Annotated in this window: 54 protein-coding genes, 2 pseudogenes and 1 riboswitch (2 of these 57 only partly in view); of the genes and pseudogenes, 21 read left to right on the top strand and 35 right to left on the bottom strand. The window is 63.2% G+C overall.

The annotated features are described in order from the left end of the window. Positions 1–68, bottom strand: partial view of a type 1 glutamine amidotransferase domain-containing protein gene (locus WM94_RS27230; RefSeq protein WP_061552573.1) — the 5' end (the start) only. Its footprint begins 619 nt before the window's first position; the window shows 68 of its 687 coding nt (coding positions 1–68); it begins with the start codon at positions 66–68; its stop codon lies beyond the left edge, outside the window. Between the two features lie 211 nt (positions 69–279). Here WM94_RS27230 and WM94_RS27225 point away from each other — a divergent pair, with 211 nt between their 5' ends. Then, positions 280–2310, top strand: a complete 2031-nt coding sequence (locus WM94_RS27225; RefSeq protein WP_082810661.1) for a PAS domain-containing sensor histidine kinase — start codon at positions 280–282, stop codon at positions 2308–2310. Between the two features lie 6 nt (positions 2311–2316). Here WM94_RS27225 and WM94_RS27220 read toward each other — a convergent pair whose 3' ends face one another. The 7 genes from WM94_RS27220 to gspG form a co-directional block, all read right to left on the bottom strand. After that, positions 2317–3933 (bottom strand): response regulator, encoded by a 1617-nt coding sequence (locus WM94_RS27220; protein WP_061552571.1) that lies wholly within the window; start codon positions 3931–3933, stop codon positions 2317–2319. Between the two features lie 81 nt (positions 3934–4014). Continuing rightward, positions 4015–5070 (bottom strand): tetratricopeptide repeat protein, encoded by a 1056-nt coding sequence (locus WM94_RS27215; protein WP_039614706.1) that lies wholly within the window; start codon positions 5068–5070, stop codon positions 4015–4017. A gap of 464 nt (positions 5071–5534) precedes the next feature. Next, positions 5535–6950, bottom strand: coding sequence for an efflux transporter outer membrane subunit (locus tag WM94_RS27210; RefSeq protein WP_061304537.1), 1416 nt, complete (start codon positions 6948–6950; stop codon positions 5535–5537). After that, positions 6947–10126 (bottom strand): efflux RND transporter permease subunit, encoded by a 3180-nt coding sequence (locus WM94_RS27205; RefSeq protein ID WP_061552570.1) that lies wholly within the window; start codon positions 10124–10126, stop codon positions 6947–6949. The genes WM94_RS27210 and WM94_RS27205 overlap by 4 nt, the downstream gene beginning before the upstream one ends. 12 nt (positions 10127–10138) lie before the next feature. Continuing rightward, positions 10139–11380, bottom strand: a complete 1242-nt coding sequence (gene mexE, locus WM94_RS27200; RefSeq protein ID WP_015270540.1) for a multidrug efflux RND transporter periplasmic adaptor subunit MexE — start codon at positions 11378–11380, stop codon at positions 10139–10141. 169 nt (positions 11381–11549) lie between these two features. Then, entirely contained in the window at positions 11550–12740 is a 1191-nt protein-coding gene (locus tag WM94_RS27195) for a type II secretion system F family protein (protein WP_061552569.1), read from the bottom strand. Positions 12741–12751: 11 nt separating this feature from the next. Beyond that, a complete protein-coding gene (gspG, locus tag WM94_RS27190; RefSeq protein ID WP_003258264.1) occupies positions 12752–13177 on the bottom strand; it encodes a type II secretion system major pseudopilin GspG in 426 nt (141 codons plus the stop codon). A 186-nt stretch (positions 13178–13363) separates the two neighbouring features. On the opposite strand from gspG, the gene WM94_RS27185 reads away from it, so the two are divergent. The 4 genes and pseudogenes from WM94_RS27185 (at position 13364) to WM94_RS27170 (ending at position 18772) form a co-directional block, all read left to right on the top strand. Continuing rightward, on the top strand, positions 13364–13948 hold the full coding sequence (locus WM94_RS27185) for a lytic transglycosylase domain-containing protein (RefSeq protein ID WP_061552568.1): 585 nt from the start codon (positions 13364–13366) through the stop codon (positions 13946–13948). Between the two features lie 181 nt (positions 13949–14129). Beyond that, positions 14130–15590 (top strand): HAMP domain-containing sensor histidine kinase, encoded by a 1461-nt coding sequence (locus WM94_RS27180; protein ID WP_038409702.1) that lies wholly within the window; start codon positions 14130–14132, stop codon positions 15588–15590. A 297-nt stretch (positions 15591–15887) separates the two neighbouring features. Continuing rightward, positions 15888–17376 (top strand): annotated as a pseudogene (locus WM94_RS27175) (sensor histidine kinase). After that, entirely contained in the window at positions 17345–18772 is a 1428-nt protein-coding gene (locus WM94_RS27170; RefSeq protein ID WP_015270534.1) for a sigma-54 dependent transcriptional regulator, read from the top strand. The pseudogene WM94_RS27175 and the gene WM94_RS27170 overlap by 32 nt, the downstream one beginning before the upstream one ends. A 154-nt stretch (positions 18773–18926) precedes the next feature. Here the strand turns inward: WM94_RS27170 and WM94_RS27165 are convergent, their stop codons facing one another. The 3 genes from WM94_RS27165 to WM94_RS27155 all read right to left on the bottom strand — a co-directional run bounded on the left by WM94_RS27165 (position 18927) and on the right by WM94_RS27155 (position 21308). Then, on the bottom strand, positions 18927–19220 hold the full coding sequence (locus WM94_RS27165) for a hypothetical protein (protein ID WP_061552567.1): 294 nt from the start codon (positions 19218–19220) through the stop codon (positions 18927–18929). An 84-nt stretch (positions 19221–19304) separates the two neighbouring features. Next, positions 19305–20657: a GntP family permease gene (locus tag WM94_RS27160; protein ID WP_015270532.1), complete on the bottom strand. Its 1353-nt coding sequence runs from the start codon at positions 20655–20657 to the stop codon at positions 19305–19307. A gap of 111 nt (positions 20658–20768) precedes the next feature. After that, a complete protein-coding gene (locus tag WM94_RS27155) occupies positions 20769–21308 on the bottom strand; it encodes a gluconokinase (RefSeq protein ID WP_015270531.1) in 540 nt (179 codons plus the stop codon). Positions 21309–21514: 206 nt separating this feature from the next. On the opposite strand from WM94_RS27155, the gene WM94_RS27150 reads away from it, so the two are divergent. The 8 genes from WM94_RS27150 (at position 21515) to WM94_RS27115 (ending at position 27417) form a co-directional block, all read left to right on the top strand. Beyond that, on the top strand, positions 21515–22534 hold the full coding sequence (locus tag WM94_RS27150) for a LacI family DNA-binding transcriptional regulator (RefSeq protein WP_024087200.1): 1020 nt from the start codon (positions 21515–21517) through the stop codon (positions 22532–22534). Positions 22535–22981: 447 nt separating this feature from the next. After that, positions 22982–23308, top strand: coding sequence for a hypothetical protein (locus WM94_RS27145; RefSeq protein ID WP_061552566.1), 327 nt, complete (start codon positions 22982–22984; stop codon positions 23306–23308). A gap of 47 nt (positions 23309–23355) precedes the next feature. Then, positions 23356–25104: a primase-helicase family protein gene (locus WM94_RS27140; protein WP_061552565.1), complete on the top strand. Its 1749-nt coding sequence runs from the start codon at positions 23356–23358 to the stop codon at positions 25102–25104. Then, positions 25097–25600, top strand: coding sequence for a hypothetical protein (locus WM94_RS27135; protein WP_061552564.1), 504 nt, complete (start codon positions 25097–25099; stop codon positions 25598–25600). Before WM94_RS27140 ends, WM94_RS27135 begins: the two co-directional genes overlap by 8 nt. A gap of 11 nt (positions 25601–25611) precedes the next feature. Then, positions 25612–25857, top strand: coding sequence for a hypothetical protein (locus tag WM94_RS27130; protein WP_061552563.1), 246 nt, complete (start codon positions 25612–25614; stop codon positions 25855–25857). Between the two features lie 89 nt (positions 25858–25946). Beyond that, positions 25947–26138, top strand: coding sequence for a YodC family protein (locus tag WM94_RS27125; protein WP_061552562.1), 192 nt, complete (start codon positions 25947–25949; stop codon positions 26136–26138). A 2-nt stretch (positions 26139–26140) separates the two neighbouring features. Then, positions 26141–26407, top strand: a complete 267-nt coding sequence (locus WM94_RS27120; protein ID WP_061552561.1) for a hypothetical protein — start codon at positions 26141–26143, stop codon at positions 26405–26407. 116 nt (positions 26408–26523) lie between these two features. Further along, positions 26524–27417 carry a hypothetical protein gene (locus tag WM94_RS27115; RefSeq protein WP_061552560.1) on the top strand — a complete coding sequence of 298 codons (894 nt, stop codon included), beginning with the start codon at positions 26524–26526 and terminating at the stop codon, positions 27415–27417. A 143-nt stretch (positions 27418–27560) separates the two neighbouring features. On the opposite strand, the gene WM94_RS27110 is transcribed toward WM94_RS27115, so the two are convergent. From WM94_RS27110 to WM94_RS27070, 9 genes are read right to left on the bottom strand one after another with little or no spacing between them, the layout of a single operon-like run. Further along, positions 27561–27866 carry a hypothetical protein gene (locus WM94_RS27110; RefSeq protein WP_061552559.1) on the bottom strand — a complete coding sequence of 102 codons (306 nt, stop codon included), beginning with the start codon at positions 27864–27866 and terminating at the stop codon, positions 27561–27563. Positions 27867–27877: 11 nt separating this feature from the next. Continuing rightward, positions 27878–28891, bottom strand: coding sequence for a hypothetical protein (locus WM94_RS27105; protein ID WP_061552558.1), 1014 nt, complete (start codon positions 28889–28891; stop codon positions 27878–27880). After that, positions 28878–29447, bottom strand: a complete 570-nt coding sequence (locus WM94_RS27100) for a hypothetical protein (protein ID WP_061552557.1) — start codon at positions 29445–29447, stop codon at positions 28878–28880. The genes WM94_RS27105 and WM94_RS27100 overlap by 14 nt, the downstream gene beginning before the upstream one ends. Further along, complete coding sequence (locus WM94_RS27095; protein ID WP_061552556.1) at positions 29440–29688, bottom strand: hypothetical protein; 249 nt, start codon at positions 29686–29688, stop codon at positions 29440–29442. Before WM94_RS27095 ends, WM94_RS27100 begins: the two co-directional genes overlap by 8 nt. Next, positions 29685–33131, bottom strand: coding sequence for a hypothetical protein (locus WM94_RS27090; RefSeq protein WP_061552555.1), 3447 nt, complete (start codon positions 33129–33131; stop codon positions 29685–29687). The genes WM94_RS27095 and WM94_RS27090 overlap by 4 nt, the downstream gene beginning before the upstream one ends. Positions 33132–33145: 14 nt before the next feature. Beyond that, the gene (locus WM94_RS27085; RefSeq protein ID WP_061552554.1) at positions 33146–34066 is read right to left on the bottom strand and encodes a hypothetical protein; all 921 of its coding nucleotides are present in this window, start codon (positions 34064–34066) and stop codon (positions 33146–33148) included. 34 nt (positions 34067–34100) lie between these two features. Beyond that, entirely contained in the window at positions 34101–34295 is a 195-nt protein-coding gene (locus WM94_RS27080; protein WP_061552553.1) for a hypothetical protein, read from the bottom strand. Then, positions 34292–34564 carry a hypothetical protein gene (locus WM94_RS27075; protein WP_061552552.1) on the bottom strand — a complete coding sequence of 91 codons (273 nt, stop codon included), beginning with the start codon at positions 34562–34564 and terminating at the stop codon, positions 34292–34294. Before WM94_RS27075 ends, WM94_RS27080 begins: the two co-directional genes overlap by 4 nt. Next, positions 34561–34956 carry a hypothetical protein gene (locus WM94_RS27070; RefSeq protein WP_061552551.1) on the bottom strand — a complete coding sequence of 132 codons (396 nt, stop codon included), beginning with the start codon at positions 34954–34956 and terminating at the stop codon, positions 34561–34563. The genes WM94_RS27075 and WM94_RS27070 overlap by 4 nt, the downstream gene beginning before the upstream one ends. Positions 34957–35657: 701 nt before the next feature. On the opposite strand from WM94_RS27070, the gene WM94_RS27065 reads away from it, so the two are divergent. Next, positions 35658–36221, top strand: a complete 564-nt coding sequence (locus WM94_RS27065) for a recombinase family protein (protein ID WP_061552550.1) — start codon at positions 35658–35660, stop codon at positions 36219–36221. Positions 36222–36615: 394 nt separating this feature from the next. On the opposite strand, the gene WM94_RS27060 is transcribed toward WM94_RS27065, so the two are convergent. Then, on the bottom strand, positions 36616–38070 hold the full coding sequence (locus WM94_RS27060) for a site-specific integrase (RefSeq protein WP_061552549.1): 1455 nt from the start codon (positions 38068–38070) through the stop codon (positions 36616–36618). 99 nt (positions 38071–38169) lie between these two features. Here WM94_RS27060 and WM94_RS31265 point away from each other — a divergent pair. Continuing rightward, positions 38170–39009: pseudogene (locus WM94_RS31265) on the top strand (PAS domain-containing protein); the annotation flags it as partial. Positions 39010–39108: 99 nt separating this feature from the next. Further along, entirely contained in the window at positions 39109–39546 is a 438-nt protein-coding gene (locus WM94_RS31260) for a methyl-accepting chemotaxis protein (RefSeq protein WP_256207069.1), read from the top strand. On the opposite strand, the gene WM94_RS27050 is transcribed toward WM94_RS31260, so the two are convergent. From WM94_RS27050 to WM94_RS27015, 8 genes are all read right to left on the bottom strand, one after another. Beyond that, on the bottom strand, positions 39521–42793 hold the full coding sequence (locus tag WM94_RS27050; protein WP_061552547.1) for a transporter substrate-binding domain-containing protein: 3273 nt from the start codon (positions 42791–42793) through the stop codon (positions 39521–39523). The genes WM94_RS31260 and WM94_RS27050 overlap by 26 nt on opposite strands. Positions 42794–42806: 13 nt before the next feature. Further along, on the bottom strand, positions 42807–43421 hold the full coding sequence (locus tag WM94_RS27045) for a response regulator transcription factor (protein WP_015270527.1): 615 nt from the start codon (positions 43419–43421) through the stop codon (positions 42807–42809). 220 nt (positions 43422–43641) lie between these two features. Further along, a complete protein-coding gene (locus tag WM94_RS27040) occupies positions 43642–43884 on the bottom strand; it encodes a DUF1272 domain-containing protein (protein ID WP_013972792.1) in 243 nt (80 codons plus the stop codon). Between the two features lie 66 nt (positions 43885–43950). Further along, a complete protein-coding gene (gene cobM, locus WM94_RS27035) occupies positions 43951–44703 on the bottom strand; it encodes a precorrin-4 C(11)-methyltransferase (protein WP_061552546.1) in 753 nt (250 codons plus the stop codon). 32 nt (positions 44704–44735) lie between these two features. After that, positions 44736–45122, bottom strand: coding sequence for a cobalamin biosynthesis protein (locus WM94_RS27030; protein ID WP_061552545.1), 387 nt, complete (start codon positions 45120–45122; stop codon positions 44736–44738). Then, positions 45122–45808: a CbtA family protein gene (locus WM94_RS27025; RefSeq protein WP_061552544.1), complete on the bottom strand. Its 687-nt coding sequence runs from the start codon at positions 45806–45808 to the stop codon at positions 45122–45124. The genes WM94_RS27030 and WM94_RS27025 overlap by 1 nt, the downstream gene beginning before the upstream one ends. Positions 45809–45817: 9 nt before the next feature. Further along, entirely contained in the window at positions 45818–46006 is a 189-nt protein-coding gene (locus WM94_RS27020) for a CbtB domain-containing protein (protein WP_003258255.1), read from the bottom strand. Between the two features lie 92 nt (positions 46007–46098). Continuing rightward, a riboswitch (cobalamin riboswitch) is annotated at positions 46099–46322 on the bottom strand. 410 nt (positions 46323–46732) lie between these two features. Then, a complete protein-coding gene (locus tag WM94_RS27015; protein WP_003260330.1) occupies positions 46733–47212 on the bottom strand; it encodes a GNAT family N-acetyltransferase in 480 nt (159 codons plus the stop codon). A gap of 133 nt (positions 47213–47345) precedes the next feature. Here WM94_RS27015 and WM94_RS27010 point away from each other — a divergent pair, with 133 nt between their 5' ends. The 5 genes from WM94_RS27010 (at position 47346) to WM94_RS26990 (ending at position 51409) form a co-directional block, all read left to right on the top strand. Then, a complete protein-coding gene (locus tag WM94_RS27010) occupies positions 47346–47966 on the top strand; it encodes a LysE family translocator (RefSeq protein ID WP_015270522.1) in 621 nt (206 codons plus the stop codon). Between the two features lie 21 nt (positions 47967–47987). Beyond that, positions 47988–48872, top strand: a complete 885-nt coding sequence (locus tag WM94_RS27005) for an alpha/beta fold hydrolase (RefSeq protein WP_061552543.1) — start codon at positions 47988–47990, stop codon at positions 48870–48872. Between the two features lie 120 nt (positions 48873–48992). Continuing rightward, the gene (locus tag WM94_RS27000; protein WP_061552542.1) at positions 48993–49880 is read left to right on the top strand and encodes a pirin family protein; all 888 of its coding nucleotides are present in this window, start codon (positions 48993–48995) and stop codon (positions 49878–49880) included. A 154-nt stretch (positions 49881–50034) separates the two neighbouring features. Next, the gene (locus tag WM94_RS26995; RefSeq protein ID WP_061552541.1) at positions 50035–50964 is read left to right on the top strand and encodes a DNA-3-methyladenine glycosylase; all 930 of its coding nucleotides are present in this window, start codon (positions 50035–50037) and stop codon (positions 50962–50964) included. Between the two features lie 184 nt (positions 50965–51148). Then, positions 51149–51409: a DUF1652 domain-containing protein gene (locus WM94_RS26990; protein ID WP_024087193.1), complete on the top strand. Its 261-nt coding sequence runs from the start codon at positions 51149–51151 to the stop codon at positions 51407–51409. Between the two features lie 19 nt (positions 51410–51428). Here the strand turns inward: WM94_RS26990 and WM94_RS26985 are convergent, their stop codons facing one another. From WM94_RS26985 to WM94_RS26960, 6 genes are all read right to left on the bottom strand, one after another. Next, positions 51429–52043 carry a Yip1 family protein gene (locus WM94_RS26985; protein ID WP_015270517.1) on the bottom strand — a complete coding sequence of 205 codons (615 nt, stop codon included), beginning with the start codon at positions 52041–52043 and terminating at the stop codon, positions 51429–51431. A gap of 96 nt (positions 52044–52139) precedes the next feature. Next, the gene (locus WM94_RS26980) at positions 52140–52427 is read right to left on the bottom strand and encodes a hypothetical protein (RefSeq protein ID WP_013972780.1); all 288 of its coding nucleotides are present in this window, start codon (positions 52425–52427) and stop codon (positions 52140–52142) included. Positions 52428–52594: 167 nt separating this feature from the next. Next, on the bottom strand, positions 52595–53242 hold the full coding sequence (alkB, locus tag WM94_RS26975; protein ID WP_061552622.1) for a DNA oxidative demethylase AlkB: 648 nt from the start codon (positions 53240–53242) through the stop codon (positions 52595–52597). A 225-nt stretch (positions 53243–53467) separates the two neighbouring features. Then, entirely contained in the window at positions 53468–54913 is a 1446-nt protein-coding gene (locus WM94_RS26970) for a curlin (protein WP_061552540.1), read from the bottom strand. Positions 54914–54929: 16 nt separating this feature from the next. Further along, positions 54930–55403, bottom strand: a complete 474-nt coding sequence (locus WM94_RS26965) for a curlin (protein ID WP_061552539.1) — start codon at positions 55401–55403, stop codon at positions 54930–54932. Between the two features lie 15 nt (positions 55404–55418). Next, a protein-coding gene (locus WM94_RS26960) for an Ig-like domain-containing protein (protein ID WP_061552538.1) crosses the window boundary here: on the bottom strand, positions 55419–55573 show its end. 2077 nt of this gene lie beyond the right edge of the window; the window shows 155 of its 2232 coding nt (coding positions 2078–2232); its start codon lies off the right edge, out of view; the stop codon is at positions 55419–55421.

The raw sequence follows: 55573 nt of genomic DNA, 5'->3' as shown, positions 1-55573 counted from the left end.
CCGGTCGCCCGCTTGAGGGTCGGATACTTGGCTGTATTGGTCAGCACCACCAGCATTTTCTTGCTCATGACCATGCTCCCGTCGGCAACCTGAATGGGCCGTTGCTCCCCCGGCCCGAGGGAAAACCTAATGAGCATAGCTCTCAGGTGCCAGTACGCCATATTGCGTGGCGTGTGTTGTGCTAACGTGAACCACATTCACGCAGCGCCCGTACTTTTTCTGAATCATGCTGGAGTCACGACAGTGGTCACAAATGGTACGCCGCGCGAGCCTGCGTCGATGGTCATCCTGAAGCCGTCTGTGCTGGCACCGGTCGACCTCATGGGCGAACGGATTGCACGGTTCGACTGGGGGCGTACACCGCTCGGGCCGCTGCCGCGCTGGCCGGCTTCGTTGCGCATTGCCGTCGACATGATGCAATTGTCACCGTTCCCGTGTGCCGTGGTCTGGGGACCAGACCTCAGCGTGGTCCACAATGAAGGCTATCGGGCATTGCGGCGGGTTGCCCCGGATGCATTGGGCATGGCCTTCGATGCGCTGTGGAGCGATGAGTGGCCGGCGATGGGACCGTGGGTGTTCAAGGCGCTCGAGGGGCGCTCGAGCTTTGTCGAAGACCCACCACTGCGTATTGGCTGCGGCCAAGGCGGGGAGCCGTTGCGGTGTGCGTTCGGCTACACACCGTTGCACGATGAACTGGGCAACGTGGCAGGGTTTCTGCACGCGGTGATCGAAACCACGGCCAGCGTCGAGGCGCTTCGCCACTGGCGGGAGCAGGCGCAAGAATTCCAGCGGCAGGTCGAGCGACACCTGGTGGAGCGCGAGCAGTTCTGGGGGCTGTCGCGTGATGCGATGATGATGGTCACTCCCGAGCTGAAGGTGTGTGCCGCCAACCCCGCCTGGTATCGCATCCTGGGCTGGTCCGAAGAGCAGGTACTGGGCACTCCGGTGCTGGATCTGGTACATCCGGCAGATCGCGCTGAGGTTGAGGTGGCCGTTTCCGGGTGCCTGCAGTACCAGGATACCGAGCAGATAGAGACGCGCCTGCGCCACCGCGATGGCCATTACCACTGTTTTCGCTGGAGTGCACGGTTCGATGGCAGCCTGCTGACTGCCGTTGGCCGGGATATCACCGGGGAACGTGAGGAGGCTGCTCGTCAATCCGAAGCGCTGATGCGCAACAACGAGCGCTTGGAGGTGGTTGGCCAGTTGGCCGGGGGCATGGGCCATGAACTGAACAACTTGTTGTCCGGCATCGGTGGCAGCCTCGAACTGCTTCAGCGGCGCGTGCAGGAAGGACGGCTGGAGCGGGTGGAGGCGTATGTCGAGGTCGCGCGAGATTCGGTGCAGCGTGCCATGGAGCTGACCCATCGCCTGCTGGCGTTTTCCCGTCATCAACCTTTGGCGCCCAGGCCACTGGACTTCAACCGGCAGTTGCGCTTGAGCGAACCACTGCTGCGGAGCACGCTGGGTGCCGAGATGCGCTTGCACTGGCAGCTGGATGTCACGCCGTGGGCGGTGAACCTTGATGTTTCCCAGCTGGAAAATGCCTTGATCAATCTTTGCACCAACGCCCGCGAAGCGTGCCTTGATCGTGGAAACGTCACGCTTCGCAGCATCAACCAGCGGCTGACAGCGTGTTTCCCGGATGAGAGCGGCCTGCCACCAGGCGACTACGTTGCGTTGCATGTGGAGGATGATGGCCATGGCATGCCGGCCGTGGACATTGCCAGGGCCTTTGAACCGTTCTTCACCACCAAGCCGGTCGGGCGGGGCTCAGGCCTTGGTTTGTCGATGGTGTATGGGTTTGTCGGCCAGTCGGGGGGCTACGCCTGGATCGAGTCGGCGCCGAACCAGGGCACCAAGGTCTGCATGCTTTTTCCAAGGTGGCATGACCCGGTACCCGAGGCGCCTGCGGTTGTGCAACGGACGCAGCGCATGGCCGGGAGGCAGCGCCTGTTGCTGGTCGATGACGAGCTCGGTTTGCGTGCTGTGATGTGCGAGTACCTGACCGAACGTGGGTTCGAAGTCGTTGATGTGGGCGACGCCAATAGCGCACTGGAGCGCTTCCGCCATGACGGCCCGTTCGACCTGGTGATCACCGACATTGGCTTGCCGGGTGGTTTCAGTGGCCGCCAGGTGGCCAAGGCCATGCGCATGCAGCTGCCGCTGCAGAAGATCCTGTTCATCACCGGCTATGCGGGTCAGCCGATCGAAGCGCAGTTGCTCGAGCAGCCGGGCACGGCATTGATGAACAAGCCGTTCCCGCTGGCGGACTTGGTGGATGAGGCGCTACGCATGCTCGAGGAGTGAAGCGGTTCAGGGCTTGCCCAGTATCTGGGTCACCTGGGCCTGCAGCTGCTTTAGCTCGAAGGGCTTGCTGATCAGGTGCATCCCCACCTCCAGGAAGCCCTCGCGGGCCATGGCGGTTTCTGCATAGCCGGTGATGAACAGTACTGGCAAGCGTGGGCGCAGGTTGCGGGCAATCTCGGCCAACTGGCGGCCATTCATGCCGGGCAAGCCGACATCGCTGATCAGCAGATCCACCGGTTGTGTCGAACGCAGTACCTTAAGGCCCTCATTGGCGTCGGCAGCACTGTGGCAGGCGAAGCCATCCTCGCGCAGGGCCTGGCAGAGCAATTGGCGTACATGGGGGTCGTCCTCGACTACCAGCACGTGATGGCCCTGGTAACCTCGCACGGGTTGTACGGGTTTGACAGGTGCCTGGCCCTGGTCGACGTGGCGCGGCAGATAAAGGTCCACCCGGGTCCCTTGGCCGATCTGGCTGTGCAGGGTGACATGTCCGTGGGATTGCTTGCTGAAGCCGTAAACCATCGACAGGCCAAGGCCGATGCCCTGGCCGATCGCCTTGGTGCTGAAGAACGGCTCGAAGGCATGCTCCAGCGTGCTTTGCGCCATGCCCTGGCCGTCATCGATGACTCGCAGGCGGACATAGTCGCCGGCGCACAGGGCACCGCCAGCGAATTGCCCGGCGCCGATGTGCTGGTTACTTGCCTCGATGCGCAGCTGGCCGCCATTGGGCATGGCTTCGCAGGCATTGAGCAACAGGTTATCGAGGGCCTCCTGTAACTGTTGGTCATCGGCTTCGACCGACCACAGGTTCTTGGCGATTTGCACCTGCAGGGTCACGGTCGGTGTCACGCAGGCCTTCAGGCGTTTTGCCTGGAGCAGGTCGTGCAGGTCGACCTGCTGGGTCTGCAGCGATTGCCGAGAAGAGAAGGCCAGCAGGCGGTGGGTCAGGCGCCCAGCGCGTGACACCGCCTCGCGGCCCATGCGCAGCACGGTGTCCAGGCCATCGCTGCGACCCTGGCGCAAGCGCCGGTCAATCAGCTCGAAGCTGCCACCAATGCTGGTGAGCAGGTTGTTGAAGTCGTGGGCGACCCCCCCGGCCAGTTGGCCGATGGCCTCCATCTTGCGCGTCTGGTGGCGGGCGAACTCGCTGCGTTGCTGCTCTTCGCCGGGAGTTGCGGCGTTGGCGTCAAGGCGTTGCTGCAGGTCTTGCAACTGGTCGCGTGCCAGATACTGCCGACGCCGGTTGCGCAGGGCGGACTGGGTCATGCGCAGCAGCTGGGCGTTTTCGTATGGTGCGACCAGCAGGACCAGGTTGCCCACCGGGAGGTTGGTCGAGCCCTTGGCCGCTTGGCTCCCTTGACCGAGCAGTACGATGGGCAAGTCCGACCAGCACGGTTGCTGGTCGATGAAGTCTTGCAGCAATGCACTTGGGCCCTGTTTGAACGCTTGCTCGGCAATGATCGCCAGGCCTGCGCCTTCGGCCAGGCAGGCTTGCAGGTTGGCCAGGTCGACCGCGCACAGGCTGTCGATGCCCGCAGAAGCGAGCAGGCGAGCAGTATCCGCGGCTATTGGCGGGGGCGCCAGGATCAATGCACGTTCGTCCAGCGCCAACGAACTGGCCACAACACATTCTCCTGAAGGGTGGTCCGATATCCACTGGACCCTGGGCACAGCCCTGGGGTTCAACAAATTTTCGGACGTTGCCTACAGGCCCTGTTGCAACACTGGGTCGTCCGGGTTCTGCCGCTCCAGCTCGGCCAGCAGCACCTGCACGTTCTGCAACTGGCCGGTTTCCTTCCAGTACTTAATCAGCAACACCCGTGCCCGGCGATTGGCCGGCTGGCGGTTGAGCACGATTTCCAGTTGCTTTTGCGCGGCGTCGAGTTGTTCCAGTTCATGCAGGGTGACTGCCAGTGTATAGCGGTAGTCGGCGTTGTCCGGGTCCAGTTCGACGGCGCGGGACAAGGCCAGCAGTGCGTATTCGCGCTGTTCGTGACGGTTAAGCCAGAGCCCCAGCTCGTACTGCAGAAAGGCCGAATCGGGGCTTAGCGCCAGGGCTTTGCCCAGTATCTGACGCGAGGCGTCGTGATAGCCTTGGCGCTCCAGCAGGCGTACCTGGGTCGCCAGTGCGTCGAGGTTGCCTGGCGCTACCGCCAGAGCTCGCTGCAGGGCGGTGTCGGCCAGGGTGTAGTCGTTTTCGTGCAGGTAGAGGCGCGCCAGGTGGACTTGGGCGTCGGCGTCTTCGGGTTGTTGCTCGAGGGCCTGCTGGTATTGCTCCAGGGCGACCTGTAGCGGGCCGAAATAAAGGCCGATGTCATCCGGAGCAAGGCCGAGCAGGGCATCTACCGCGGCAAAGCGCACGCTTTGCTCGTCGTCGTCCAGCAGTGGGCCGAGTACCAGGCTGCGTTGCGCCGCCGGCAGCAGGCGGCGAATACCGGCGATGGCTGCACGGCGCACCTGCGGGTCGGCATGCTCGAGGTCCTGACGGGCGAGTTTCAATGCCTGGGGCGAAGGGTAGTTTGGCAGTTCGGCATACAAGGCGGCACGGCGAATGGGCGGCAGGTCGGTGCGCTGCAGTTGCTGGTACAGCACCCGTGCAGCGCCGGGTTGGCCCTCATGGGCCTGGCGCAGGGCCTTGGCGTAGCTGTGCGCAGGCAGGGTAGGCGGGGCTGGCGGAGCGTCGCGCCACAGGTAGCCGAACAGGGCCGATACCAGGATCAACAGCAGCAGGGCGATCAGGTAGCGGTTGCGTCTGGGCATCGGACGATCCGGGGCGGCGGGAAGGGCAGAGCTTGGGCTAGCCGGGGGGTAAATGCAACCGAGTGTGGGTTGCGTGGCGCCTGCCTCGGGTTTTGCGGTGGGGCATAAATCGAGCGCCGCCCGCGCGGCGCTTCGCAGCACAAGGCTGCTCCTACATCTGTTTCGGGCCAGTTATTCCTGAGGTAGAGGCGCGCGGCCCCTTGGCGTCCACGTCGATATTGTGTCGGACAAACAAGGCGGGCGCGCGCGCTGGCGCAGGCGTTACTGGCCTGAGACAGATGTAGGAGCAGCCTTGTGCTGCGAAGCGCCGCGCGGGCGGCGCTCGATCTCGACGACAACGATGATGTCGTGGCGAGCACCCCCAAAAACACCCCCAAAAAACATAAAAAAGCCCCGCGGACCAAGGCCTGCGGGGCAAACGGTTGGGGGAGGGGCCAACCAAAGGAGTCGTTGAAGCGGGTGTATCAGCGCGCGCTGGCTACAGTCTCCGGCTGCCAGCCGCCGCCCAGGGCCTTGTAGATGGAGACGATGCCGCGGTACAGCTCGACCTCGCCCTGGGCCTGCGCATCTTCAGCGCTCAGCCGCTCACGCTCGGCATCGAGCAGCACCAGGTAGTCCACCGTACCCTCGCGATAACGAATCGAGGCCAGTTCCGCCGCCTTGCGGCTGGCGTCGCTCTGGCGCATCAGCGACAACAGCCGCTGCTGGGTCTTGTCGTAGTCGCTGAAGGCGTTGGCCGATTCTTCCAGGGCCAGCAATACCTGCTGTTCATAGTTGGCCAGTGCCCCCTCGGCATCGGCCTTGGCACCGCGCAGTCGGGCGCGCACGCTGCCCAGGTCGAAGGCGGCCCACGTTATGCTCGGGCCCAGCGCCCAGGCATTGGCTGCCGAGGAACCTATCTGCGAACCACGTGCAGCAGTAAAGCCGAGGAAGCCACTGAGGCTGACGCGCGGGAACAAATCGGCCGTGGCCACGCCAACGTTGGCGGTGGCAGCCGCCAGCTGCCGTTCGGCGCTGCGGATGTCCGGGCGGCGGCGCAGCAGTTCACCCGGGTCACCCACCGGTAGCGCCTTGGCGATGGCCGGCAGTGCCTTGGGCGACAGGTCGACGCTGAGCGCCTCGGGACGCTGACCGAGCAGGGTGGCGATGCGATGTCGGGCCCGTGCCTGTTCCGCCTGCAGTTGCGGTACGGTGGCTTCGACCCCGGCCAGGCGCGCGTCGGCCCGCACCACATCAAGGTCGTTGCCCACGCCGGCATCGCGCAGGGTTTCGGTGATGGCCCGCGATTCCTGCTGGGTCTTGAGGTTGGCCAGGGCGATCTTCTCGCGCAACTGCGCGCCACGCAGCTGGCCGTAAGCATCCACCAGTTCGGCGATCAGGCTGACCTGCAGCTGCTGCAGGTCGGCCGCGGCTGCTGCTTCCTGGGCTTCGCTGGCTTCGATCTGGCGCTGGATGCGGCCGAACAGGTCAAGCTCCCAGGCCATGTCCAGGCCCAGGTCGTAGCGCTCACTGTTTACCCGCTGCGTGGTCTGGCCGGGGATCTGGCCCTTGCCGATGTCGCTGCTGGCGCGGCTGGTGACCACCGGAAACTGATCGTTTTCGGCGTCTTCACGGATCGAACGGGCCGACTTCAGGCGGGCGAAGGCCACGCGCAGATCACGGTTGCCATCCAGCGAAGCCTGCACCAGCTGGTTCAGCACCGGGTCGTCGAACTGCTTCCACCACAGGCTTTCGAAACGGCTACGGTCGTAGGCCTTGGCCTGTATGTCGCTGGCCAGCTGCGCGGGCTCGGTGGCTGGCGCCTGGTAGTCCGGGCCTACTGCACAGGCCGCCAGGGCGAGTGCCAGCAGGCTCGGGGTCAAGGGTTTGAGCAGGTTCATGCATGGCTCTCCAGCGATTGGGCGCGTTCGGCCTTGCGGGCCTGGCGACGCTCGACGAAACGGCGAATCAGGAAGAAGAACACCGGGGTCAGGAACAGGCCGAACACGGTAACCCCGATCATTCCCGAGAACACCGCCACACCCATGGCATGGCGCATTTCAGAACCTGCACCGGAGCTGAACACCAGTGGAACCACACCCATGATGAAGGCGATCGAGGTCATCAGGATCGGCCGCAGGCGCAGGCGGCAGGCTTCCAGTACCGCAGCCAGCGGGTCGAGCCCCTTGGCCTGTTCGTCCTTGGCGAACTCGACGATCAGGATCGCGTTCTTGCACGCCAGGCCCACCAGTACGATCAGGCCGATCTGGGTGAAGATGTTGTTGTCACCCCCCGACACGATCACCCCGGTGATGGCCGACAACAGGGTCATCGGCACGATCAGGATCACCGCCAGCGGCAGGCTCCAGCTTTCGTATTGGGCGGCAAGCACCAGGAAGGCCAGCAGTACGCACAGCGGGAACACGAACAGCGCAGTGTTGCCCGAAAGGATCTGCTGGTAGGTCAGGTCGGTCCACTCGAAGGTCATGCCGTTGGGCAGTTCCTCCTTCAGCAGCTTCTCGATGGCAGCTTCGGCCTGGCCGGAGCTGTAGCCCGGTGCCGCGGCGCCGTTGATCTCGGCGGTGATGAAACCGTTGTAGTGCATCACCCGGTCAGGCCCGGAGGTGTCGCTGACCTTGAGGAAGGTCGCCAGTGGGATCATCTCGCCGAGGTTGTTGCGCACCTTCAGCTGGCCGATCTGCTCGGCATCGAGGCGGAACTGCTGCTCGGCCTGGACGTTGACCTGATAGGTGCGGCCAAAGCGGTTGAAGTCGTTGGTGTACAGCGAGCCCAGGTAGATCTGCAGGGTGTCGAAGATGTCGGTGATCGCCACGCCGTGGGTCTTGGCCTTTTCCCGGTCGATGGCGGCATCGACCTGGGGCACGTTGACCTGGTAACTGGTGAACAGGCCCGCCAGTTCCGGCACGTTGTGGCTCTTGGCGATGATGTTCTGGGTTTCCTTGTACAGCGCCTCGTAGCCCAGGTTGCCACGGTCTTCGATCTGCAGACGGAAGCCGCCGATGGTGCCCAGGCCTTGTACCGGTGGTGGCGGGAAGATCGCGATGTAGGCGTCCTGGATGTCGGCGAACTGGGCATTCAGTGCAGCAGCGATGGCCGCCGCCGACTGGCTCGGGTCCTTGCGCTCGTCGAACGGCTTGAGCGGGGTGAACACGATGCCGCTGTTCGGGCTGTTGGTGAAGCCGTTGATCGACAGGCCAGGGAAGGCTACCGAGTCGGCCACGCCAGGCTGTTTCAGGGCGATTTCGCTCATGCGCTTGATCACCGCTTCGGTGCGGTCGAGGCTGGCCGCGTCAGGCAGCTGGGCGAACGCCACCAGGTACTGCTTGTCCTGGGCCGGTACGAAACCGGTCGGGGTGGACGAGAAGCCGAGGTAGGTCAGGCCCATCAGGCCGGCATACACGAACAGGGCGATGCCGCTGGAGCGGATGACCCGACGCACGCCGCCGACGTAGCGGCTGGAAGCGCGGTCGAAGAAGCGGTTGAACGGGGCGAACAGCCAGCTGCCCAGCAGTTTTTCCAGGAACCGCGAGAAACGGTCCTTGGGCGCATGGTGGTCCTTCAGCAGCACGGCAGCCAGGGCCGGCGACAGGGTCAGCGAGTTGAACGCCGAGATCACGGTCGAGATCGCGATGGTCAGGGCGAACTGCTTGTAGAACTGCCCGGTCAGGCCGGAAATGAACGCAGCAGGTACGAACACCGCGCACAGCACCAGGGCGGTGGCGATGATCGGCCCGGTCACTTCGCCCATGGCCTTTTGCGTGGCTTCCAGCGGTTTCAGGCCCAGGCCGATGTTGCGCTCGACGTTTTCCACCACCACGATGGCGTCGTCCACCACGATACCGATGGCCAGGACCAGGCCGAACAATGACAGCGCGTTGAGCGAGAAGCCGAACAGGTGCATCACGGCAAAGGTACCGATCAGCGATACCGGCACGGCCATCAGCGGGATGATCGAGGCACGCCAGGTCTGCAGGAACAGGATGACGACCAGCACCACCAGCACCAGCGCTTCGAACAGGGTGTGTACCACGGCTTCGATGGAACCACGGACGAACACGGTCGGGTCATAGACGATGCTGTAGTCCATGCCCTCGGGGAAGTCCTTCTTCAGCTCGGCCATCTTCGCCCGCACTTCGTCGGAGATCTCGATGGCGTTGGAGCCTGGGCGCTGGAAGATCGGGATGGCCACCGCCGGCTGGTTGTTCAGCAGCGAACGCAGGGCGTACTGGCTGGAACCGAGTTCGACCCGGGCGATGTCCTTCAGGCGGGTGATTTCGCCATCGGCACCGGCGCGGATGATGATGTTCTCGAACTCTTCCTCATTGACCAGGCGACCCTGGGTGTTGATCGACAGCTGGAAGCTGGTCGAACCCGGGGCGGGTGGGGCGCCCAGCTGGCCGGCGGCCACCTGGCGGTTCTGTTCGCGGATCGCAGCCACCACATCACTGGCGGTGAGGTTGCGCGAAGCGGTCTTGTTCGGGTCCAGCCACACGCGCAGCGAGTAGTCGCCCATGCCGAACAGCTGCACATCGCCCACGCCGCCCAGGCGCGCCAGCTCGTCCTTGATGTTGAGGATGGCGTAGTTGGACAGGTAGAGCATGTCGTAGCGGTTATCCGGCGAGGTCAGGTGCACGACCATGGTCAGGTCGGGCGAGGCCTTGTCGACCGTGATACCGATGCGGGTCACTTCCTCGGGCAGCTTGGGCTGGGTACGGGTGACGCGGTTCTGCACCTGCACCTGGGCGTTGTCCAGGTCGGTGCCCAGGGCGAAGGTGATGGTCAGCGTCAGCTTGCCGTCAGCGGTGGACTGGGAGGACATGTACAGCATGTTCTCCACGCCGGTAATCGCCTGCTCCAGTGGCGCGGCGACGGTTTCGCCGATGACCTTGGGGTTGGCGCCGGGGAAGTTGGCGCGCACCACCACGGTGGGCGGCACCACTTCGGGGTATTCGCTGATCGGCAGCTGGAACAGCGAGATCGACCCCGCGATCAGCAGCACCAGCGACAGCACCGCGGCGAAAATTGGCCGGGTAATGAAGAATTTCGAGAAGTTCATCGGTGTGGTCCCTTAACCGCGTGGCGCCTGGGCGCTGGCGACTTTCACGTTGTTGCCCGCCACCTTCGGCGCCGGGTTGCTGGCCTCCAGGGCCTGGCGCTGCTGGGCGAGGGCGGCGAGGGTCTGTTCGCTGGCCATCGGTGTCTCTTCCGGGGTGACCGGTGAGCCAGGGCGCACACGCTGCAGGCCCTTGACCACGATGCGGTCGTCCTTGCCCAGGCCGCTGCGCACGATGCGCAGGCCTTCCAGCTTCGGCCCCAGCTCCACGGCGCGGTAGGCGGCCTTGTTGTCCTTGTCCATGACCAGCACGAACTTCTTGCCAAGGTCGGTGCCCACGGCTTCGTCGTTGATCAGCACGGCCTGGTACTGGGCGCTGCCCACCAGCTTCAGGCGTGCATACAGGCCCGGGGTGAACTGGCCGTCGCTGTTGTCGAACACCGCACGGCCACGGATGGTGCCGGTGCGCGGGTTGACCTGGTTGTCGACGAAGTTCATCTGGCCCAGGTGCGGGTTGCCGGTTTCGTTGGTCAGGCCCAGGTACACCGGGGTGCTCTGGCCGCGCTGGCCTTCGCGGGCCAGCTGGGTGTACTTGAGGTACACGCGCTCGTCGGCGTCGAAGTAGGCGTAGACCTTGTCGGTGGAGACCACGCTGGTCAGCGGGGTGACATCGGCGGTGACGATGTTGCCGGCGGTGAACTGGGCGCGGCTGACACGGCCGCTGATGGGCGCGGTGACACGGGTGAAGCTGAGGTTCAGGCGTGCCAGGTCGAGCTGGGCCTGGATCGCGTCGACCCCGGCGCGGGCTTCGGCGGCGGCGCTGCTACGCGATTCGGCCAGTTCTGCGGAAATGGCGTTGCTGTCACGCAGGCGTTCGCCACGGCGGGCTTCGTTGGCGCTGCGAATGGCGGTGGCCTTGGCCTGCTGCAGTTGGGCTTCGAGGCGGCGGACCTCTGCCTGGAACGGGCGTGGATCGATCTGGAACAGCAGGTCGCCTTTCTTGACCTGGGCGCCTTCGGTGAAGGCGACCAGGTCGATCTGGCCGGAGACCCGTGGGCGTACCTCGACGGTTTCCGGGGCTTCGAGGCGGCCGGTGAACTCGTCCCATTCATTGATCGGTTGCTCGATCACCTTGGCCACGCTGACCTTCGGCGCGGTGGGAGCCTGCACTGCGTCTGGGGTTCGGCCACAAGCGCTGATCACCACCACTGCCAAGGCAGCGAGGGGGAAGCGCAAGGGTTTGAATGATTGTTCCATGGAGAACTCCGCCAATGTATTAGTAGTGGGCGGAGTGTGAGTGTCTTGCGCGTGAGGCACGAATCGAACGGGACGAAGGTTATTATCACGATGAATGATATGAGCAGATCATTCATCGATTGCAGACATGGCCAGCTCGGTCGTGGGCTTTCATCCTGGGCCTGACATTTCAGTGAATGCTCGAGGCCAGTTCGAAGATCGGCATGTACATCAGGATCACGATCAGGCCGATCAGCAGGCCGATGAAGGTCATCAGCAGCGGTTCGAACAGCTTGACGAACCATTCCACCCAGCGGCCGATTTCCTGGTCATGGAAGTCGGCGCAGCGCTCCAGCATCTCGCCCAGGTTGCCGGACTGCTCGCCGGCGCGCAGCAGGCGCAACGATACCGGCGTCACCAGTTGCCCGGCCTCCAGTGCATCGGACAGCGGCAACCCTTCGGCGACCCGCTGGCTGGCGTGCTCCAGGCCCTCGGCCGCCGCGCTGCCGAGCAGGCCGCGGGCCATGCCCATGGCGGTGAGGATGGGGATACCGCCTTGCAGCAGGATGCCCAATGAGCGATAAAAGCGCGCCAGTTCGTACATCATCAGGCGTTGGTGAAGTGCCGGCAGGCGCCGCAGCTGGCAGGCTGCCCAGCGCCGTACCCATGGCTGGCGGCGCAGCAGCCACAGCGCAGTGGCCGCACCGAGGGCGCCCAATGCCAGCGGTAGTTGCTGGGCATGCAGGAACAGCCCGATCTGCATCAGCAGCCGAGACAGCCAGGGCAACTCGGTGCCCATGCCCTCGAACACCTGGCTGAAACGCGGCACCACGTAGCCAAGCAGGAACAGCACCACGCCACCGCCCACCAGCAATAGCAGCATCGGGTAGACCGAGGCACCCACCAGCTTCTGCCGGACCAGGTCCAGGCGCTGGCGGTAGCTTATGTAGCGGGCGAGGGCGTCGCCGAGCGCGCCGGTACGCTCGCTGGACTGCACCAGCGCCACGTATAGCGGCGGGAACACCCGTGGCTGCTGGCCCAGGGCCTGGGACAGCGAGCGGCCTTCGTACAGTTGGCGGACCAGTTCGGCGAGCACTTTGCGCGCTGCGGCTGCGGGGGCCTTTTCCGCCAGGCTTTCCAGCGCGTCGATCAGCGGCAGGCCGGCGTTGAGCAGTGTCGAAAGTTCCTGGCTGAACAGCACCAGGTCAAAGCTTGCTTCGCGGCGCCAGGCCATGCCGCGCAAGGCGCCGCCGTGGCCACGCAGACTGAGCACGCGCAAGCCCTGGTCCTCGACCTGGCGGCGGGCCTGGTCGGCGTCCTCGGCGTCGATCTGCAACTGCACCACACCCTGCCTGCCCAGGGCCTTGAGGCTATAGCGCATGGCCGTTCTCCCTACTGCCAACTGGTGATTTCGGCGTTTTCCCCGTCGCCACCGGGCTGGCCGTCCTTGCCCATCGACAGCAGGTCGTACTCGCCGCCGTTCTCGCCGGGTTGCCGGTAGATGTATGCGCGGCCCCACGGGTCTTGCGGCACGGCCTTCTGCAGGTACGGGCCGGTCCAGCGCGCTTCGCCATTGGGGGCGACCACCAGGGCCTGCAGGCCCTGCTCACTGCTGGGGTAGTGGCCGACTTCCAGGCGGTACAGGTCCAGGGCCTTGCTCAGCCCCTCTATCTGCGCCCGCGCCACCTTGGCTTCGGAGCGGCCGAGCTGGCTGAAGTACTTGGGCGCGACGATACCGGCCAACAGGCCGAGCACCACCAGCACCACCAAAAGTTCGAGCAGGGTGAAGCCACGTTGAGGGTTGGTTCTGCGCTGCATGGTGAAGCCCTCCGCTGCATGGGGACAAGCTTTTGCAGGCTCCATGCAACAGCCGTGCACGCCTGCGCTGGCGCCTTGCACCATGCGGCACGCGAAGCGGCACAGTGCTTGCGTCGTGGTCATCGACTCCGGGTTTTCCGGGGTATATCCCCCAACATCGGGGGAGACCACGAAGAGGCGACCGACATGCGTGGACTCATTCTCGGTTTGATCTGGCTGGTGGCAGGCGCTGCCCAGGCCGATGTGTACATTTCCATCGACGCCAAAGGCAGCTACATACTGACCAACGTCCATCGACCCGGGCGCCTCTATGAAACGGTGATCAGCGAGCCGAAGGCCCAGGCCGGCCCGGCCAACGCGCAGCTCATCACCGGCCGCCCCTACGCCAAGCTGGTCGCCGCCGCGGCGCGCACCCACGACGTACCCCCGGCGTTGCTGCATGCGGTGATCAAGGCCGAGTCCGGTTACAACCCCAAGGCGCGTTCGCCAGCGGGCGCGGTGGGGCTGATGCAATTGATGCCGGATACTGCCCGCGAGATGGGCGTGGAAAACCGCCTGGACCCGGAAGACAACGTGCAGGGAGGGGCCCGCTACCTCAAGCGCATGCTCGACTTGTTCGACAATGACATCACCCTGGCCGTGGCGGCCTATAACGCCGGCCCGGACGCGGTGCTGCGCCGTGGTGCGGTACCGCCGTTTGCCGAGACCCGGCGCTATGTGCCGAATGTGCTGCGAGAGTACCGCCGCTTGCAGGGGGTGACGGGTGATTAGCCCCTGTAGCCCCTTTCAACGCTGGTGCGACCTCTGTGGGAGCATCAGGATTTTTGCAAGGCAGGTGCGTTCAATACGGGAAACAAGACAATACCCTTCGGCGGATGCCACCAAGCTGACCCGATGGTTTCCCCAACTCTGGGCTATAACCTTCTGAAGGTGCCCAGTTGTGGAGTCCGCCATGGACATCGCCCCTCGTTCCGACGCTTTTGAAGTACCCGCCGGTAACGAACTGGCTACCCCACGCAAGCCGTTCAACCTGCTGCGCTGGTACGCCTGGGTCAGCCTGGCCATCATCCTCTCGGTAGCGGTCGGGCTGGGGTTGATTTCCAGCCGCTTCATCGTCGACGAGAGCATCGAGCGCGATGCTTTGCTCACCGCGCAGTTCATCACCTCCATCGCCGATGCCGAAGTGCGCCATGTGTCGATCCCCAATGTGCGCACCATGGGTGAACTGCTTGACCCGCGCATCGACCGCGCCAACCTGCTCGATGTCGACCCGGACGCCCGGCGCAGGGCGCGTGGCGAGTTCCTGGACCACATCGCGCACCTGCCCGACATGCTGCTGGCCAACATCTATGCCCCGGACCGTACGGTGATCTGGTCCAGCAACCCGGCCCTGGTCGGCAAGCTGATCGAAGGCGACGAGGACCTGGAGCAGGCTTTCGAGTACAAGATGCGAGTCTCGGCCAGTTACCACAACTTCGAGCAGGCCCGCGTCGAGCAGAAGTTCGTCATCCCACCCGAGCAGTTGTTCATCGAAAACTATATTCCGCTGTTCGATGCCGATGGCGAGCAGGTCACGGCGATGGTCGAGATCTACAAGGAGCCCCATGACCTGATCGTGCGCATCGAGCATGGGCTGATCCTGATCTGGCTGGCGATCACCATCGGTGCCGCGCTGGTCTACGTAGGCCTGTACGGCATCATGCACCGCGCCGCGCGCCTGCTGGCGGTGCAGCAGAAGCGGCTGATCAGCAACGAAACCTACGTGGCGCTGGGCGAGGTGTCCTCGGCGGTGGCCCATAGCCTGCGCAACCCGCTGGCCAGCATCCGTTCCAGTGCCGAGTTGGCCCAGGCGTTCGACGATGGCCCGGCGCAGCGCAACGTCAACGACATCATCAGCCAGGTCGACCGCATGTCGCAGTGGATCCGCCAGATGTTGCAGTCCTTGCGCCCGCTCAACGATGAGGCCGTGGCGGTGGATTTGCCGCTGGCATTGCAGGAAAGCCTGCAGACCTACGCAGTGCCGCTGGCGCGCGGCGGAGTGAGCCTTGACCTGCAACCGATACCGGCAGTGCAGGTGCTGGGGCATCCGGTGTTACTGCGGCAGATCTTCAGCAGCCTGATCGCCAACGCCCTGGAGTCGATGGAACAGGGTGGGCGGTTGCGTGTCGAGGTGGTGCGTCATGACCGGCGTAACCTGACCCTGCGCCTGTCCGACAACGGCAAAGGCATGACCGAACAGCAGCAGCGCATGGCCTTCCGGCCTTTCTTCACCACCAAGCAGGGTGGTTTGGGCGTGGGCCTGGTGTTGGTGAAACGCATCATGGAACGCTTCGGGGGCAGTGTCCGCCTCAGCAGCAGTGAAGGCCATGGCACCCGGGTTTCGCTGAGTTTCCGGCTGGTCAATGGCTCCTGACTTACATTAATAAATGCTCATATCTACTTGTTTATAAAGGATTTAAGGTTTTTTGGGTGAAAACCCCCAAATGTGGGGGATAGCCCTCCAAGTTAATTTAAAATGTGTCTTCAACCTATTGATAATCAAAGATAAATTGAATTGACATGTTGGCTGGCTGGGTTCTTGCAATGTGACAGGCAGAGCGCGACACACGACAAATGGCGGCTGCGGCTGCACGGGTGAAGTGCTATCAATTGGCTACTATTTGTCGCCTTGATGCATTTCTGAATGGACGCCCTGGGCGGGAAGCACGCGATGCAGATGCTGGATAAAGAAGTTCCTGACAAGGCCAGTACTACCGCCAACGGTGTGGCCGTGCCATTGCGCGAATTCAACCTGCTGCGCTGGTTTTCGGTCATAAGCCTGCTGATCATCGCCTCGGTGGCGGGCGGGCTGGGTTATGTGTCGACGCGTTTCGTGGTGCGCGACAGCGTCGAGCGCGATGCCATGCTCACCGCCCAGTTCATCCAGGCCATGGCCCAGGCCGAAGTACGTCATTCGCAGTTGCCGCCGGGCACCACCATGGGCGAGTTGCTTGACCCGCGCCTGGACCAGCAGCATTTGCAGTTCACCCCGGAGCTGGCCGAATCGACCCGGGTCGAGTTCCTCGACCATGTGGAGCACTTGCCGGACACCTTGCTGGCCAACGTCTATGCCCGCGACCGCACCATTGTCTGGTCGACCAACCGGGAGCTGATCGGCAAGCGAATCGAGGCCGATGGTGACCTGGACCGCGCCTTCCGCTCGCGCAAGACGGTATCGGCCAGCTACCACCAGGCCGAGGATGACCGCGAAGAGCAGAAGTTCCAGCGTGAACCGCGCTATCTGTTCATCGAGAACTACATCCCTCTGTTCGACAGCCAGGGCGAACAGGTGCTGGCCATGGTGGAAATCTACAAGGAGCCGCAGGACCTGGTGTGGCGCATCCAGCGCGGTTATGTGCTGATCTGGGCTTCTACCCTGGTGGGCGGGGCGCTGGTCTACTTCGGCCTGTTCTGGATCGTGCGCCGCGCAGCTGCTGCACCTGCAGCAGGACCGGCTGGTGGCCAGTGAAACCTATGTGGCCCTGGGCGAGATGTCCTCGGCCGTGGCGCATAGCTTGCGCAACCCGCTGGCCAACATTCGCTCCAGCGCCGAACTGGCTCAGGAAATCGCCAACCCCGCGGCGCAGAAGAACATCACCGACATCATCAGCCAGGTCGACCGCATGTCGCGCTGGGTGCGTGACCTGCTGGTGTCGCTGCGCCCGACCAGTGACGATGCCGAGGCCGTGGACCTGGTGACGGCCATCGAGGACACCCACCTGGCCTTCGCCCAGCAGATCGAACGCAACGGTGTGCACTTCTGCTACGAAGGCCCCCGGTCACAATGGGTGGCCAGCCAGCCACTACAGCTCACGCAGATTCTCAACACCCTGTTCTCCAATGCCCTGGAAGCCATGCCTGAAGGTGGCATGCTGTGCGCCCAGGTCAATGTGCAGGATGGGCAGCGTGCCGAGTTCGTCCTTTGTGACACCGGCAAGGGCATGAGCCAACAGCAGGAACGGATGGTGTTCAAGCCGTTCTACACCACCAAGCAGGGCGGCCTGGGTGTAGGCCTGGCCCTGGTCAAACGCATCATGGAGCGTTTTGGCGGCTCGGTCAGCCTGAGCAGCCGCGAAGAGGAAGGAACCCGCGTCAGCCTCACATTCAATATCGCAGCGGGAGGGGACCATGGAGCACAGTATCCTGGTAGTCGAGGATGATGAAATTCTCGCCGACAATATTCGCACCTACCTCGGCCTCAAGGGCTTCGAGGTCACCGTGTGCCACAGCGCGGAGCTGGCGCTGGAGCAGATAAAACGGGGCCAGCCCGATGCGGTGCTGACCGACAACTCGCTGCCGGGCATGAGCGGGCACGACCTGCTGCGTACCTTGGTGGCGCAGGTGCCGGACCTGAAAGTGATCATGATGACCGGCTATGGCAACGTGGAAGATGCCGTGCAGGCAATGAAGGAGGGCGCCTTCCATTACCTGACCAAGCCCGTGGTGCTGGCCGAGCTCAAGCTGACCCTGGACAAGGCGCTGGCTGCCGAGCGCATGGAGCGCACGTTGTCGTTCTACCAGGAGCGCGAGGCGCAGAAGTCCGGGTTGCAGGCATTGATCGGTGAATCACCGGCGATGCTCACCCTCAAGCACACCCTGCGCCAAGTGCTGGATGCAGAACGGCGCATGGCCAGCGACGACCTGCCACCGGTGCTGATCGAAGGCGAGACCGGTACCGGCAAGGAGCTGGTGGCCCGCGCCCTGCATTTCGATGGTTCGCGCAGCAAGGGGCCGTTCATCGAGTTCAACTGCGCCTCGATCCCGGCCAACCTGCTGGAGGCCGAGCTGTTCGGCCACGAGAAGGGCGCCTTTACCGATGCCAAGGAGCGCAGGGTGGGCCTGGTGGAGGCTGCCGATGGGGGCACCTTGTTCCTCGACGAGATTGGCGAGATGGACCTGGTGCTCCAGGCCAAGCTGCTGAAGTTGCTGGAAGACCGCAGTATCCGCCGGATTGGCGCGGTGAAGGAGCGCAAGGTCGACCTGCGGGTGATCAGCGCTACCAACTGCAACCTGGAGCAGATGGTGCAGCAGGGCAAGTTCCGCCGCGACCTGTTCTTCCGCCTGCGTATCATTGCCCTGAAAGTACCGCGCCTGTATGCCCGCGGGCAGGACGTGCTGCTGCTGGCGCGGCATTTCCTGGCCCATCATGGCCGGCGTTATGGCAAGCCGAACCTGCGCTTTTCCGCCGAGGCGGAAAGCCTGATGCTCGGTTACAGCTGGCCAGGCAACGTGCGCGAACTGCGCAACATGCTGGAGCAGACCGTGCTGCTGGCGCCGAACGAGGTGGTGCAGGCGCACCAGCTCAACCTGTGCATGACCTTGATCGACGAGCCGCTGGTGCAGCAGGCGGCGCCTGCGGTGTTCGAAATGCCTCGGCACGAACCGGAGCCCGGCACCAGCCTGCCGGACATGGAACGTGACCTGGTATGCAAGACCCTGGACCGCACCGACTGGAACGTGACCAAGTCGGCGCGCATGCTCGGGCTGTCGCGGGACATGCTGCGTTACCGGATCGAGAAGCTGGGGCTGACCAGGCCGGACAAGCGCCAGTGGTGAGCAAAGGGGGCCCCTGTAGGAGCGGCTTTAGCCGCGAACACCGGCGCAGCTGGTGCCATGCACCGCGTTGGATTCTTCGCGGCTAAAGCCGCTCCTACAGGGATTGCGGCAACTTTTGGAATTTGAGCAAGACAGTTGCATTCAGGGGCATTGATCAACTCTGATTATCGGCTGCTCCCTGCCGCCCGGTACCTTCCGAGCCACTGCCATCCATCCCTGGCAAATCCCGGTTGTCATTCTGTTCAGCTGGCGGGCTGTCCGGGTCGTTGCCCTTTATGCGTGGGTCTGTGTCCCGCGGCAAGGGCTTTTCGATCGGGTTGAGGGTGCTGTCCGCACCCGGCTTGGGCGCCGGGTTGTGCGGGTCGTCGGGGTAGGTGGGGCCGGTGCCGGCAGCAATGGCCAACGGCGCGACGAGCAGGGCAATCAGCAGGATGCTTGAGCGGGGCATGGCAGGCTCCTTTGCTTCTGGTAGGGCTGATACTTCCCTTCGGCCCTACCCGAAGCTTCAAGGTGCCATTACCCCGATCAACGGTTACACCACCAGCGAAAGCAACATGATGAAGATGATGCCGACGATCGACAGGATGGTCTCCATCATGCTCCAGGTCTTGAAGGTTTCCGCCACGGTCATGTTGAAGTACTGCTTCACCAGCCAGAAGCCTGCGTCGTTGACGTGGGACAGAATCAACGAGCCAGCGCCGGTGGCCAGCACCAGCAGCTCACGGTTGACCCCCGGCACCAGGTCGATCACCGGTGCAACGATGCCCGCACCGGTAATGGTGGCGACCGTGGCGGAACCGGTGGCGATACGGATTACCGCTGCTACCAGCCAGGCCAGCATGATGGGCGAAATCTCCGCCTGTACGGCCATCTGCCCGATCACGTTGCCCACGCCGGTGTCTACCAGCATCTGCTTGAAGCCGCCGCCGGCACCCACGATCAGCACGATCGCCGCAGTCGGGGCCAGGCTCTGGTCGAGCATCTTCATGATCTGCTGACGGTTGAAGCCACGGGCCGAGCCAAAGGTATAGAAGGCCAGCAGCAGGGCAGCGAGCAGCGCGGTGATGGGGTGGCCGATCAGGTCCATCCACTGGCGCACGATGTGCTCGGCAGGCAGCACCACGTCGGCGAAGGTCTTCAGCAGCATCAGCACCACCGGCAGCAGCACGGTGACCAGGGTGATGGTGAAGCTCGGCAGATTGCCCTGGTCGGACTCCTTGGCGATCTGGTCCATCAGCTCCTGGGACGGGGTGCCCGGGATGTAGCGGGAAATGAAATTACCGAACAGCGGGCCGGCGATGATGGCGGTAGGCAGCGCCACGATCAGGCCATAGAAGATGGTCTTGCCGATGTCGGCATGGAAGATGCCGATCGCCAGCAGCGGGCCCGGGTGCGGGGGCACCAGGCCGTGCACCACCGACAGACCGGCCAGCAGTGGAATACCGATCTTGATCAGCGATACGCCGGAGCGTCGGGCGACGATGAACACCAGCGGGATCAGCAGCACGAAGCCGATCTCGAAGAACAGCGGGATACCCACCAGGAAGGCGGCGAACATCATCGCCCAGTGCACGTTCTTCTTGCCGAAGGCGCGGATGAGGGTTTGCGCGATCTGATCGGCCCCCCCGGAGTCGGCCATCAGCTTGCCAAGCATGGTGCCCAGGGCGAGCACGATGCCGACGAAGCCCAGAACACCGCCAAAACCGTCCTGGAACGATTTCATGACCTTGGCCACCGGCATGCCGGAGGTCAGGCCAAGGAAGCCGGCCGCGATGGTCAGTGCGACGAAGGGATGGACTTTGAAGTGGGTGATCAGCAGGATCAGCCCGACGATGGTAACCAGCGCGTCGAGCAGCAGGAAGGTATCAGTAGCCAGTCCGAACATGGTTTGAAGGCCTCGGTCTTATCGTTGTTTTGGCGTAGCTTTTTTGCAAATCTGCTTGCGCTTGAGGGGCAGGGTAGCGCTGTCTCGGTTGGGCCGGGAAAGCCGCCTGGGTCAGGCGGTTTGTGCCAGGCCCGGCTCACTGCGGCCCTTTAGCCAGCTGTCCACCGCTTCGGCAAGCGCTTCGATGGGCTGGGTGGCGTCGAGCGCCAGGGTCAGGGGTTCGCCGTGTGGCGGCTCCAGGGCAGCGAATTGGCTATCGATGAGGCTCGCCGGCATGAAATGCCCGGGGCGGGCCAGCACGCGTTTCTCCGCCTCGGCGGGTGACAGCTCGAGGAACACGAACACCAGCCCGGGCATGGCGTCGCGCAGGGAGTCGCGATAGCGGCGCTTGAGGGCCGAACAGGTCAGGATCGGACGTTCCCCGGCCTGGGTCGTGGCTTGCAGCTCCTGACCAAGACGCACCAGCCAACCGGCACGGTCGCTGTCGTCCAGGGGGATGCCAGCGCTCATCTTGCGGATGTTTTCGGCAGGGTGGAAAGCGTCACCTTCGATCAGGCGGCCGCCGCTTCTGGCAGCGATGGCAGCGCCGATGCAGCTTTTGCCGCAACCGGCCACGCCCATCACCACGATGGCGGACAGGGGAGAATTCATCAGTACCTCCTGCGGGTGAGATAGCGCTGTCTCGTTGTCGACGAACAGCAACCTCCCCGGTGTTATTGGTCTTGTCCCTACGCAGTATGGACGCTTGGCGGCGAGCGCGCGTTGGCTGCTACCAAAGATTACATTGCCTGCGTCCTGAGACAGCGCTACCTTAGTGGCCGTTCCCTTTCCTTGCAAGTAGTAAAATTACAACATCCATGTCCCGCACCGGCTCCCGTACCACAGGTCGTCCCACCCTGGCAGAAGTTGCCAGGCTTTCCGGGGTTTCCCCGATTACCGCGTCGCGCGCCCTGCGCGGGGTCAGCACTGTTGCGCCGGAGCTGGTGGAAAAGGTCGTTGCTGCCGCGGCGAGCCTCGGTTATGTCGCCAACCCGGCGGCCCGTGCCCTGGCTTCGGCGCGCAGCCAGTCGGTGGTGGTGTTGATCCCGTCGCTGTCCAACCAGCTGTTCATCGATACGCTGGAAGCCATTCATGAGGTCATGCGCCCGCGCGGGCTCGAGGTGCTGATCGGCAACTATCACTACGATCTTGCCGAAGAGGAGAACCTCATCCGCAACTACCTGGCCTATCAGCCCTGCGGCATGCTGCTGACCGGTTTCGAGCGCAGCGAGGCATCGCGGCAGATGCTGGCGGCCAGTGGCGTACCTTGTGTGCACATGATGGAACTGAATGGCGAAGCTGGTGCATTGTCCGTCGGCTTCTCGCAGCAGCAGGCCGGGCGCGCCGCCGCCCGCCACCTGATCGAGCGCGGGCGCAAGCGCCTGGGGTTCATTGCCGCACAGCTGGACCCACGAGTGATGCAGCGTGCCGAAGGGTTCCGCCAGGCGTTGGCCGAAGCCGGCTTGCAGGCGACCGAGCTGGAAGTGCTGACGCCGGAGCCTTCTTCCATTGCCTTGGGCAGCGAGTTGTTCAGCCAACTGATGCGGCAGGCGCCGGATGTCGACGGTATCTTCTTCTGCAACGACGACCTGGCCCAGGGCGCGGTGCTGCAGGCATTGCGCCAAGGGGTGGAGGTGCCGCGGCAGGTGGCGATGGTCGGTTTCAACGACCTGCCGGCTTCGGCGCACATGGTGCCGCGGCTGACCTCGATTCGCACGCCTCGCGCCGCTGTGGGGCGCGGTGCTGCGCAGGCGCTGCTGGCGTTGCTCGATGGCAAGCGGGTGCCGAATGCGCAGCAGGACCTGGGCTTCGAGTTGATGGTGCGGGAGAGTTCCTGAGTTTGTCTTGAGTGGTGTGGTGGTTTCGAGACCGAGCGCCGCCCGCGCGGCGCTTCGCAGCACAAGGCTGCTCCTACATCTGTTTCAGGCCAGTCACGCCTGTGCCAGTGCACGCGACCGCCTTGTTCGTACAACGCAATATCGAGCCATGCGCCAGAGCGTTCGCGCACAAACCTCAAAGAAATAATTGGCCCGAAACTGATGTAGGAGCAGCCTTGTGCTGCGAAGCGCCGCGCGGGCGGCGCTCGATCTCACAGGCGCCACAAAAACCACGACTTACGCCAGGCGATCTATGCTCAGGACACCGCGCATACAGGAGCCCGGCGTCATGTTCGATTTCCACCGCAACTGCGGCTGGAAAGCACATGACGCTCTAGAACAGTGCTTTCAAGGTTGGCCGCTCAAGGAATATCCCAATAGGTATCCCAAGGCAGAGAGGTCAACACCATGCCCGCCGCCCGCGAAGTCAACATCGATCCTGACCGTGCCCCCAGTCTTGTCATGACCCGTGACGAGGTGCTTTACAAGCTCCGGCAGGCGCTCGCCCCGATTCGCATCACCGACTACATCCTCAACAACTGGATGGACCGCGATTACTTCCCCCGCGCCATTGCCCTGGGTGGGCTGCGCTCGCACGGCAAGGCCATGCATGTCGTTTGGCTGACAGCTGATGTGCAAGCGTTCCTTGATGGGTTGCCGTCGCAGCCGCGTCTCAAGGCGCCGAAGAACTACGGCGGCACTCCGAAGAAGCGCACCGAAGATCAGCCAGCCTGAAAAGAAAAAGCCCCGGCGGTTCAGGCCAGGGCTAGGGGGTGTTTCAAATGAGTAGTACTAACGTACCAGAAGAAGAAAAGGCCTTCAACCTGAGCGATCTGCGCCGGGTCGTCCCTGGGCTAGGGGCCGCTGATCCAGCACCACTGCTCAATGTCGAGCCAGCGAAGACCACGACAGCCACCATTACATCGTCTGTCACCCTGTCCGCTGTCCTGGCGGCCAATGAACCGGTCGGAGAAATTCAGTTCGGTAAGGACATCGCCCAGCCACAAACCGTAGGCGACGCCAGCGGCCTGCTGGCCTCGATGAAGCAGGCGCAGGAAGCCCCTGTGCAAGCAGCACAGAAGCCCGCCCCAGTTCTGCGAATGGTGCCCAAGGATGAAGGCCACTCGGCACTCAAGGTCGGCGACATCGACCCCGAGTCCCGCGAGATTCTGCGCTACATCAGTGAGGACTTCATTCTGGTGACGGCTGACGGCGCGGTGTATGCCTACTACATCCAGCGGGGCTGCCGGCTGACCAAGGAAGGCATGCGGCACCAGTGTGCCAAGCGTCACGGCACCATCGAGCAGGTCGTGAAAATAGACGGCGGCCGGGTCGAGTGGAAGTCGCTGCCAGCGGGGGACATCTGGTGGGAGTGGAAGGGCCACGAACGCCGCGTCGTCATGTACCTGGTCATGGAACCCACGGCCCTGGCCGAGAGTGAGGATGATCCTGATGTGTTCAACCTGTGGCACATCCGCAAGCTGGAAATGGCCGAGCGCACAGCGGCCGCTAGCTTTGACGATATGAGAATCCTGTGGGACCACCTGTTGTATCTGGCTGACGGTGACGCGGCTGTCGTGCATCGCTTCGTGTGCTGGTTGGCGTGGCTGTACCAACATCCCGATGACAAGATCCCCACTGCCTGGCTGCTGTATTCGGAGAATCGACGGATCGGCAAGAACCTGGTCGGCCGGCTGCTTGCACGGGTGTTTGGTCAGTCGATGGTCTTGACTGATGGTGACGGCAGGCTGCTTACCAGCAAGTTCGACGACGCGCTGCTTGACCGCCGTATCGCGTTCCTCAATGAGGTGCGTCTTGCCGGCAAGGACCGGGCAAATTTCGAGGTGTTCAAGAACAAGGTGTCTGCCGAGCGCGTGGTGATCGAGCCGAAGGGCCGTCCGGCCCGCGAGGTCCGCAACACTGTGCACTACATCCTTACCAGTAACCACGAAGACGCGCTGCCGCTGACGGAAAACGAAGGCCGCATCAACGTCATGCGCTGCCTTGCGCCGCGCAAACCAGACGCCTACTACGAAGAGCTTGTGGCCTGGATCGACGGCCCCGGCGCCGGTGTATTCGCCAATGTGCTGGCGACCTGGGATTTCAAAGGCTGGAATCCTCACGCGCCTGCACCGGAAACCGAAGCGGCCAAGGACATGCAACTGGCTGCCCGTGGGCACGCTGTCAACTTCCTAGACGAACGCGCTGCCGCTCGCGAGGGTGCCTTTACGCTGCAGATTGGTCGCTGCAACGACATCTACAACAAGCTCCATGGTGAGTACCCCGAGCTGGTCCGCGACTATGGGATCAAGCCGGAGACCTTGCCGAAGATGCTCAAGGCATTGGGCTTCAAGCAGCTGTTCAAGCCTGGAAAGAACGGCAAGCCATCGAGCAACCCGAATACCAAAGTGTGGTGTTTCCGCAATGCCGATTGGTGGGACGGCCAGCAGGCGGGCGTGTGGAACCAGTATCTAGAAACGGGCGCGGCGCCAGATGGCATGCCACCTTACGGAGGGGAAGACCATGAGTGATTCTATTTCCGGCACAGTGAACCCACCTGCGCTGCCGCCCGTGTCGTTCAGCCTGGAGGTGTACGGTTCGGCTGCTCGTCGGTTCGAGAGGGACGCCGCCAAGCAGCATGCCGACGAAGCAGCCGCACACCGTGCGAAAATCCGGCGCCTGCGTGAAGAAACCGAGCTGCTGGCCGCCGAGCATGCGTTGGTCATGCAGCGAAAGCACATCGAGGAAGCGTTGAACCCGGCAACTGACCCGAAGCTGCGCCGCGACCTGCGGAACGATGTCATGAACCGGGGCATCGGCAGGCCGAGCGAGGCCGAGCAGGACGACCCCAAGGACAAGGAAGCCCGCGCCCGTGACCTGCTGGAAATCCTAGCAACGGTGTCCACCAGAAACTTTGCCCTGGAACAGCAGGGCAAGGCCGCGCCACGCATCGAAAAGGATGTGACCCCTGGACAAGGCCAGCACCTGGGAGTTGACCTGAGCGAGTTCAACGCAGAAGACGAGTGAGGTAGACCATCATGGAACTCATCAAACGTATCTTCCTGAATATCGGTATCGTGATCGTTGGCACAGTATGCTCAACGCTGTGGTGGTCGTACTTCGCCTGGTCGATGGCCGGGTGGTTCGGCGCAAGTGATGAAACTGTGGCGGTTATCCAGCTGAACGCGATTCTCGCCGCTGCGACCATCACCCCCTTCGCAATAATCCTCGGCATGCTCGTGACCGCCGCTAGGGATGTGAAGCAGAGACACCGCAGTGACTAACGCCAAGATGACCAAGCATACGATTGTGCTTCGCTCAGGCGCGAGTTTACTATCGGCATATCAACTGGCTACTACACAAGGAAATCGCAATGCCGAAGGAAACACTTTTCAACATTGGGGATCTGGTGAAGATCAAATCCGGTGGCCCAGTGATGGCGGTCAAGGCTGTCTGGGGTGAGCGCCAGGATACTTTCGAATGCCAGTGGTTCGCAGGCAAGAAGCTGGAAGTCGGTCGCTTCCCAGCTGCCTCCTTGCTGCCGGCAGAGGAAGAACCGAAGTGACCATGGACGCCAAGTCGGTTTCCGACTGGATGTTGGCACAGGTTGAGAAAGATGGGTGCCTGTACCAAGACGATGTAGTGGATTACATCGTCAGGTCCAAGGTCGAAGGGCTACTTCGCGAAAACAGCGATGGGAACCTTGTTGTAGGCACCACTGTGCTGAACGCCTTCAAGAAGCTGACCCCTAACTCTGTTGTGTGGGTCGGACCGGACAAGTATTGGCGGTGGCGTGTTGCAGAAGACGAGCCGGGTCGCAACGCACGCGGCTGAGTCAGACGAAGGGCACCGATCATGGCGCCCTTTTCCAAGGTGGGCCAATTCCCTTTTGCTTCCTGCCCCCGGTATCATCGCTGGCCTTGTGCCACGTTTAGAGCGGAGAGGTTGCAATGGCGGGTTTGTGGGAGCCGGTGGGCGGTGTGTTCTGGAGCGTGCCGCCACCTGTAGTGGTGCCGGATGAAGGGTGGCCGATCCCAGCCATAGTCGCTTGTGCCTTGGTCGCAGCCGTCTTGGCCGCCATGTCGCTACACATCTATAGGAAACGCAAAGAACCTGACTGGCAGCTGCGCCAGCACATGCTGCAGCTCGGTGGAGTTGCGACTCTGGTTTACCTTTTTAGCTTCCTTGCTCTCGTGTGGGATCGTCTCGGCTCCCTGCTATCCATGCCGCTAAATGAGCTGGGTGACTTCTACGCTGGTGCTTTCGGTCCTGTTGGGTTCCTTTGGCTGGTCTTGGGCTATCTACAACAGGCTGAAGGGTTGAGGCTGAGCACAAAAGCACTGAGTATTCAGGCAACCGAATTGCAACAGAGTACCGATGCGCTGAAGCTACAGGCAGAAGAGCTGAAAAACTCTGTCGAGCAGCAGACAATCATGGCCCAGGCGGCGCTAGCGGAGAGAGAAGAACGCCGTATAGCTACGGAAGCGGACCGCAAAAGGCGAGAGTTGGAAATCAGGGTTCACTTTTCAATGCGTACCAAGAGTAACGGGTTTCCCGATTCGTCTGGGAGGGTGACGAACGAAATCATAATCACCAATGACGGCTACCATGCTCACAACGTTGTTCTAGATATGCAATTGCCATTCGAGGGCTGCGAACCGATCCATATCAGAGGCTTTGAAGCTCGCTCCGCTAAGTCCGTTGAAGTGCGGATACCCCAAAGCTCCAGGCCATTAGTGGGTAGCGCTGTGCTTAGCTACGTTGATGCTGACGACAACCATAAGGTTGAAAACTTCGACTACATACTCACGAACCAGAGCCGTATTGAGTTCGACGCACCGTAAGGGCGTCCCTGCCCACCTGTGCACAGTGTCATTTCCCCCGACCGCGTTTGCCGCCCGATGGCTTGCGCGGCATCGAGGGGTGAATCTGCTGCGGGAACCACGTCTGGTCCTGGACGGGTTTCTTGCTGGTGCCTGGTCGTTTGTCAGCCATTTTCAATCACCTCAGTTGTTGTGCCGGGCTGGCACAGCTCGTCGTCATCGTCATGGACCGGCAGCATCCTGAGCGGCCAGCCGAACAGCTCGGCCCTCAGCCCCTGCAGTACCTCGTCAATCGTCAGCCCCTGGCCGTCAGCCCAGAGACCGGCGCGCATACCGCGCAGGACGGCCCGACGCTGGCGTTTCAACGTCTCGTTCTTGCCCTGCTCGACATCAAGCTGCAGGGCTGCGAGGCCCTGCATGATGCGGTCGCCGCGTGTGGTGCGACGGGCGGGGATGATTGGACTATCCATGGCCCACCCCCTCAGAACCCGAACCGGGGAGCGTCGTTGGCCCGCATCTGCTCGAATAGCCGATCAAAATCCTCATTGCTCATCGACGCCACCTGGCTGGCAGAAAGCCGACCTTGCTCGTCCGGCGCCCGGCCGCCACCTGGAAGCGCGCCAAGGCTGGTCGGTGCACGCCTCGGCGGGGTGGCCGGTGCACGACTACGGGTCTGGTAGCCGAGCGCCTGCGCACGCTGGTACACGTGTGCACAAGGGTCCACCCCGTTCGCCTGGCACTGCCGCAGGAAGCCAATAATGGCGACGTTCTCCAGGCCCTGGATTTGCGCGGCCGACGCGCCAGGGTACTGCACCGCCAGTTGACCACGGATGTTCGCCTGGACGAACTCGCGGGCGTCATCGTAGTCAGGGTGCGCTGCCCGGAACCTTGGCTCCATCTCGCCGATGAAGGGTGCGACTTCCTGGGCGTCACGCTGAACCTGCTGCCCGGCCTGCTCCAGCATCTGACGTTGGTTCTGCTGCCCCTGCATGTCGTTCAGGCGCTGCTCAAACTGCGCTTTCAGGCCGTTGATGTGGCCTTCCGGGTCATCGACGAAGGCCGGGATTTCCGCCTGCTGCTGAGCCTGTTGTTGCTGGGCGGCGAGCTGCTGTTGCCACTGCTGGAACTGCTGCATCTGCGCCTGGTGTGCGGCCAGCTGTTCCTGCAGCGCGCGGACCTGTTCCTTGGCCTGCTGGTGGAGGGCACGCTCCTGCTGCAGGGCGCCGAGGGGCACATGCTGCTTGCGGCCTTGTGGCTGCTGCTGCTCGACCTGTTCGTCTACCTGCTCGCCTTCGCCATCCTCGGCCAGGTGTGCGTCGCGTTGCCCGGCGTGTGCGTCGTACTGCTCAATTTCCGTCGCGAGGTCGTCGGGTACCATGTCACCGTCGCCAGCATCGTTGGGCACGCCAACCGAGTCGGTAAGCACGGCGGCCAATTGGTCGACCGGCACGGGTTCGTCAGGACCGTCGATTGGTTCCACTTCAATGCTGCTCATGGTTCACCTCTTGGCGCGAAGCGCGCTTGGCTTTGCTTGGATGGCCACTGATCGCGGCGCTTGGGGTTTCAACGGCTTGCACAGTTGCTGCAGTGAGGCCGTACCTGGCGGCCAGCTGTTCGGCGGCGTTGGCGCTGCGTTCGCGGGCAGCCTGTTCGGCCAGGGCCTCGGCCAGCTCCCGCTGCAGTGCGGCGATCTTGGTGCTGGGGTTGGTGCGTGCCTTGAAGGCTGCGATTTCCTGTTCGGTCAGTGGAGTGCGGGCGATCTGGTCGCCGCCCATGCCACACACGGCGCCGTATCGCACACGACGGCGCTCGGCCACGATCAGCTTGAGCAGGCCATCGAGCAGTGCGGCTTCTGCGCTCTCAGCGGAGCGGTAGCCGACAGTGCCAGACGGCACGTTTTCGCCCAGTTGCCCGAGCGGCACGATGGGCTGGCCGTGAGTGACTAGATACCCGCCGCCTTCCGGGTCGGCAATGAGCTTGGCGCGGCTGTAGTCGACCTGGTGGAACTCGCAGTCCTGGCGCAGGCGGTCGAGGTGTTGGATGTCATACATGGTGGCGGCCCTCTTTGACGGCGGCGATTTTGGCGGTGAGCCGGTCGATTTCAGCTTGTTGATTGGCTGCGGCGGCGGTGCCGTCGGCCTGGTTCAATCGGCGCAACCTGGCGACAGCGGCTTCCAAGGCTTGCCCGGCAAGCGGTAGGTGCTTGGCGACATAAGCCTCTGCGTCCTGCAGCTCGGCTACTGCCTTGCGGGCGTCTTGCACAGCTGCTTGTGCGGCTTCGAGTGCGTTCATTTCTTACCTCTGGTCATGGCGGCCGTCTGCTTGCGGTGAAGGTCGATCAACCCCCGGCTGCCGTTGCGCAGGTACGGGGTGAATGCTTGCTTGGCACTGCGTCGGGCACCAGACATCACCTTGTCCAAGGCCTCGACACGTTCTTCATCGTCCATGGCCTGCCACGCTTTGGAGCGCATCAAGGCGCTAGCGTCGGCGTGCATCCGGCTGCCAGCCAGTTCGTTCAGTTCGTTCAGCTGTTCGGTGGTCAGTTCCACCTTCTGGTTGCGCTGGCCTTGTACCTGGGATTTCAGGGAGAAGGTGCGCTTCATGGCCTGCGGCGCCCAGCCGAGACGGTCAGCTTCCAGGCGCAGCGGATTATCACTCGGCACAGTGGACGGGATGGGGCCGGCCCGCCCGATCTGGCGTTGCGGCTCCATCAGCGGCGCACCGAACTGGTCGCGCTTGATGGGCAGGCTTTCGCGCAGGCCAGGCAAGCGGTACTTGAGCTGGTCGGTGAAGCTGTCGCGGTCGGTTTCGCGCTGGAATTCGTCCATGTAGCGACCGATGTGGCTGAGCACAGTGGCTGGCTGCACCAAGGTGGCAGTGGTGCGGTTGATCCAGCTACCGCCGTAGCGGTCGGGGTCGGTCATCGCCTGCATCACCCCGGACAGGCCTTGCAGCCAGGTCTTCGACATGAAGTTGCGGCCCATGGCCTTCATCATGCTGGCGAAGCCGAGTTCCTGTTTCTCCCACCCGTGTGCCACATCGGCGGCGATACCGACCAAGGTGGCCCCCGGCTCGATCCTCGAATACTGCTGCCACTGCCCGTTGATCTTGAGGCTGTACGGCTGGTTGCCTGCGGCGAGCCAGGCCCGGCGTTCTTCCGGGTCTTCCGGGCCACCGCCAGAAATGTTGCCATTCAAGGCGCCGAGGACACCCAAGGACATCAGCAGCGAGCCGATACCCATACGGGCCAGGGCTTCTTCCTGCACATGGCCGCCCGCCTTGAGGTCTGCCCGGACCTGCCGGAAGATCGGCGCGGCTGGACTGTGCTTGACCGAGTAGGTGACCAGATTCATCGGGGTCTTCAGGAAGGGGATGAAGGCCATTCCGGAGCCATAGGGCATCGCATGGCGCAGGCGGTTCACGGCCTGGGTAATCTCGCCCGCCTGGTTGTTGAATGTATGGAACAAGGCCGCATCCTCACCGGCCTGTACCAGTTCGGCAGGTGGGTCTGCGATGATTTCTTGCACACGTTTATGGACGGCTACGGGGCCTTGGCCTTTCAGCTCGTTGGTGGCCATGCGGTAGGCGATGGCGTACCGCTCCATGCCATCGTTCAGGTATTTGAAGAATTGGTCTTCCGACTGGAGCAGGCGCAGCGGCACGCCCCACACCTGCTGACCTGGGTAGTCGGTGCGGTAGACCTCGGCCTTGTTCTCGTCGCCGAACGCGTCCTCTCCCGTGCGCCAGGAGCTGACAGCACCGCGAGCACCATTCGCTGCCCCTTCAATCATGCCGAGCAGCTGGTATACGGATTCGCCGACATGGGTTTCACCGGCCCTGCCGCCTGTGGCAAGACGCTTTGCAGCACCGATGCCGCCAGCCAATGCGCGGACGGGAACCTGCATCAGACTTGTGGCTAAGTTACTGATGACGTTGACGAAATGAGTATCCGGCGACGATAAGAGCATCGACTTATAAAACGTCCAGAATCCATCGCTGCCGGCCCGGCGGGCCAGCCTGTTGGCTGCCTCCACTCCACCGATGCGGGTGGCATTGGTCAGGGCGTCGGCAATGGCCTTGGCGCCCTGAGCACCGCCGACAGAATCCAGCATGTGGCCGGCCTGCTTCATGGTGGTGACATCGGCGCGCATGGCGGACATTGCACGGCCAATCTCGGCACGGCTGGCCATGACGGCCCGCTGCGTCGTGCGTAGGTCGTTGAGGCTTTGCAGGAAGTTGGCCGTTTCGATTTCAGTGGCACCGCCGCTGCTGATCTTGGCGCCCAGGTCCAGGGTCTTGACCGTCTGTTCCTTGAGCAGGCGGGTCGCTGCGACCTGTTCTTCGGCATTGAATGCCACGCCCAAGCGATGCTTGCGCAGCTTCTCCACCGTGGTGCCAGTCAGGGCAGCCAGGCGGCCAGTTTCTTCCCAACTGATCGTGCCACGGCGGGCGGCTTCGATGTTCGGTTCGTCATCCGCGAGCAGGGTCAGGCTGCTGTCCATCTGCTGCTGATCCAGGCCCATCGACTCGAAAAGGGGGCGCACATTCTGACTGCCCGCGAGTGGCACAGGTTGCGGGATTGGCTGAGGCGCTGGCCGTGGCGGGGTTGGCGGGGCAGCCGGTGCCGGGGTCGCCTGCTCGGGGTTCAGGTAGTTGCGGATCGCACCGGGCACAGCAGCGCGGGCAGCAGCGACAACTGGATCAACCTGTGGTGCTGGCGGTACTGCAGGCTGTTCTGCCGGGGTGTTCACGGTCGGACGGCTGGCGAGGTTCACGCCACCGCCCATCACGCCACCCAGCACCGCGCCTTGTCCGGCAGCGTTGGCCACGCCTTCCATTGCCGGGCGACCCGTCGCCAGGTTGGTGAGCACTTGCTGCTGTGCGGACTGGCTGAGTTCTTCCAGGCTCTCGACGCCGGTACCAGCCAATGCCCGGTTTACCAGCGATTTGGCCACATCCACGCCGCCTTGCCCGGCCATCACCGCGTCAATGTCACCGATGCCGAGAGCGCGACCGATACGGGCGCCGGCAGCGCCTAGCAGGCCAGTCATGCCACCGGACAGCAGCGCCAGGCCAGTCTGGCCGGGTGTAAGGTCACCTGTTCTTTGCACAGTTTGCGCGGCCTGTTGGCCCGCTGCGGCCAGGCCTTCACCGGCGCCAGTACCGAGTGCACCGGCCACGCCTGGAGCGGCACCGGCCAGCCTGGCACCGGCAGCGATGCCGCGACCCGCCACGCCCCCGGCCACCATCTGCGGCACGCTCTCGATGATCGCGCCTGCGGCATACGCTGGGTTGCGCAGTACAGCGCCAGCGGTACCGGCAAAGCCTTGGGCGTCCTCCAATTCCTTGCGCTGGGCCAGGGCCTGGGGCGACATTTCAGCATCGAGCGCGGCCCGGGCCTTCTGCGAGTCCAGGCCATGGCTTTGCAGCCAGGGCGTGACCGCGCCACCGGTTGCCAGGTCGCCTACGCCGGCCAGGGTATCGAACAGGCCGTAGGCGCCGCGCCCGATGTGGGCGCCGACATCCGTTGCCCATTGGCCGGCGGTGCGGTTGGGCAGCTCGGCAGGGGGCACAGGTTGAGCCGGCTCGTCGTCGAGGGCGTCACCGAACGCGGATAGCGGGTCGCCGAATGCGCTTACCTGTGGCTGCGCTGGCGCCGGTTGCGGTTGGCGCGCAGCAGGGCCAGGCGACGTTGGTTCGTCATCGAGGGCATCACCGAAAGCTGAAATGGCCACTGCATGTCACCCCCTTAGCGCTTGGTCGCTGTGCGCCCGGATACCGGGTCGATGTACTGGGTGCCACTCGGCAGCGCTGCATAGTCCTCTGCCGTCAATGGGCGGGCCACCTTCGGCTGGCCAGGTACGCGCATACCAGCTTTGGGGGCTTGCTTCACTGCAGCACCACCGCCTTGCGCGGCCATGACGCCGACCGGGCCTTGCTTCGGCATGTAGCTTCCCAAGCTGCCGGTACCTGGTAGTGCGGACATATCCGGCACAGGTTCGGCCTCGGCACCCATGATCGCCTCAGTGGCGGCGTCAGCACCGGTTGTGGCTTTCCGTTGGCTGTGTTTGTTGAACGGCTCACCCCACGGCTTGTAGCCGCCCGTCGCTGGGTCGTACTGAAAACGCTGGTATTGATCCCCGCCCAAAGGCTGGTCGACGAATGCACGGGGGGCCGGTGCCCGTGGGCCGGACGATCCGGCGTTGGCACCGATACGGCTTTCGCGGGTATCGAACTGGGCTTGCTGCTGTTGCAGTTGGGCCTGGCGATGCTGGGCCAGGTTGTCGGCGTTGGTGGCGCGAATCAGCTCGGCCGGGTCGACCCCCAACTGCGCCATCTGGCGGGCCATGGGGCTGAGCGATTGCAAGAACGCGGGGTCTTGCAGGCGGGCGCGGTATTCAGTCTGCTGCTGTGCCTTGGCCTGGGCGGCCTGTTGCTGCATCTGCAACTGTTCCTGCTGCATCCGCGCCAGGTTGTTGCGGTAGTCACCCAACTCTTGCTGGCGGCGTTGCTCTTGCAGCACAAGGGCAGCTTGGCTGCCTGCCTGGCCGAGGGCCTGGGAACCGGAACCTTGCCGGCCCTGACTGAGCAGCTGCAGACCCAGCACCATACGCGGGTCTTGCATCAGGTTGCCGATGCTCTCGGCGGAAAAGAGGTCTGCGAAAGCCATTTCTCCTTACTCCCCCAGCACAGTGGCCGGGCGCTTAATGGATGGTGAATCCGCCCTGGTCGCGTTCTTCCAAGGCAATGAGCTGCATCAGCACAAGTTCACGTTCCAGGCCGCGCAGAATCTTGGCGCAGCTTTCCTCATACAGCTGTACGAGGCCCATGAACGTTTCGAGCGGCAGGCCGCCGACAGTGGGCGCGGGCGGCGTGGCGAAGGCTTCGGCGAAGTTCATGGCTGTTGCTCCAGTTGATTGAGTGCACACAAAAGCCGGTGGGCAGCTACGCGGTGTTCTTGCTGGGCATCGCGGATGACACCTTGCAGCCGTTCGATTTCTGCACGGGACCGGTCGATCACCGCTTGCGTATGCGTCATGAGCGAGCTGTAGGACGCCACGCGCTCGGTGAGGGTGGGCTCATCAACCATGTCCTGGGTGATGACTTCCCCGGTGCCGGGATGGATGTCGCCAACGTTCAGGCGGCGATAGTCGTGGTAGACGCTCATGGTCGTTGTTCTCCATGGACGAGGCCGCGCAGGGCGGCTTGGTCTTCAAGGCTGTAATCGTCTGGTACCCGCTGCGGCACAGCGGTGTAGCCGCCCTGGTCGTTGTCCACCAGACGGTGCGGACGCTTCGTGGCGCGGCGGGTGCGGGGCGGTTCGGTACGGCCAGCCAGGGCCAGGCGGACCCGAAGTTCAGCCTCGGAAAGGTGCGCAGTTTGGGCTAGCGCCCAGGCGGCCAAATCTTCGAGGCTGATGGCGTGTTCGGGGCGTCCCGGGGTGGCGGAATGCACAGGGGTGGCCTGTGGCAAGCGAGGGTTGCGGCACAGCGCGCTGCGGTCAGTGGCGACCAGATCGGCCAGTTGGCTCAGGGTTACGGCGGCGCTGCTGCTTTTCATGCTGACCACCCTCGTCGATGGTTTATGGCATGACTACACACTACAGAAGCTGTTTTCTATAGTCAATAGTTATTGGACTGAAAGAACAAAATATGATAGGTACGGCGCCTTCTCGACCTGGACCAGGTTTTAAGCGGCGCGTACCGTTGCGTTGCACCTTTATAAGCACAAGTTGTTGATTTAATGCAGGAAGTTAAATTTTACCGTTTGCGAGTTGCACGGTTTTGAGTGGTCAGGGCTTGGATTTCCGGCTATAAAAAAATTTTTCGGCGGGGCCGTGGGCGCAGGTGATGAGGCTTAGTTTTTAGTCAGATTTTTTATAAAAAATTTGAAACTTCATACATCTAGATATACGTATTGCGCGTCGGTCGATCCCCTTGCACACCCCCGGGGCGGTGCCATTTGCAGCCTGCCGGCCCTTTTCCAGGCGACCCCCACCCCCTGCCAGCATCCGCTTCCCGGCGACGCGCTGGCATGGCCCTATTTTCAACGATCACCTTTTGCTGGTATCTGCCCACAGGGTTAAAGCCACCCCCTGTTTTTGGTGGGCATGGTGCCGAAGGGCTGGGTCCAACAATCGTTCCCTAAGTGCTACCGCTGATCGCCTCGATTATCGGTGCCAACAAATAGGCATTGACCGTTTGTTGGTGCTGATCTAGGTTGGTACTACGTTTGTTGGCACCATTAGAGAGGTGATCGCCATGTCACGGACGTTTGCTTACTGCCGCGTCAGCACCGCTGACCAGACCGCCGAGAACCAGGTCCAGGAACTCAAGGCCGCAGGCTTCACTGTAGAGCCCAAGCGCGTGGTCACTGAGACCATTTCCGGCAGCACAGTGGCCGCCCAGCGGCCGCAGTTCGCCAAGCTGCTGGAGCGCATGGAGGAAGGCGACATCCTGGCTGTAACCAAGCTGGACCGCCTGGGGCGTAACGCCATCGACGTACAGTTCACGGTCAGGGTTCTGGCTGAGCGCGGGGTGAAGGTCGTGTGCCTGGCTCTCGGTGGAATGGACCTGAACAGTCCAGCCGGCAAGATGACCATGGGCGTCCTGACTGCGGTAGCCGAGTTCGAGCGTGACCTGATCGTCGAGCGCACCCAGGCAGGGCTGCAGCGGGTCAGAGGCGAAGGGAAGAAGCTGGGGCGACCGGTAGCTGTTGGCACAGCGGAAAAGGTCCAGGCACTCAAACCGGGTCGGTCACAGAGCGAGGTGGCACAGTTGTCGGGGCTGAGCCTGACGACAGTGAAGCGGTACTGGAACGTTTGATCGTGGTTCTCGGGGCCATGGACGGCACAGACTAATAAACCACCTAATAAAGGTACTAATAACGCTGAAACCCGCGTGCTAGATGGGGCTTTATTAGATTTATGGGTTTTATTAGCTAAAGTGCACTACCCAGCTCCCTGGCGCTGTCGTCTGCACAGCGTTATCCCTCTTATCCTATTTTCAGTGTACGCCTGTACTCTCTCTCTCTCTCTCTCTCTCTCTCTCTCTCTCTCTAATAGAAAAACTAATAAAACCAATAAAAGTAATAAACGTGTGCTCTAGATCGGGCCTCCCAGCATTATTACCTGTGCTCGCAGACCTAATAAAGCAGCCCGCAAACCTAATAAAATCCCGCTGTGCCATCATGCCGAAGACCTGAGAACACCGTTCCATGTCACTCGGGTTCGATTTTCAGCCCTGACTTCGAAACCATGGCCGCGTACTCCAGCTCCGACATTCCGCTGATATCCAGCTTGTCGCCGGGCAGGTCGGTGAGCGCCCGAGCGGCATCGCTTTTCTTCACTCCGGACACGGCCAGGTGGTAGAGGTCCTCGATATAGTCAGCCCATTTCTGCATGGCCCTGCGCCGCCTTTCCAGCAAGCGTGACTTCATGTAGGCATCCCCTAGAGGTCCCGGATATCTGTGCGCTAGTTGTAGTTCCAGTAGTACCGACTTGATGCCTAGCACTTCTTCACCGAGAGAGCGAAGCGTTGACCTGAAGCCATGGAGCGTGATGGTGCCGCGCTCATACCCAAGGCCACTTCGGTCGTCGCGTTTCTCGGTCAGGCGTCGGAGCAAGGTTTCGCTGGCAATGTGTTGACCGAAAGCGCCGACCGAAGGGAATACCCAGTCAGGTGCATTGGCAGTTTCATCGTCAGCGAACCGGCCGAAGGGTGAGGCACTAGCTACAGCTCGCCTGTTCAGCGCCAGACTGTATTCGCGAATGCCGCTCAGCTGTGCCAAGGCCTGGGTAGGGAGGGGCACCGTATGTTCCTGTCCGGTCTTTGGGACAATATAGGTCCATGTGCCCTGGTTGGGAGTCTGCTCCCAGTTCACGCTCAGCTGCGACCAGCGCATGGCGCACAGTTCGCTTGGTCTTGCCGGAATCAGTAGCTGCAGCCATAGGGCTGCGGTCACGCAGTCGCTGCCGCTGTTGCCGAGTGCGTCCAGGCGACGAATGTAATCCACTAGGTCGTCTTCCTTAACCAGGGCGGGGTGATGCTTGGTCTTTGGCTTGGCATCCAGCAGTCCTTCGCGGCCAACGGCGACGTTCTGCGAAACCAGGTCGTGGTCCATGGCGTGGGCGAGAATCTTGTTCAGCAGGCGCAGGGCTTCGCGCTGCATGATCGGCGAGTCCTTGATGCGGCCGAGGATGTCGCGAATATGCCTGACAGCGATGTCCTTGACATGCAGGTTGCCGACCACGGGCAGGAGGTGGTTTTTCAGTACGCCGCGACGGCCGGCAATAGTCTTGGGTTTCAGGTGTGCGTGGCGCTCCATCCATTGCTCGGCCAGCTTGGCGAAGGTCCAGGCTGCTTTGCTGCGTTCCTCTTCCTCACGTGCTTTGCGGGCCTCGGTTGGGTGAAGGCCTTTGGCGATGTCGGCCTTGGCTGCCAGCGCCTGGCGGCGGGCTTCGTCAACCGAGACATCAGGATAGACGCCGATGGCGAACGGGATTTCCTTGTCGTACAGATAGCATCGGTACCGCCACTTCGGCGCACCAGCGTCTATAAGGAGATGTAGGCCTGTGATGCTCCCTTCGGGGAACCTGCCGCGCTCACCTGACGCAAGAATGGCGGCTATGCTGGCATCGCAGTCGGCCAGGGGTTTGGTGATCTTTCTGGGCATGGGGTGACCGTTAGGAGTAGGGATAGCGGATATCCCATAGAATATCCTTTCAGTTCGCTTGCGGTCCATCCAGAATAGGGATATTGTGATTTCACGGTGATGGTGAAGCCGAGCAAATACAGGAGTTTTCCAGTGTTTGGTATAAATCTAAGACACATGCTCGATTCCCACCGCAAGTCCGATCTGGTCGAAATCCAGCGCAGTCATCAGGCATTGGCCAGCTTGCAGGCCAAGCTGGCGGCGATCAGCCGCTCCATGGCAATGATCGAGTTTACCCCCGACGGCACGATCCTCGATGCCAATGAGCGCTTCTGCCAAGCCATGGGCTACAGCGCCGAGGAGTTGCGCGGCAAGCATCATCGGCTGTTCTGCGACCCTGGCTACGCGAAAAGCGCCGAATACCAGCAACTGTGGCGTGAACTGGGGCAGGGCAAGGCCATCAGCGGTACCTTCGAGCGCATCGACAAGGCCGGCCGCGAAGTCTGGCTGGAAGCCAGCTACATGCCGGTACTGGACGAGCAGCGCCAGGTCACCAGCGTTATCAAGGTAGCATCCGACATCAGCCAGCGAGTGATGGAGGAGCACGAGAGCGAAAGCCTGCTCAAGGCCATCAGCCGCTCCATGGCGGTAATCGAATTCACCCCGCAAGGCCGGGTGATCAAGGCCAACCAGAACTTCCTCGACACCATGGGCTATCGCCTGGACGAGGTGGTCGGTCGCCATCACGGGCTGTTCTGCCAGGCGCACGAGCGCGAATCGGCCGAGTACCGCGAGTTCTGGGCATCGCTCAACCGCGGCGAGTACCACTCGCACCGTTTCGAGCGTGTCGACAAACATGGCCAGACGGTCTACCTGGAGGCCTCCTACAACCCGATCTTCGACAGCAAGGGCCGCTTGTACAAGGTAGTGAAGTTCGCCAGCGACATCACCCGCCAGGTCAGCACCCAGCAAAGCGCGGCCGATGCTGCCCATGCCAGTTCGGTACAGACCGATGCCTGCGCGCGCAAGGGCACCGAGGTAGTACAGCAGGCGGTACAGGTGATCGAGCAGATTTCCCATGAACTCAACGACGCGGCACGCAGTATCGATGCGGTGAGCAAGCAGTCGGATGTGATCGGGCAGATAGTGCTGACCATCCGTGGCATTGCCGACCAGACCAACCTGTTGGCTTTGAACGCAGCCATCGAGGCGGCCCGCGCCGGCGAGCACGGGCGCGGTTTTGCCGTGGTGGCCGACGAGGTGTGCAGCCTGGCGGCGCGAACCAGCAAGGCTACCCTGGAAATCGTCGACGTGGTGCGGCAGAACCACGACCTGTCGCTGTTGGCCGTGGCCAGCATGCAGTCGAGCCTGAAGCGTACCGGCCATGGTGTGGCGCTGGCCAACGAAGCCGGTACGGTGATCATGGAAATCCAGCAGGGTTCACGGCACGTGGTAAACGCTATCAGCCAGATCAGTTCGACGCTGCAATTGCACTGAGCACATCGCCCAGCTCGTCCAGCAGGGTCTCCAGGCTGGCCTGTAATTGCAGGCGAAGGTCAACCGTCGGCAGGCCTTGGTCGTGGGCCTGCTCGATGGCTTCGCAATCCTTGACCAGCGTGCGTACCTTGAGCATCTTCGCCCCACCTTTGATCCGGTGAGCCAAGGCGCGCAAAGTTTCGCCGGGGGCGTCTGCTGGCAACGCCCGCAAGGTGGCCAGGTCTTCGCTGACGCTTTGTGACAACTGCTGCAGCAAGTTCCGCGTCAGTTGTTCGTCGTCCTGGGTCAGGTGGCGCAGTTCGCCAAGGTTGAACCCGCTGGCGCGCCGTGCTGTCGGCTGCTGCCGGGGGTGGGCGTGGGGCAGGTGGGTCTTGAGCGTACGCAGGCCGATGGGTTTGAACAGGCATTCGTCCATGCCGCTGGCCAGGCAGCGGGCACGCTCCTCGGCCTGGGCGTTGGCGGTGACGCCGAGAATGCGGCATGCCGCCAGGCCGCGTTCGCCCTCCAGGCTGCGGATACGGCGGGTCAGTTCGTGGCCGTCCATGACCGGCATGCTGCAGTCGGTGATTACCAGGTCAAAGCGCGCAGCCTGCCAGCGTGCCAGCGCGATTTCCCCGTTTTCCGCCAGCGTGACCCGATGCCCCAGGGTATGCAGTTGCCGCTCCAGCAGCAGCAGGTTGGCGGGGTAGTCGTCGACCACCAGTATGTTCAAAGGGCCGCCGCTTGTTTCCAGCACAGGGTCGTGCTGGTCGGCCTGCACCGGTGCAGCGCAGGCGGGCAGCTGCAGGCTGACCTGCACCTTGGTGCCAAGGCCTTCGACGCTCTGCAAGTTCAAGGTACCGCCCATCAACTCGGCTAGCGTGCGGCTGATGACCAGTCCCAGGCCGGCGCCCTGGCGTGCCCGGGGGCCGTCGGCCTGGACGAACGTATTGAACAGCCGGGCCTGGTCGGCTTGGCTGATGCCGATGCCGGTGTCTCGCACACTCAGCTCCACTGTCAGGCTGTCAGTGTCGGTGGGCGAGGGCAGTAGCAGGCTGGCCTGGACTTCACCGCTGTCGGTGAACTTGATGGCGTTGCTGATAAGGTTGGACAAGACCTGCTTGAGGCGCAGCGGATCAGCCAGCACCCACACCGGCGCTACGGGCAGTTCGCTGTGCAGGTGCAGGCCTTTGGCCCTTGCATTGCCTTCGAACACCCGCACTGTGGCGCGTACCAGTTCTACCAGGTTGGTGGGCACTGGCTGCAGGGTGATATGCCCGGATTCGATACGGGAAATGTCGAGAATATCGCCGATCAGCTCAAGCAGGCCAATGGCCGAATCGTGGGCGGTCTGCAGGGTCTGGGTGTCGCAGCGGCCGCCGCGGCTGTCTTCCAGGGCCAACTCCAGCAGGCCGATCACGGCATTCATCGGGGTACGGATTTCATGGCTCATGGTGGCCAGGAAGGTGCTTTTGGTCTGGCTGGCCTGTTCGGCGTCGTCCTTGGCCTGGCGCAGCTGTTCAAGCAGGCCGCGGCTAAGCGCAAGTTGCGCTTGCAGGGCATGCTGGGCCTCGGTGCGCTGGTTGATCAGCTTGCGCAGGTAGCTGTTCCAGAACACCACCCCGGCCAGCAGCAAGGCCGACAGCACCAGCACTTGCAAGGCCAGCGTGCGGTAGTCGCGCCAAGGGCTGTCACTGACCAGGGTGGTGGTGCGCCAGCGGTTGATCAACTGGTCCAGCTCTTCGGGTGGAATGCTCAGCAGCGCCTTGTCCAGGATTGCCTGCAGCTGTGGCTGGTCCGCGGCCACGGCGAAGGCGGCGATGGCGGGGTCGTCGTCGAGCACACTGGCAATGCGCAGGCGGTCCTTGAACACATGGCTGATGTAGTAGGCGGCATTGATATGGCTGCTCAGGGCGACGTCGGCGGCACCGTTGGCCACGGCCTCCATCAGGCCGAGCGGGTTGTCCACCTCGACCATCCTGGCCTGCGGATAGCGTTGTTGCAGCACGGCCCGTTGCGGCGAACCGCGTACCAGGGCGATGCGCATGCCATCCAGCGCCATGGCCTGCGGCGGTGATGCATTGTCGCCACGGGTGACCAGCACCCGTGGGCTGACCAGGTAGGGACGGGTATAACGCAGTTGTTTCGAACGGTCTGTGCTGTAACCCAGTGCGCCGATCATCTGCGCATCCCCGCGTGCCAGGCGCTCGATCATTGCTTGCGCCGACGGGCTTTCGACCGGCTTGAAATGCAGCCCCGTGCGCAGCGAGATCTGCTTGAGCAGCTCGAGGGTGATGCCGCTGGGGCGGTGCTTGGTGTCGTTGAAGGTCAGTGGCGCCAGCGAAGTGTTGACCAGCACGCTGACGTTGGGGTTGGCAGCTATCCAGGCTTCTTCTTCGGCGGTCAGGGCGGTGAGGTGGCGCTGCAGCAGCAGGCTGGTGTTGCCACTGCTCCAGCGGCGCAGGATATTCAGGCGTTCGCTTTCGCTGATACGCGCCAGCGCCTTGTTGACCAACAGTTGCAGGCGCGGGTTGTCACTGGCCATGGCAAAGGCAAACGCGCCAGGGGCAACCTGACAGAAGTGGTCGATCTTCAGTGTGCCCTGGTAACTCTTGCCAATCGCGAAGTCGGTACTGATGGCATCGCCCAGGTAGGCGTCGGCCTCGCCCAGTTCGACGGCGGCCAACCCGGCCAGGGTCGAGCGATACAGGCTCAATTGCGCCTTGGGGTACAGGCTGCGAACGCTGCTGGCCGGCAGGTAATGATCGACCATGGCCAGGCGCAGGCCGGCGAGGTCGGGGGTGTTCTTCAGGCTGCGCCCCTCGCGTGTGACGATGACTGGCAGATCGTCGGCGTAGCTTGAACTGAGGCTGAGCTGGGCATCCGCTGCCTCGAAGGCGTTGGAGCTGCCCAGCAGGTCGATACGGCCGTCGCGTAGCGCAGCGATGGCTTCGTGGCGGCTGTCGTAGCGTCGTACTTCGATGGTGGTACCCAGCTGTTCTGCGATGATGCCAGCGTAATCGGCGCTGAGGCCTTCGTAGTCGTGCTGGCTGACATTGATCTCCAGCGGTGGGTAGTCGGGGCGCGAACTGCCAAGTACCAGGTGCTGGCGTTGCTGTAGCCAATGACGCTCTTCGCTGGACAGCGCAAGCGGGGCCGCGGCGCTGACCGAGCGTGCCAGCAACTGGCGAGGTTCGCTGTTTGCCAGCAGCGCGCCGGAACCGGCCAGGCCGATGACCAGTAGGGCGCTTGCCAGCAGGCGCTTCATTGTCATCGAGCGCTCAGTAGACGCTGTTGCGCTTGGCCAGGTCGACCATTTCAACCAGTGATTCGGTCTTGAGCTTTTCCATGATGCGGCCCCGGTAGGTGCTTATGGTCTTGGCGCTGAGGTTCATGCAGGTGCCGATATTCTTGTTGTTCTCGCCGCGCGCCAGGCGCCGCAGCACCTCCATTTCCCGGTTGGACAGGCTGGACAGGCGCACTGGCTCGCTTTCCAGCGAGTTGCTGTTGACCGACATCTGCGGGAAGGTCGAGTAGCCCTTGACCAGCGCTTTAAGGGCAAACAGCAACGCCTCGTGGTCTTCTTCCTTGGTGACAAAAGCGCCGATACCAGCATCCAGGCAGCGCCGCACATACAAATCGGTGGCCTGGCCGGTCAGCACCATGATCTTGGGCGCCGGCTCCAGGCATTGCAGGCGCTTTATCACTTCCATGCCATCCAGGCCGGGCAGGCCGATGTCGAGAATTACCACATCCGGTCGCAGGTCGCGGGCCACCTGCGCCACCTCGCTGCCATTGCCGACCTCGCCGACAACACGGAAGCGCTCGCGTTCGAGCAACATGCGCAAGGACAGCCGGACGATGGGGTGGTCGTCGACGATCAGCACGGTAGTCATGAAGAAAACTCCTGTCAGGATGTGGTCCGCTTCCTGGATCACTCAGGAATACGTCTGCAAGTGGGGTTATCGGAAGCGCTGCACGATACGACCATTCCCGAAATTTGGTAATGCCGAGTATAGAAGTGTTGAAAGTCCACGTGCTTGTTGTTGAAAAGTCCTACAAAAAGAGGGAAAGACATCACCCTGGCAAAGCGGCGATGCCTGTTTTTTGTAGTCGTCATGCGCAGGCGGAGTGTGATTTGCTCACGCGCTGGGTTGAGGCGGGGTTGTTGGCCAGTGCCTGGCCGACCCGTGTCGGGCGTGCCACCAACTGGCCGGTGCAGTTCGGGCAGCGGCCCTGGAAACGGGTTTCGGCGCAGGTGCGGCAGAAGGTGCATTCGAAGGAGCAGATCAGCGCATCGGGGCTGTCACCCGGCAGGTCGGTATCGCAGCACTCGCAGTTTGGGCGTAGGTCCAGCATGGGCATGACTCCTGTTTGCAGGCGGGAAGCTGGAGTCTGCTACGCCTGCGGCGAACCTGGCAATGCTCAGTCGCCAGGGCGATACAGGTGGGCGTGCCCGGCGCGATACAAGGCCGATTCGGCAAACGGTGTGTCGCCCAGCACATGGCCCACAAGGATCAGCGCCGTGCGCCGGAAATCCTTGGCCGCGACGCGTTCCACGATATCACCGAGGGTACCGCGCACCCAGTCCTGGTCCGGCCAGGTGGCACGATGCACCACCGCCACCGGGCAGTGCGTGCCGTAGTGCGGCAGCAGTTCTTCGACGATACGCGACAGGTGCTTGACCCCCAGGTGAATCGCCAGGGTGCTGCCATGGCGCGCCAGGTCGCCCAGCTGCTCGCCGGGCGGCATCGGCGAGCTGTCACCATAGCGGGTGAGGATAACGGTCTGAGCTACTTGGGGCAGGGTCAGTTCGCAGCCGAGCAGGGCGGCGCTGGCCGCCGTGGCGGTGACCCCGGGGATGATCTGGTAATCGATGCCCAGCGCCTGCAGATGGCGGATCTGCTCGCCGATGGCGCCGTACAGGCTGGGGTCGCCACTGTGTACCCGAGCCACATCCTGGCCTTGCTCATGCGCACTGCGCATGGCGGCAACGATCTGTTCCAGGTGCAGTTCGGCGCTGTTGATCACGGTCTCGGCCTGGTGGCCCTCAAGCACGGCGGCCGGCACCAGCGAGCCGGCATAGATGATCACCGGGCACTGGCGGATCAGCCGTTGGCCCTTGACCGTGATCAGTTCCGGGTCGCCGGGGCCGGCGCCGATGAAGTAGACCGTCATGGTAAGTCCTTGCAGGAAAGAGGGTGAAACGTTCAACAGGCCAGGGCGAGGGTAGCCGGGCCCAGTACCTGGCGTGTCAGCAGCAACCTGGCGGTGCCAACTCGCTGGCTGGCCAGGGCCAGTGCCGCACTCTCCGCCACGCCCCAGCAGCCACAGTGGGCATGGGCAGCGGCGGAACGGTGGCTGAGCTGGAGTTCGTAGGGTTGCAACTGCGCGGTATCGTACAACACCAAAGGCAGACCGAGGCGTTCGGCCAGTTGCTGCAAGCCGGGCTCGTCGGCCTTCAGGCTGATGCTGGCGATGCCTTGCAGGTCGGCCAACGCCAGGCCCTGGGTGGCCAGGGCCTGGCGTAGCAAGATTTCCAGCGTATCCGCCGGGCAACCCCGACGACAGCCGAAACCGGCGTAGAAGGCAGGCATCAGGCCTGGCTGGAGCGCCGGAACAGCCAGGCGCTGAGCAGGCCCAGGGCCAGCCAGAATGCGGCGTTGGTCAGCCAGGAGGCCACTTTGAACTGGGTTTCCAAGGCGGCGGGGGCCAGGCTCTCGTGCACTTCGGGTTGCGGCGCACCGATCACATGGGGAATGACCAGCAGCACAGCGCCCAGCGCCTTCAGCAACCAGTGGCGAGCGAACACCAGCAGGGCCAGGCCCAGCGCGGTGGCACTGGCGGTGCCGATCCACCAAGCCTGGCGTTGCCCCAGGTCGGCTGCGGCAGTACCTGGCAGTTCCGGCGGCAGGCCCAGGGTCGGGGCCAGGCAGAACACGGCGAAGCCGGCCAGGCCCCAGAGTGCGCCGGTGCCGGCTCGCTTGGGTTCACGCAGGCTGTACAGGGCGGTGAGAATCAGGGCGAAGCCGACCGCGACCACCAGGTTGCCGCCGGTGGTGGACAGCACTCGCTGCCAGCCGTCTTCAGGTGTCCAGGCTTCGGCGCTGTGTTCATGCGCTGCCACTTCGCCAGCATGCTCGTGCTCGGCGACGGGGGCCGAGGATTCGTAGGTTTCTGCCTCGAGAATCAGTGGGGCGACCCAAAAGCTCTGCAGCAGGGTCAGCAGCAAGGCCGCCAGCAACCCGCTGAAGCCCGCGGTGCGGGCAATGCGTGTGATCATCGGGCGTACTCAGTGGCAGGGGAATGCGGCGCTGTGGCGGGTGTCGTGGGCGGCGTTGTGCACGGCCTCGATGTGCGAAAAGCCGGCGAAGTACACCAGACACAGGCCCAGCAGGCTGGCGCCGATGGCGATGACGACACGCTGGCTGAGGGTGACGGGGGTGGTAATGCTGTGTTGCTTGGCGCTGGTGACGGGCATGACGCGTTCCTCTGCTTTTTGTGGGCAACGGGCAAGCGCGGCAGCCCCGAGCGTGGCAGCCCAGGGGAATGCAACAGCGCCCGCCCACCGCGGGGTGTTCATGAACGCCAGGCCGGTCTCCGGGCTTGCGAGGAGGAGCCAGGCTCCTGGAAAGCGTCACCTTCCCATGCCGGGGATCAGGCACAGTGGTACAGACGCTTCGCTCGCTTACCGTTGCGGGGGCAGCACCGGCCTTGTCCGGCCCTGCTGGAGGGCCTGTGACGCACCGGTTTCCCGTTTCACCCCCATCGGGGGCACCTGAACGCGAGGCATAAGGAGACCATGGGGCGGGGCTGGCGTCAATTGCCTTGATGGTAGGGCTTTGGTTTTGCAGTGCCTGGGAGATCGAGCGCCGCCCGCGCGGCGCTTCGCGGCACAAGGCCGCTCCCACATCTGTTTCGGGCCAGTTACTCCTGTGAGTTCACCTCTGTCCGTCTTGTTTGTTCCATTCGATATCGAAGGGCGCACGACTGCTCCTCATCAATCTTCAGCCAAGCACCAAGGCGGCAACCCACCTGGCACAGGAGTAATTGGCCGGAAACAGATGTAGGAGCGGCCTTGTGCCGCGAAGCGCCGCGCGGGCGGCGCTCGATCTCACCGGCGCTGAAAAGCTCAAGGCATGCACACTCAAGCCCTCATGTAAGCCGGTTCGACCTGTAGTGGTCTATGCCGTGAGCATCCACCCGGTCAGCCCCGGGCAAACGCCGCCAGCTTCTCGCCATCCAACCGGTAGCGCACCCACTCATCCTGCGCTTCGGCCCCCAGCTTCTGATAGAAGCCGATAGCCGGCTCGTTCCAGTCCAGTACGCTCCATTCCAGCCGTCCGCAATTCTTCGCCACCGCCTCGCGGGCGATGTGCCGCAGCAATTGCCGCCCGGCACCGTCGCCGCGCTGCTCGGGCGTTATGTACAGGTCTTCCAGGTAGATGCCGTTGCGCCCGAGCCAGGTCGAGTAGCTGTAGAAATACACAGCAAAGCCGATTGCCCGGCCATCGCGCTCGCACATCAGGCTATGCACGGTGCTGCCCTCGCCAAAAAGGCTGTGCTCGATATCGGCAACGCTCGCGATTACCTCGTGGCGGGCGCGTTCGTACTCTGCCAGTTCGGTGATGAAGGCAAGTATCTGCTCGGCGTCGGCGCGAACGGCAGGACGGATGGTGAGGCTCATGGGACGGCTTCCTTGATCTGATGGTAGCGGTACAGCGATGTGTATCTACACAATTTAGTGAAACTGTATCGGTCGCAGAGGAGAGCGACTCCGTTAGTGTGACAGCACCCATAAAAAAAGTGGATTGCCTGCCATGCTTGCCTCTGCCGACCTGCTGACCGCCTTCGTGCTGTTCGCCTTCGTGTCTTCCATTACTCCTGGCCCCAACAACACCATGCTGCTTGCCTCTGGGGTGAATTTCGGTGTGCGTCGCTCGATCCCCCACGCCCTGGGCATCAGTGTCGGTTTCATGGTGATGGTGCTGGCTGTCGGCCTGGGCCTGGGCGAGGTGTTCAAGGCCTGGCCGGCGCTGTATACGGTATTGCGTTACACCGGTGCCGCCTACCTGCTGTACCTGGCCTGGAAGATCGCCACCTCCGGGCCGGTCGGCACAGCTTCGTCCAGTGCCCGCAAACCGCTGGGCTTCTGGGGAGCAGCGGCATTCCAGTGGGTCAACCCCAAGGCCTGGGTGATGGCAGTCGGGGCAATCACCACCTACACGCCGGCGCAGGGCTATGTGACCAACGTCATTGTCATTGCCGCCTTGTTCGCCCTGGTCAACCTGCCGAGCGTCGGGGTGTGGGTGATGTTCGGCAGCGCCCTGCGCAACTTGTTGCAGAACCCGCGCTGGCTGATGCTGTTCAATGTCCTGATGGCCTTGTTGCTGGTGATTTCACTGTACCCGCTGCTGTTTGTAGAATCAGCGTTTTCCTGACCCCGCGAGTACAGCAAGCCGATGCAGTTGATCCCCTGGTCTCACGAATGCGCCGAAGGCTTCACCCTGCGGGGCTGGCGAACCCCGGCCAGTGGCAAGCCGTTGCTGCATTTTCTGCACGGCAACGGCTTCTGCTGCCTGGCCTACCAGCCATTGCTGATGCTCTTGGGCGAACATTTCGACCTGTGGCTCAGCGATGTGCAGGGCCATGGTGACAGCGACCATGGCGGGGTGTTCCGTGGCTGGAACCGGACCGCTGCGCTGGCGGTGGAGGCTTTTGCAGCCGGGCGAGGCGAGTATGGTGACGTACCGCGCTTTGCCGTCGGGCACAGTTTCGGTGGCGTGCTCACCGGCCTGATCCTGGCCAGTGAACCGCAACTGTTCACGCGTGCCGTGCTGCTCGACCCGGTACTGTTCAGCCGGCGCATGCTGGGTGTGATGGGGATGGCAGCCCTGGTCGGCTTGCACCAGCGCCATGCCCTGGCGCGCAAGGCTGCCAGCCGTCGCAGCCACTGGCCCGACCGCGAGGCAGCCCTGGCTTCGCTGCATGGGCGGGGTATCTTCAAGGGGTGGACCGATGCGGCGCTGCGGGCCTACGTGGAGCATGCCATTGGCGACTGTGGCGAAGCGGTGGTGCTCAAGTGCCGGCCCAGCCGCGAAGTAGAAATATTCAGTTCGTTCCCCAAGCGCATGTGGGCGAGCCTGGCGGCAATCCGTACGCCCACGCGGGTGCTGTACGGCGAGCACACCTACCCCTTCGTACCGCATTCGGTGAATCGCCTGGTGGCACTCAACCCTAAGGTCAGCGGCAGGCAGGTTGCAGGTGGGCACTGCTTCATGCAAGAGCATCCTGAGGCGTGCGCCGAACAAGTGCAGGCCTTCCTGCTGCAGGGACCGGCGGGATAGTTTTTCCAGACAGCTGGCTGTGGATTGTCCTTTAAATGAGACGATGCATGCCATTTTAGCCGGCTATTGCCTGATTGGTCTCACTGGTAAGGTTATCTCAACCAAGAGAGGAGCCTTCTCATGAAAACGATTCTGGGTATTCACCGCAGCCCCCACGCCCACTGGGTAGGTGATGGTTTCCCGGTGCGCAGCCTGTTCACCTACGACAACCTGGCCAGCAAGATCAGCCCGTTCCTGCTGCTGGACTATGCCGGCCCTCATGACTTCACCCCGACCAGTGCGCGGCGCGGCGTTGGCCAGCACCCGCACCGCGGCTTCGAGACCGTGACCATCGTCTACCAGGGCGAACTGGAACACCGTGACTCCACCGGCGCTGGCGGCTTGATCGGCCCTGGCGACGTGCAGTGGATGACTGCTGCCAATGGCATCATCCACGAAGAGTTCCATTCCCCAGGTTTCGCCCGTACTGGCGGTACGCTGGAGATGGTACAGCTGTGGGTCAACCTGCCGGCGCGGGGCAAGCGCGCAGCGGCCGGCTACCAGACGCTGCTGGCCAAGGACATCCCGGTGGTGACGCTGGACGGCGAGGGCGGCAGTCTGCGAGTGATTGCCGGTGACTATCGTGGGCATTCGGGGCCGGCGCGGACCTTTACTGCGATGGATGTCTGGGACCTGCGCCTGAATGCCGGTGCAACCTTGCAGCTGCCGGTTGCCGCCGGGCGCAATGCGGCGCTGGTGGTGTTGCGCGGCAACGTGCGGATCAACGGCGAGCGAGAAGCCGGCCCATCCAGCCTGGTGCTGTTTGACCGGGGCGGCGAGGACGTCGCGGTCGAAGCGCTGGAAGGTGCCAGCTTTCTGCTGCTAAGCGGTGAGCCGATCGACGAGCCGATCGTGGGCTATGGCCCGTTCGTGATGAACAGCCAGGCGGAAATTGCCGAGTCGTTCGATGACTTCCATGCCGGGCGGTTCGGGCAGATGCAGGAAGCGCGGGACGGTGCGGCGCATTGATTCTGGCTGATTGAATGGATTGTCCGGCCTTATCGCCGGCAAGCCAGCTCCCACAGGTACAGCGACAATCTCGAGAGCAACGCTGTACCTGTGGGAGCTGGCTTGCCGGCGATAGGGCCGGTACAGCTATTACATTTGCTGGCATGATGCAGCTATGCCAAAGCTCACCCCCCTGCACGCCGTACGCCGATCATTGCCCACCCCCGGCCACCACACCTTGTGGCTGCGCTACCGTGCCCCTTACCACTGGCCCTCGACCCTGGCCTTCCTCGCTGCCCGCTGCATCCCCGGCATCGAGACCTGCCTCGACGGCACCTACCGCCGTACCTTGGTAATTGCCGGCCGCCACGCCGTCTTGCACGCCAAACCTTTGGGCAGCCAGTACCTGCGGGTCCGCCTTGAAGGCGTCCCGGCCCACGCGCTACCCGGCCTGACCGCCAGGCTGAGGCGGGTCTTCGACCTCGATGCCGACCCCGCGCGCATCAATGCCGAACTGTCCCGCGATCCGCTGATGGCCCGCCTGCTACAGGAGCGCCCAGGCCTGCGCGTGCCACAAGGCTGGAACGCCTGCGAACAGGCCATGCGCACTGTGCTGGGCCAGCAAGTCAGTGTGGCCGGGGCCATGACCCTGGCCGGCCGCCTGGTGCAACGCCACGGCGTGCCCTTGCGCTGGCCCGCACCCGGCCTGAGCCACGTATTCCCGGCGTTGCCGGTATTGGCAGTTGCGAAGTTCGATGGCATGGGCATGCCGCGAGCGCGCGCCGCCACCCTGGGCACGCTGGCCAATGCATTGCTCGCCGAGCCCAGGTTGCTGCGCCGCGGGCAGGTGCTGGATGAACTGCTGCGCAACCTGTGCCAGCTCAAGGGTATCGGCCCCTGGAGTGCGCACTACCTGGCATTGCGCCAGGCCGGCGCGGCCGATGCCTTGCCGCTGGGCGATGTGGCGTTGATCAAGGCGTTGCGCCTGCTCGAAGGCGAGGACGCCCAACTTGCGCAACGAGCCCTTGCATGGCGACCGTGGCGAGCCTATGCGGCACAGCATCTTTGCGCATCGCTGGGGCCTGCCGGGACCGCTCGTCGCTAATTCTGCCATTGCGTTCGAACGCGCAGCCCGCGCAGGCAATCTTCCACTAAGGTGCTAGAGGATTCCCTGCATGATCATTGCCCAGGCGCATGAGCGCCTGCCCGGGCATGCGCAATATCAATTGGCACCTCGCCCGACAAAGGCGTACTCACACAACAGGCCACCCCAAAGAGAGGGTCGTACCATGTCGTTGATAGGAGTTTCGATGCTAGAAATGCGGCAGATGATCGAGCAGGCCTGCCTGCCCGACCGTTGCGAAGTCAGCTGCACGGATGGCGCCAACCTGACCATACGCCTGGGTCAGGGCCAGAGCCTCGACGAGGGCGTGACCCTGAGCGGTGTCCCCCTGCAAAGCCTCAACAGTTGCCGTGATCTGGTCAACCTGGTGGGGCAGCTGCACGCGCTGCGTGACAGCCACCCGGCGACACTCAAGGCGATTGCCTGAGGCGCCTGCCGCGCCCCGGTCAGCCCACGCTGGCCGGGCGCACATATTCCGGCATCAGGCCGTTGAACCAGAACAGGATCATCGCCACCAGGATGGTGACCAGCAGCAGTAACCCCACCCCCCACACGCAGGTCGCGAACAGCATGGCCTGTTCCTTCTTCAGCCGCAGGAAGGTCTGCAATCCGCCATACAGCAACACGCTGGCATACGCCGAGGCAGCCAGCAGTGCCGCCAGCGCCAGCCAGCGGATCGGTAGCAGGCCGACCACCCCGGCAAAGAACCATGGTGTGGCGCAGTAGGCGGCAAAGCCGATGCACTGGTTGAGGCTGGGCTGTGCATCGAAACCGCGCGACATCCAGCGGATCATCGTGCCCATCAACATTACCCCGACGACCGTTGTGGCGTAGAGCAAGCCCGCCAGTTGGGCGGCGCTGGTCATGCTCAGGCGCACCCGTTCCTCGGCCGCCAGGCTCCAGCCGAAGGTGGTCGTGCCGACGAACAGGCACACAGCGGGGATCAGTGCCAGGGCCAACAGGCGCGGCAGATATTGCTGCGGGTGGTCTTCCTCGGCCCGGCGGATTTCCAGCCAGGCGTCGGCGGGGTGAGTGAAGAGCTTGAGCAACGGACTGTTCATTGACGTTCTCCGCGTTCTCCGGCAGGCATGGGCCCTTTTGCTATGGAGACGTGACGCGCCCGGTGGGTTCAGCCGGGTTGATCGCCGTTGATCGTCTTACAGCAGTTCCAGCAGCAGGTTCAGGCCGCCATCACCGCACTTGCCCTGGTCGCGGACCACTCCGTGGTAACTGCGCCCGTCCCAGACGAAGGCCACGCTGTGGGCGCGGTCGACCTTGTCGGGCAGGGGCGGGCAAATGTGCAGGCGCAGGCCGGGGCGGCCTTGCAGGTCGAGGGCGGCGAGTTGGCACTGGCACTCCACGCTTTGCGCCACCGGGCCGAACAGGGTGTCGCGTACGTAATCGAGCTGTAGTGAGGCATTGGGCGCGCGGCAGGGCATTTTCATAGGCGCGCGGCTCCGCTTTGAGAGGGCGGGTAACAGGGCTGGTAGGGCATGGCGGGCTCCAGGCTGAACAGGGCATGGCATATCGTTTGAAGCTTGCCAGGCCAAGATGTTCAACCTGTTTCATGCGCGTTCATCCTGTTTGCGCCGGTTAAGGGCCGTTGGCCGCTTCAGCCACCGGCCTTGCGCAAGGTCAGGTTGATCCGCCGTTCACCGAGGCGCGGATGCACGCCAGGCTTGATCGGGAGCACGCCGTGAAAGCGCAGGCGGTCCTCGCCACCCCAGACCAGCACATCGCCGTGGCTCAGCGGGATGCGCTGGGTCTTGTCGGTGCGCTGCAGGCCACCGAACAGGAACACCGCCGGCAAGCCCAGCGACACCGACACGATCGGCTGGCCGAAGTCCCGCTCGTCGCGGTCCTGGTGCAGGCTCAGGCGGGTGCCCGGCAGGTAATGGTTGACCAGGCAGGCATCCGGTACGAAACCGTCGAACCCGGCCATGCTCGCAGCGCAGGCGGCCAGTTCGAGCAACACGGGGGGCAGGGCGGGCCAAGGTTTGCCGCTGAGCGGGTCGCAGGGGCTGTAGCGGTAGCCGTGTTCGTCACTGACCCAACCCAACGTGCCGCAGTTGGTCAGCCCTACCACCATGCGCAGGCCGCCCGGGGTGTGCATGTGCCGGAACGGCGCGGCACGCAGCACCGGGCGCAGGGCATCGAGCAGGGCCTCGATCTCGGCCAGGGCGAAGCCGGGCAGCAGCACGGTGTGGCTGGCCAGGCGTTGCGGCTGGGTGCCGAACAGGTCGAGGTCGGACTGGATCATGGGGCAGGCATCGGTTGGGGTGTGGACCATTGTAATGCGCTTGGCAGGCTTGGCCTATTCGCGGGCATGCCCGCACACAGGGTTGGCGCAGGCTTTGACGGCGGTAGAGCACCTGTGGGAGCGGGCGTGCCCGCGAAAAGGTCGGCAAGAAAAGAAGTTCTGACAGGAATAAAAAGGAACCGCGGCACCAGGGAGAGGAGCACCGCGGTTCAAGGGGGGAGCGATCTACTGCTGGGTCACAGTGGCCACGTTCGCGCTGCCCAGCTGGCTGATGGTCGCGGTCTGGGTCACACCGCTCTGGTCGACATACGCCTTGTTGCCCTGGCCTCCCTGGGTCACGTAGGCAATGTTGTAGCTGTCAACCTGCTTGATGTTGGCTTCGTTGCCGCTACCGTACAGCTGGTTGGTGTAGCTCTGGTTGCTGTACCCGGACTGGTCCAGGTTGATGACGTTGCCGTTGCCCTGGCTGTTGCCGTAGGCATAGTTGTCGGTGCCACGCTGGTCGGCGATCAGGATGTTGTCGGTGCCGTTCTGTTCGAAGTACAGCTCGTTGTTCATGTCGGCCTGCTTGGTCTCCATCTGGTTGCCGGTGCCTTTCTGGGTCAGCGTGGCCAGCTGGTTGTCACCGTTCTGGGTCAGGTTGGCGCCGTTGCCATTGCCATTCTGGTTGATGGTGGCAGTCTGGTTGGTACCGAACTGGCCGCCCATCTTGGCGCCTTTCCAGTTGCTGGCGGTAACGCTGTTGCCAGTGCCCTTGGTGTTGATGGTCAGGTTGAGGTTTTCACCGTTCTGGTAGGTAAAATGCACGTTGTTGCTACCAGTCTGGGTGATGGTGGTGGTGGAGTTGCTGGTCTCGAACTGGTCCGACCAGCTGGCGTTGGCCGTGCCCTGTTGCGACAGGCTGACCTTGTTGTTCATGCCGAAGCTCTGGTCGATATAGCCTTCGTTCATCTGGCCGGACTGGGTCACTGATGCCTGGCTGGCGGTCTGGTTGTCCTGCCACACTTCCACCGAGTTGCCGCCACCGTACTGGCCAATGCCGATGGTGCCGCCGGTGCCGTCGCGCTGGTCGCCATACGCCCAGTTGCCCGTGCCGTCCTGGTAGACCTGGATATCACCATCGACGTAGCTCAGGTGCTCGGCGGCGGCGTAGTTTTCCTGGCCGGTCTGGTTGATGCTGCTGCGGTTGTTGCTGCCACCAAAGATCTGCTCGATGAAAGCTTCGTTGCGCTGGCCGGATTGCCAGGTGGTGGCCTTGCTGCCTTCCTGGCTTTCCTGCCATACGGTCGAGGCGTTTTGCGCGCCTTGCTGGGTTTGCAGCGACTGGTTGCCCAAGCCCAGTGACTGGCTGGCGAAGGCATCGTTGTAGCTGCCGCTTGCGTGCTGGGTGACCTGGCTGCCGTTCTCGAACAGCTGGTCGGCGTAGCCTGCGTTGTATTGGCCGTTGGCGCTCTGCTGGATATCGCTGGTGCTATCCGATTGCACCGCCAGGTGGTTATTGCCCTTGCCGGTCTGGGTCTGGGTAGCCGAAGCGAATGGCGCCAGGGACTGGCTGACTTCAGCGATGTTTTCCTTGCCATCCTGGGTCTGGGACGAGGTGCTGTCAGCAGCCATGGCCTGACCTGCGAGGGCCAGGACGATAGCGGCACTTAACGGAGCGAGCTTGTACATGGGGGTGCCTCCAGGTCTATCGGTATTGGGTTATCTGCACGTGCTGGCCATTGCCGGCCTGGGTCACGGAGCTGTTCAGGCCTGTGCCGGACTGCACGATGCTGGCGCTGTTGTCGTTGCCGATCTGCTCGATGGCCGCACTGTTGCTGCTGCCGGTCTGGCGGATCGACGCGCTGTTGCCATTCCCCTGTTGGCTGATGAGGGCCATCAGGTCACTGCCTTCCTGCAAGATGTACGCTTCCTGCGCGCCACCGGCCTGGACGATGCGGCCCAACAGGGCCTGGCCGTTCTGGTCGAGGGCGGCGCGGTTGCCCGCGCCTTGCTGCTCGATCACCGCAGCCTGGCCGGCGCTGGCCGGCAGCAGGCGGATGATCACCGGTTCGCCGAGGTCGTTGCCGGGTGCGAGGTCGGCATTGTCCAGCAGGTCCTCGGCCCAGCAGGCCTGGCCCACCACAGCCAGGCCGAGCAGCAGGGAGAACAGGCGTCTCATTGCAACCTCCGGCCTTTACTGCACGGTTACGTTGACGGTGCGTGTGGTGCCCTGGCTGGTGGTGATCGTCGCCGTCGGTGCCGCAGTCGGGATGATCGTGGTGCTGTTGCTCACCGCCAGGCGCCAGCGGCCGGTCAGCGCCACCGTGGCGGTGCCAAGGGTCTGCACGC

This window comes from Pseudomonas sp. ABFPK (assembly GCF_001586765.1).
Classification (GTDB): domain Bacteria; phylum Pseudomonadota; class Gammaproteobacteria; order Pseudomonadales; family Pseudomonadaceae; genus Aquipseudomonas; species Aquipseudomonas asiatica.
This window is presented reverse-complemented; position numbering and strand designations above follow the sequence as displayed.

Coding starts and splice junctions, on each gene's coding strand:
- WM94_RS26995 (WP_061552541.1), top strand. CDS start 50,035: ATGCCAAAGCTCACCCCCCTGCACGCCGTACGCCGATCATTGCCCACC.
- WM94_RS26985 (WP_015270517.1), bottom strand. CDS start 52,043: ATGAACAGTCCGTTGCTCAAGCTCTTCACTCACCCCGCCGACGCCTGG.
- WM94_RS27050 (WP_061552547.1), bottom strand. CDS start 42,793: ATGAAGCGCCTGCTGGCAAGCGCCCTACTGGTCATCGGCCTGGCCGGT.
- WM94_RS27105 (WP_061552558.1), bottom strand. CDS start 28,891: ATGAGCAGCATTGAAGTGGAACCAATCGACGGTCCTGACGAACCCGTG.
- WM94_RS27120 (WP_061552561.1), top strand. CDS start 26,141: ATGGACGCCAAGTCGGTTTCCGACTGGATGTTGGCACAGGTTGAGAAA.
- WM94_RS27065 (WP_061552550.1), top strand. CDS start 35,658: ATGTCACGGACGTTTGCTTACTGCCGCGTCAGCACCGCTGACCAGACC.
- WM94_RS27075 (WP_061552552.1), bottom strand. CDS start 34,564: ATGAGCGTCTACCACGACTATCGCCGCCTGAACGTTGGCGACATCCAT.
- WM94_RS27215 (WP_039614706.1), bottom strand. CDS start 5,070: ATGCCCAGACGCAACCGCTACCTGATCGCCCTGCTGCTGTTGATCCTG.
- WM94_RS27195 (WP_061552569.1), bottom strand. CDS start 12,740: ATGCGCTATAGCCTCAAGGCCCTGGGCAGGCAGGGTGTGGTGCAGTTG.
- WM94_RS27130 (WP_061552563.1), top strand. CDS start 25,612: ATGGAACTCATCAAACGTATCTTCCTGAATATCGGTATCGTGATCGTT.
- WM94_RS26990 (WP_024087193.1), top strand. CDS start 51,149: ATGTCGTTGATAGGAGTTTCGATGCTAGAAATGCGGCAGATGATCGAG.
- gspG (WP_003258264.1), bottom strand. CDS start 13,177: ATGCAGCGCAGAACCAACCCTCAACGTGGCTTCACCCTGCTCGAACTT.
- WM94_RS27070 (WP_061552551.1), bottom strand. CDS start 34,956: ATGAAAAGCAGCAGCGCCGCCGTAACCCTGAGCCAACTGGCCGATCTG.
- WM94_RS27010 (WP_015270522.1), top strand. CDS start 47,346: ATGCTTGCCTCTGCCGACCTGCTGACCGCCTTCGTGCTGTTCGCCTTC.
- WM94_RS27160 (WP_015270532.1), bottom strand. CDS start 20,657: ATGTTCGGACTGGCTACTGATACCTTCCTGCTGCTCGACGCGCTGGTT.
- WM94_RS26980 (WP_013972780.1), bottom strand. CDS start 52,427: ATGAAAATGCCCTGCCGCGCGCCCAATGCCTCACTACAGCTCGATTAC.
- WM94_RS27095 (WP_061552556.1), bottom strand. CDS start 29,688: ATGAACGCACTCGAAGCCGCACAAGCAGCTGTGCAAGACGCCCGCAAG.
- WM94_RS27225 (WP_082810661.1), top strand. CDS start 280: ATGGTCATCCTGAAGCCGTCTGTGCTGGCACCGGTCGACCTCATGGGC.
- WM94_RS27185 (WP_061552568.1), top strand. CDS start 13,364: ATGCGTGGACTCATTCTCGGTTTGATCTGGCTGGTGGCAGGCGCTGCC.
- WM94_RS27170 (WP_015270534.1), top strand. CDS start 17,345: ATGGAGCACAGTATCCTGGTAGTCGAGGATGATGAAATTCTCGCCGAC.
- WM94_RS27155 (WP_015270531.1), bottom strand. CDS start 21,308: ATGAATTCTCCCCTGTCCGCCATCGTGGTGATGGGCGTGGCCGGTTGC.
- WM94_RS27150 (WP_024087200.1), top strand. CDS start 21,515: ATGTCCCGCACCGGCTCCCGTACCACAGGTCGTCCCACCCTGGCAGAA.
- cobM (WP_061552546.1), bottom strand. CDS start 44,703: ATGACGGTCTACTTCATCGGCGCCGGCCCCGGCGACCCGGAACTGATC.
- WM94_RS26965 (WP_061552539.1), bottom strand. CDS start 55,403: ATGAGACGCCTGTTCTCCCTGCTGCTCGGCCTGGCTGTGGTGGGCCAG.
- WM94_RS27145 (WP_061552566.1), top strand. CDS start 22,982: ATGCCCGCCGCCCGCGAAGTCAACATCGATCCTGACCGTGCCCCCAGT.
- WM94_RS27015 (WP_003260330.1), bottom strand. CDS start 47,212: ATGAGCCTCACCATCCGTCCTGCCGTTCGCGCCGACGCCGAGCAGATA.
- mexE (WP_015270540.1), bottom strand. CDS start 11,380: ATGGAACAATCATTCAAACCCTTGCGCTTCCCCCTCGCTGCCTTGGCA.
- WM94_RS27125 (WP_061552562.1), top strand. CDS start 25,947: ATGCCGAAGGAAACACTTTTCAACATTGGGGATCTGGTGAAGATCAAA.
- WM94_RS27115 (WP_061552560.1), top strand. CDS start 26,524: ATGGCGGGTTTGTGGGAGCCGGTGGGCGGTGTGTTCTGGAGCGTGCCG.
- WM94_RS26970 (WP_061552540.1), bottom strand. CDS start 54,913: ATGTACAAGCTCGCTCCGTTAAGTGCCGCTATCGTCCTGGCCCTCGCA.
- WM94_RS27085 (WP_061552554.1), bottom strand. CDS start 34,066: ATGGCTTTCGCAGACCTCTTTTCCGCCGAGAGCATCGGCAACCTGATG.
- alkB (WP_061552622.1), bottom strand. CDS start 53,242: ATGATCCAGTCCGACCTCGACCTGTTCGGCACCCAGCCGCAACGCCTG.
- WM94_RS27205 (WP_061552570.1), bottom strand. CDS start 10,126: ATGAACTTCTCGAAATTCTTCATTACCCGGCCAATTTTCGCCGCGGTG.
- WM94_RS27030 (WP_061552545.1), bottom strand. CDS start 45,122: ATGCCTGCCTTCTACGCCGGTTTCGGCTGTCGTCGGGGTTGCCCGGCG.
- WM94_RS27005 (WP_061552543.1), top strand. CDS start 47,988: ATGCAGTTGATCCCCTGGTCTCACGAATGCGCCGAAGGCTTCACCCTG.
- WM94_RS27100 (WP_061552557.1), bottom strand. CDS start 29,447: ATGTATGACATCCAACACCTCGACCGCCTGCGCCAGGACTGCGAGTTC.
- WM94_RS27020 (WP_003258255.1), bottom strand. CDS start 46,006: ATGCCCGTCACCAGCGCCAAGCAACACAGCATTACCACCCCCGTCACC.
- WM94_RS27210 (WP_061304537.1), bottom strand. CDS start 6,950: ATGAACCTGCTCAAACCCTTGACCCCGAGCCTGCTGGCACTCGCCCTG.
- WM94_RS27000 (WP_061552542.1), top strand. CDS start 48,993: ATGAAAACGATTCTGGGTATTCACCGCAGCCCCCACGCCCACTGGGTA.
- WM94_RS27180 (WP_038409702.1), top strand. CDS start 14,130: ATGGACATCGCCCCTCGTTCCGACGCTTTTGAAGTACCCGCCGGTAAC.
- WM94_RS27135 (WP_061552564.1), top strand. CDS start 25,097: ATGAGTGATTCTATTTCCGGCACAGTGAACCCACCTGCGCTGCCGCCC.
- WM94_RS27110 (WP_061552559.1), bottom strand. CDS start 27,866: ATGGATAGTCCAATCATCCCCGCCCGTCGCACCACACGCGGCGACCGC.
- WM94_RS27080 (WP_061552553.1), bottom strand. CDS start 34,295: ATGAACTTCGCCGAAGCCTTCGCCACGCCGCCCGCGCCCACTGTCGGC.
- WM94_RS27045 (WP_015270527.1), bottom strand. CDS start 43,421: ATGACTACCGTGCTGATCGTCGACGACCACCCCATCGTCCGGCTGTCC.
- WM94_RS27060 (WP_061552549.1), bottom strand. CDS start 38,070: ATGCCCAGAAAGATCACCAAACCCCTGGCCGACTGCGATGCCAGCATA.
- WM94_RS27040 (WP_013972792.1), bottom strand. CDS start 43,884: ATGCTGGACCTACGCCCAAACTGCGAGTGCTGCGATACCGACCTGCCG.
- WM94_RS27165 (WP_061552567.1), bottom strand. CDS start 19,220: ATGCCCCGCTCAAGCATCCTGCTGATTGCCCTGCTCGTCGCGCCGTTG.
- WM94_RS27140 (WP_061552565.1), top strand. CDS start 23,356: ATGAGTAGTACTAACGTACCAGAAGAAGAAAAGGCCTTCAACCTGAGC.
- WM94_RS27025 (WP_061552544.1), bottom strand. CDS start 45,808: ATGATCACACGCATTGCCCGCACCGCGGGCTTCAGCGGGTTGCTGGCG.